This window comes from Blautia sp. HA9023, from assembly GCF_056504095.1.
This window is the reverse complement of sequence record NZ_JBWLUR010000008.1, coordinates 57,672-115,342: the sequence shown is the minus strand read 5'-3', so window position 1 is coordinate 115,342 and position 57,671 is coordinate 57,672. Positions and strand designations below refer to the sequence as shown.

At 40.2% G+C, this 57,671-nt stretch carries 61 protein-coding genes and 1 pseudogene (1 of these 62 only partly in view); 14 read left to right on the top strand and 48 right to left on the bottom strand.

Annotated features, from left to right (window positions below; translation table 11 throughout):
* Nucleotides 1-141: 141 nt before the first annotated feature.
* The 17 genes from AC04Q6_RS10485 to AC04Q6_RS10405 form a co-directional block, all read right to left on the bottom strand.
* The gene (locus AC04Q6_RS10485) at nucleotides 142-2,115 is read right to left on the bottom strand and encodes a 5'-nucleotidase C-terminal domain-containing protein (RefSeq protein ID WP_476389681.1); all 1,974 of its coding nucleotides are present in this window, start codon (nucleotides 2,113-2,115) and stop codon (nucleotides 142-144) included.
* Between the two features lie 37 nt (nucleotides 2,116-2,152).
* On the bottom strand, nucleotides 2,153-2,566 hold the full coding sequence (locus tag AC04Q6_RS10480; RefSeq protein ID WP_195273740.1) for an EamA family transporter: 414 nt from the start codon (nucleotides 2,564-2,566) through the stop codon (nucleotides 2,153-2,155).
* A 57-nt stretch (nucleotides 2,567-2,623) separates the two neighbouring features.
* Nucleotides 2,624-3,838, bottom strand: a complete 1,215-nt coding sequence (locus AC04Q6_RS10475; RefSeq protein ID WP_291543780.1) for an AI-2E family transporter — start codon at nucleotides 3,836-3,838, stop codon at nucleotides 2,624-2,626.
* A gap of 2 nt (nucleotides 3,839-3,840) precedes the next feature.
* Nucleotides 3,841-6,459 (bottom strand): HAD-IC family P-type ATPase, encoded by a 2,619-nt coding sequence (locus AC04Q6_RS10470; RefSeq protein WP_476389680.1) that lies wholly within the window; start codon nucleotides 6,457-6,459, stop codon nucleotides 3,841-3,843.
* A 373-nt stretch (nucleotides 6,460-6,832) separates the two neighbouring features.
* Nucleotides 6,833-8,368, bottom strand: a complete 1,536-nt coding sequence (locus tag AC04Q6_RS10465; RefSeq protein ID WP_129975894.1) for an APC family permease — start codon at nucleotides 8,366-8,368, stop codon at nucleotides 6,833-6,835.
* Between the two features lie 27 nt (nucleotides 8,369-8,395).
* A complete protein-coding gene (locus tag AC04Q6_RS10460; protein WP_015525489.1) occupies nucleotides 8,396-8,731 on the bottom strand; it encodes a P-II family nitrogen regulator in 336 nt (111 codons plus the stop codon).
* A gap of 111 nt (nucleotides 8,732-8,842) precedes the next feature.
* Nucleotides 8,843-9,970: an iron-containing alcohol dehydrogenase family protein gene (locus AC04Q6_RS10455; RefSeq protein WP_118071903.1), complete on the bottom strand. Its 1,128-nt coding sequence runs from the start codon at nucleotides 9,968-9,970 to the stop codon at nucleotides 8,843-8,845.
* An 18-nt stretch (nucleotides 9,971-9,988) separates the two neighbouring features.
* Nucleotides 9,989-11,326: an aminotransferase class III-fold pyridoxal phosphate-dependent enzyme gene (locus tag AC04Q6_RS10450; RefSeq protein WP_015525486.1), complete on the bottom strand. Its 1,338-nt coding sequence runs from the start codon at nucleotides 11,324-11,326 to the stop codon at nucleotides 9,989-9,991.
* A 241-nt stretch (nucleotides 11,327-11,567) separates the two neighbouring features.
* On the bottom strand, nucleotides 11,568-12,761 hold the full coding sequence (locus tag AC04Q6_RS10445; protein ID WP_178087538.1) for a PucR family transcriptional regulator: 1,194 nt from the start codon (nucleotides 12,759-12,761) through the stop codon (nucleotides 11,568-11,570).
* 44 nt (nucleotides 12,762-12,805) lie between these two features.
* Nucleotides 12,806-13,516, bottom strand: coding sequence for a sulfite exporter TauE/SafE family protein (locus tag AC04Q6_RS10440; protein ID WP_118071902.1), 711 nt, complete (start codon nucleotides 13,514-13,516; stop codon nucleotides 12,806-12,808).
* A gap of 207 nt (nucleotides 13,517-13,723) precedes the next feature.
* Nucleotides 13,724-14,497 (bottom strand): NifB/NifX family molybdenum-iron cluster-binding protein, encoded by a 774-nt coding sequence (locus AC04Q6_RS10435; protein WP_118071901.1) that lies wholly within the window; start codon nucleotides 14,495-14,497, stop codon nucleotides 13,724-13,726.
* 243 nt (nucleotides 14,498-14,740) lie between these two features.
* Nucleotides 14,741-15,340, bottom strand: a complete 600-nt coding sequence (locus tag AC04Q6_RS10430; protein ID WP_242997108.1) for a glycoside hydrolase family 113 — start codon at nucleotides 15,338-15,340, stop codon at nucleotides 14,741-14,743.
* A gap of 268 nt (nucleotides 15,341-15,608) precedes the next feature.
* A complete protein-coding gene (locus tag AC04Q6_RS10425; protein WP_118071900.1) occupies nucleotides 15,609-16,163 on the bottom strand; it encodes a TIR domain-containing protein in 555 nt (184 codons plus the stop codon).
* A gap of 13 nt (nucleotides 16,164-16,176) precedes the next feature.
* Nucleotides 16,177-17,067: a macro domain-containing protein gene (locus AC04Q6_RS10420; protein WP_118071899.1), complete on the bottom strand. Its 891-nt coding sequence runs from the start codon at nucleotides 17,065-17,067 to the stop codon at nucleotides 16,177-16,179.
* 250 nt (nucleotides 17,068-17,317) lie between these two features.
* On the bottom strand, nucleotides 17,318-18,268 hold the full coding sequence (locus tag AC04Q6_RS10415) for a hypothetical protein (protein WP_118071898.1): 951 nt from the start codon (nucleotides 18,266-18,268) through the stop codon (nucleotides 17,318-17,320).
* Between the two features lie 63 nt (nucleotides 18,269-18,331).
* Nucleotides 18,332-18,718 carry a DUF6061 family protein gene (locus tag AC04Q6_RS10410; RefSeq protein WP_242997141.1) on the bottom strand — a complete coding sequence of 129 codons (387 nt, stop codon included), beginning with the start codon at nucleotides 18,716-18,718 and terminating at the stop codon, nucleotides 18,332-18,334.
* Complete coding sequence (locus tag AC04Q6_RS10405) at nucleotides 18,705-19,154, bottom strand: hypothetical protein (protein ID WP_118071897.1); 450 nt, start codon at nucleotides 19,152-19,154, stop codon at nucleotides 18,705-18,707. The genes AC04Q6_RS10410 and AC04Q6_RS10405 overlap by 14 nt, the downstream gene beginning before the upstream one ends.
* 306 nt (nucleotides 19,155-19,460) lie before the next feature.
* Between AC04Q6_RS10405 and AC04Q6_RS10400 the strand changes: the two genes are divergently transcribed.
* The 4 genes and pseudogenes from AC04Q6_RS10400 (at nucleotide 19,461) to AC04Q6_RS10385 (ending at nucleotide 20,702) form a co-directional block, all read left to right on the top strand.
* A complete protein-coding gene (locus AC04Q6_RS10400; RefSeq protein WP_055180592.1) occupies nucleotides 19,461-19,784 on the top strand; it encodes a MobC family plasmid mobilization relaxosome protein in 324 nt (107 codons plus the stop codon).
* A pseudogene (locus AC04Q6_RS10395) lies at nucleotides 19,751-19,846 on the top strand (relaxase/mobilization nuclease domain-containing protein); the annotation flags it as partial. The gene AC04Q6_RS10400 and the pseudogene AC04Q6_RS10395, both read left to right, overlap by 34 nt.
* A complete protein-coding gene (locus tag AC04Q6_RS10390) occupies nucleotides 19,830-20,540 on the top strand; it encodes a hypothetical protein (RefSeq protein ID WP_442863158.1) in 711 nt (236 codons plus the stop codon). The pseudogene AC04Q6_RS10395 and the gene AC04Q6_RS10390, both read left to right, overlap by 17 nt.
* Before the next feature lie 3 nt (nucleotides 20,541-20,543).
* Nucleotides 20,544-20,702, top strand: a complete 159-nt coding sequence (locus AC04Q6_RS10385) for a transposon-transfer assisting family protein (protein WP_110102918.1) — start codon at nucleotides 20,544-20,546, stop codon at nucleotides 20,700-20,702.
* A gap of 147 nt (nucleotides 20,703-20,849) precedes the next feature.
* Here the strand turns inward: AC04Q6_RS10385 and AC04Q6_RS10380 are convergent, their stop codons facing one another.
* The gene (locus AC04Q6_RS10380; protein ID WP_118064609.1) at nucleotides 20,850-21,086 is read right to left on the bottom strand and encodes a helix-turn-helix domain-containing protein; all 237 of its coding nucleotides are present in this window, start codon (nucleotides 21,084-21,086) and stop codon (nucleotides 20,850-20,852) included.
* Between the two features lie 331 nt (nucleotides 21,087-21,417).
* Between AC04Q6_RS10380 and AC04Q6_RS10375 the strand changes: the two genes are divergently transcribed.
* Genes AC04Q6_RS10375 through AC04Q6_RS10350 form a run of 6 tightly spaced genes read left to right on the top strand, consistent with a single transcriptional unit; the run spans nucleotide 21,418 to nucleotide 26,041 of the window.
* Complete coding sequence (locus AC04Q6_RS10375) at nucleotides 21,418-22,122, top strand: lantibiotic protection ABC transporter ATP-binding protein (RefSeq protein ID WP_025580190.1); 705 nt, start codon at nucleotides 21,418-21,420, stop codon at nucleotides 22,120-22,122.
* On the top strand, nucleotides 22,123-22,869 hold the full coding sequence (locus AC04Q6_RS10370; RefSeq protein WP_025580191.1) for a lantibiotic immunity ABC transporter MutE/EpiE family permease subunit: 747 nt from the start codon (nucleotides 22,123-22,125) through the stop codon (nucleotides 22,867-22,869).
* 2 nt (nucleotides 22,870-22,871) lie between these two features.
* Nucleotides 22,872-23,615, top strand: coding sequence for a lantibiotic immunity ABC transporter MutG family permease subunit (locus tag AC04Q6_RS10365; RefSeq protein WP_025580193.1), 744 nt, complete (start codon nucleotides 22,872-22,874; stop codon nucleotides 23,613-23,615).
* The gene (locus tag AC04Q6_RS10360) at nucleotides 23,608-23,985 is read left to right on the top strand and encodes a NisI/SpaI family lantibiotic immunity lipoprotein (RefSeq protein WP_476389679.1); all 378 of its coding nucleotides are present in this window, start codon (nucleotides 23,608-23,610) and stop codon (nucleotides 23,983-23,985) included. The genes AC04Q6_RS10365 and AC04Q6_RS10360 overlap by 8 nt, the downstream gene beginning before the upstream one ends.
* A gap of 38 nt (nucleotides 23,986-24,023) precedes the next feature.
* Entirely contained in the window at nucleotides 24,024-24,686 is a 663-nt protein-coding gene (locus AC04Q6_RS10355) for a response regulator transcription factor (protein ID WP_349048519.1), read from the top strand.
* Entirely contained in the window at nucleotides 24,677-26,041 is a 1,365-nt protein-coding gene (locus tag AC04Q6_RS10350; protein WP_476389678.1) for an ATP-binding protein, read from the top strand. The genes AC04Q6_RS10355 and AC04Q6_RS10350 overlap by 10 nt, the downstream gene beginning before the upstream one ends.
* A gap of 212 nt (nucleotides 26,042-26,253) precedes the next feature.
* On the opposite strand, the gene AC04Q6_RS10345 is transcribed toward AC04Q6_RS10350, so the two are convergent.
* The 12 genes from AC04Q6_RS10345 to AC04Q6_RS10290 all read right to left on the bottom strand — a co-directional run bounded on the left by AC04Q6_RS10345 (nucleotide 26,254) and on the right by AC04Q6_RS10290 (nucleotide 40,181).
* A complete protein-coding gene (locus AC04Q6_RS10345) occupies nucleotides 26,254-27,333 on the bottom strand; it encodes a tyrosine-type recombinase/integrase (protein ID WP_476389677.1) in 1,080 nt (359 codons plus the stop codon).
* A 2-nt stretch (nucleotides 27,334-27,335) separates the two neighbouring features.
* Nucleotides 27,336-27,533, bottom strand: a complete 198-nt coding sequence (locus tag AC04Q6_RS10340) for a DNA-binding protein (protein ID WP_476389676.1) — start codon at nucleotides 27,531-27,533, stop codon at nucleotides 27,336-27,338.
* Nucleotides 27,530-27,658 (bottom strand): hypothetical protein, encoded by a 129-nt coding sequence (locus AC04Q6_RS10335; protein WP_278278452.1) that lies wholly within the window; start codon nucleotides 27,656-27,658, stop codon nucleotides 27,530-27,532. The genes AC04Q6_RS10340 and AC04Q6_RS10335 overlap by 4 nt, the downstream gene beginning before the upstream one ends.
* A gap of 314 nt (nucleotides 27,659-27,972) precedes the next feature.
* Nucleotides 27,973-28,749, bottom strand: coding sequence for an IS21-like element helper ATPase IstB (gene istB, locus AC04Q6_RS10330; RefSeq protein ID WP_055057938.1), 777 nt, complete (start codon nucleotides 28,747-28,749; stop codon nucleotides 27,973-27,975).
* The gene (gene istA / locus AC04Q6_RS10325; protein WP_118071978.1) at nucleotides 28,746-30,290 is read right to left on the bottom strand and encodes an IS21 family transposase; all 1,545 of its coding nucleotides are present in this window, start codon (nucleotides 30,288-30,290) and stop codon (nucleotides 28,746-28,748) included. Before istA ends, istB begins: the two co-directional genes overlap by 4 nt.
* Nucleotides 30,291-31,195: 905 nt before the next feature.
* The gene (locus AC04Q6_RS10320) at nucleotides 31,196-32,518 is read right to left on the bottom strand and encodes a protein kinase domain-containing protein (protein ID WP_216458452.1); all 1,323 of its coding nucleotides are present in this window, start codon (nucleotides 32,516-32,518) and stop codon (nucleotides 31,196-31,198) included.
* On the bottom strand, nucleotides 32,508-36,218 hold the full coding sequence (locus AC04Q6_RS10315; RefSeq protein ID WP_476389675.1) for a hypothetical protein: 3,711 nt from the start codon (nucleotides 36,216-36,218) through the stop codon (nucleotides 32,508-32,510). The genes AC04Q6_RS10320 and AC04Q6_RS10315 overlap by 11 nt, the downstream gene beginning before the upstream one ends.
* Before the next feature lie 48 nt (nucleotides 36,219-36,266).
* Nucleotides 36,267-36,968 (bottom strand): EcsC family protein, encoded by a 702-nt coding sequence (locus AC04Q6_RS10310; protein WP_476389674.1) that lies wholly within the window; start codon nucleotides 36,966-36,968, stop codon nucleotides 36,267-36,269.
* 17 nt (nucleotides 36,969-36,985) lie between these two features.
* Nucleotides 36,986-38,158, bottom strand: coding sequence for a hypothetical protein (locus AC04Q6_RS10305; RefSeq protein WP_119248397.1), 1,173 nt, complete (start codon nucleotides 38,156-38,158; stop codon nucleotides 36,986-36,988).
* A complete protein-coding gene (locus AC04Q6_RS10300; protein WP_119248398.1) occupies nucleotides 38,158-38,544 on the bottom strand; it encodes a hypothetical protein in 387 nt (128 codons plus the stop codon). Before AC04Q6_RS10300 ends, AC04Q6_RS10305 begins: the two co-directional genes overlap by 1 nt.
* On the bottom strand, nucleotides 38,541-39,557 hold the full coding sequence (locus AC04Q6_RS10295) for a hypothetical protein (protein ID WP_119248399.1): 1,017 nt from the start codon (nucleotides 39,555-39,557) through the stop codon (nucleotides 38,541-38,543). The genes AC04Q6_RS10300 and AC04Q6_RS10295 overlap by 4 nt, the downstream gene beginning before the upstream one ends.
* A gap of 195 nt (nucleotides 39,558-39,752) precedes the next feature.
* Nucleotides 39,753-40,181 (bottom strand): hypothetical protein, encoded by a 429-nt coding sequence (locus AC04Q6_RS10290; RefSeq protein WP_476389673.1) that lies wholly within the window; start codon nucleotides 40,179-40,181, stop codon nucleotides 39,753-39,755.
* A 105-nt stretch (nucleotides 40,182-40,286) separates the two neighbouring features.
* On the opposite strand from AC04Q6_RS10290, the gene AC04Q6_RS10285 reads away from it, so the two are divergent.
* Nucleotides 40,287-40,541, top strand: coding sequence for a helix-turn-helix domain-containing protein (locus AC04Q6_RS10285; RefSeq protein WP_119247886.1), 255 nt, complete (start codon nucleotides 40,287-40,289; stop codon nucleotides 40,539-40,541).
* A gap of 72 nt (nucleotides 40,542-40,613) precedes the next feature.
* Here AC04Q6_RS10285 and AC04Q6_RS10280 read toward each other — a convergent pair whose 3' ends face one another.
* The 8 genes from AC04Q6_RS10280 to AC04Q6_RS10245 form a co-directional block, all read right to left on the bottom strand.
* A complete protein-coding gene (locus AC04Q6_RS10280) occupies nucleotides 40,614-41,786 on the bottom strand; it encodes a coiled-coil domain-containing protein (RefSeq protein ID WP_119247885.1) in 1,173 nt (390 codons plus the stop codon).
* A gap of 18 nt (nucleotides 41,787-41,804) precedes the next feature.
* Nucleotides 41,805-42,176, bottom strand: coding sequence for a hypothetical protein (locus tag AC04Q6_RS10275; RefSeq protein ID WP_148707909.1), 372 nt, complete (start codon nucleotides 42,174-42,176; stop codon nucleotides 41,805-41,807).
* A gap of 395 nt (nucleotides 42,177-42,571) precedes the next feature.
* A complete protein-coding gene (locus tag AC04Q6_RS10270; protein ID WP_476389727.1) occupies nucleotides 42,572-43,915 on the bottom strand; it encodes a VapE domain-containing protein in 1,344 nt (447 codons plus the stop codon).
* Between the two features lie 27 nt (nucleotides 43,916-43,942).
* A complete protein-coding gene (locus AC04Q6_RS10265) occupies nucleotides 43,943-44,134 on the bottom strand; it encodes a hypothetical protein (protein ID WP_476389672.1) in 192 nt (63 codons plus the stop codon).
* Between the two features lie 48 nt (nucleotides 44,135-44,182).
* Nucleotides 44,183-44,527, bottom strand: a complete 345-nt coding sequence (locus tag AC04Q6_RS10260; protein ID WP_242996964.1) for a CHC2 zinc finger domain-containing protein — start codon at nucleotides 44,525-44,527, stop codon at nucleotides 44,183-44,185.
* A 211-nt stretch (nucleotides 44,528-44,738) separates the two neighbouring features.
* A complete protein-coding gene (locus tag AC04Q6_RS10255; RefSeq protein WP_119247883.1) occupies nucleotides 44,739-45,086 on the bottom strand; it encodes a plasmid mobilization protein in 348 nt (115 codons plus the stop codon).
* Nucleotides 45,086-46,174 carry a site-specific integrase gene (locus AC04Q6_RS10250; protein WP_119247882.1) on the bottom strand — a complete coding sequence of 363 codons (1,089 nt, stop codon included), beginning with the start codon at nucleotides 46,172-46,174 and terminating at the stop codon, nucleotides 45,086-45,088. The genes AC04Q6_RS10255 and AC04Q6_RS10250 overlap by 1 nt, the downstream gene beginning before the upstream one ends.
* A gap of 12 nt (nucleotides 46,175-46,186) precedes the next feature.
* On the bottom strand, nucleotides 46,187-46,375 hold the full coding sequence (locus AC04Q6_RS10245; protein WP_087175032.1) for a hypothetical protein: 189 nt from the start codon (nucleotides 46,373-46,375) through the stop codon (nucleotides 46,187-46,189).
* 333 nt (nucleotides 46,376-46,708) lie between these two features.
* Here AC04Q6_RS10245 and AC04Q6_RS10240 point away from each other — a divergent pair, with 333 nt between their 5' ends.
* Entirely contained in the window at nucleotides 46,709-47,230 is a 522-nt protein-coding gene (locus AC04Q6_RS10240) for a helix-turn-helix domain-containing protein (RefSeq protein ID WP_119247881.1), read from the top strand.
* Nucleotides 47,231-47,557: 327 nt separating this feature from the next.
* Here AC04Q6_RS10240 and AC04Q6_RS10235 read toward each other — a convergent pair whose 3' ends face one another.
* The 4 genes from AC04Q6_RS10235 to AC04Q6_RS10220 all read right to left on the bottom strand — a co-directional run bounded on the left by AC04Q6_RS10235 (nucleotide 47,558) and on the right by AC04Q6_RS10220 (nucleotide 50,374).
* Nucleotides 47,558-47,737, bottom strand: coding sequence for a hypothetical protein (locus AC04Q6_RS10235; RefSeq protein WP_028086473.1), 180 nt, complete (start codon nucleotides 47,735-47,737; stop codon nucleotides 47,558-47,560).
* A 124-nt stretch (nucleotides 47,738-47,861) separates the two neighbouring features.
* Entirely contained in the window at nucleotides 47,862-49,283 is a 1,422-nt protein-coding gene (locus AC04Q6_RS10230; protein WP_119247880.1) for an ATP-binding protein, read from the bottom strand.
* A 129-nt stretch (nucleotides 49,284-49,412) separates the two neighbouring features.
* Nucleotides 49,413-49,595 carry a hypothetical protein gene (locus AC04Q6_RS10225; RefSeq protein WP_148707908.1) on the bottom strand — a complete coding sequence of 61 codons (183 nt, stop codon included), beginning with the start codon at nucleotides 49,593-49,595 and terminating at the stop codon, nucleotides 49,413-49,415.
* Nucleotides 49,596-49,618: 23 nt separating this feature from the next.
* Nucleotides 49,619-50,374 carry an 8-oxo-dGTP diphosphatase gene (locus tag AC04Q6_RS10220; RefSeq protein WP_119247878.1) on the bottom strand — a complete coding sequence of 252 codons (756 nt, stop codon included), beginning with the start codon at nucleotides 50,372-50,374 and terminating at the stop codon, nucleotides 49,619-49,621.
* Between the two features lie 283 nt (nucleotides 50,375-50,657).
* Here AC04Q6_RS10220 and AC04Q6_RS10215 point away from each other — a divergent pair, with 283 nt between their 5' ends.
* Both AC04Q6_RS10215 and AC04Q6_RS10210 read left to right on the top strand, forming a co-directional pair.
* On the top strand, nucleotides 50,658-50,981 hold the full coding sequence (locus tag AC04Q6_RS10215; RefSeq protein ID WP_026650133.1) for a MobC family plasmid mobilization relaxosome protein: 324 nt from the start codon (nucleotides 50,658-50,660) through the stop codon (nucleotides 50,979-50,981).
* Complete coding sequence (locus AC04Q6_RS10210; protein WP_026650134.1) at nucleotides 50,948-52,306, top strand: relaxase/mobilization nuclease domain-containing protein; 1,359 nt, start codon at nucleotides 50,948-50,950, stop codon at nucleotides 52,304-52,306. The genes AC04Q6_RS10215 and AC04Q6_RS10210 overlap by 34 nt, the downstream gene beginning before the upstream one ends.
* Nucleotides 52,307-52,372: 66 nt before the next feature.
* Here AC04Q6_RS10210 and AC04Q6_RS10205 read toward each other — a convergent pair whose 3' ends face one another.
* From AC04Q6_RS10205 to AC04Q6_RS10180, 6 genes are all read right to left on the bottom strand, one after another.
* Nucleotides 52,373-53,041: an SIMPL domain-containing protein gene (locus AC04Q6_RS10205; RefSeq protein WP_026648895.1), complete on the bottom strand. Its 669-nt coding sequence runs from the start codon at nucleotides 53,039-53,041 to the stop codon at nucleotides 52,373-52,375.
* Nucleotides 53,025-54,353: an ADP-ribosylglycohydrolase family protein gene (locus AC04Q6_RS10200; protein WP_044924450.1), complete on the bottom strand. Its 1,329-nt coding sequence runs from the start codon at nucleotides 54,351-54,353 to the stop codon at nucleotides 53,025-53,027. Before AC04Q6_RS10200 ends, AC04Q6_RS10205 begins: the two co-directional genes overlap by 17 nt.
* Before the next feature lie 150 nt (nucleotides 54,354-54,503).
* Nucleotides 54,504-55,202: a hypothetical protein gene (locus AC04Q6_RS10195; RefSeq protein ID WP_049946888.1), complete on the bottom strand. Its 699-nt coding sequence runs from the start codon at nucleotides 55,200-55,202 to the stop codon at nucleotides 54,504-54,506.
* 12 nt (nucleotides 55,203-55,214) lie between these two features.
* Nucleotides 55,215-56,282: a macro domain-containing protein gene (locus AC04Q6_RS10190; protein ID WP_119247877.1), complete on the bottom strand. Its 1,068-nt coding sequence runs from the start codon at nucleotides 56,280-56,282 to the stop codon at nucleotides 55,215-55,217.
* Nucleotides 56,283-56,294: 12 nt separating this feature from the next.
* Nucleotides 56,295-57,044, bottom strand: a complete 750-nt coding sequence (locus AC04Q6_RS10185; protein WP_049947064.1) for a hypothetical protein — start codon at nucleotides 57,042-57,044, stop codon at nucleotides 56,295-56,297.
* A 32-nt stretch (nucleotides 57,045-57,076) separates the two neighbouring features.
* A protein-coding gene (locus AC04Q6_RS10180) for an AlkZ-related protein (protein ID WP_028086462.1) crosses the window boundary here: on the bottom strand, nucleotides 57,077-57,671 show its 3' portion. 137 nt of this gene lie beyond the right edge of the window; 595 of the gene's 732 nt are visible here — the last part of the coding sequence; its start codon lies off the right edge, out of view — the gene reads right to left on this strand; the stop codon is at nucleotides 57,077-57,079.

Below are 57,671 nucleotides of genomic sequence, written 5' to 3'. Positions count from 1 at the left end.
TAGAACGATTGTATAGTATTGTTCTCTATTTGTCAACTATAAAATATCTTCTTTCACCATTTATATATCTGCCACAAATAAAAGCTGCCGCTTTGCGATCTATCAACCGCTAAAGCGACAGCTTTCTTCTCAGCCGTATATTTATTTTGAATTTCTCTTTCCTTTTCTGACTTTGATCCTGCGGATCATCCTTCGGATCAGAAATACCACAAGCACAATGATCACAATAAAGATCAGACAAATACCTGCGATCATTGCCGAAAACTTATTCGGCTGCTTCACCAGATCAATGATATTTCTGCTGTCCTCCACAACCTTACGTCCATGTGTCGTCTCATAATACTCCGGCACATTGGCAATTCCGTCGCCGTCTGTATCCTCAAAGGACTGCATATATCTTGCGATCGCATCCCAGGCCTTTAATTCCCTGTCATCCTCCATGATCGCCTGATCTTCCAGATTTTCAATGGGATTCCCATCCCTGTCCTTCGGTTCAAGAGACAACAGTCCATAGGACATTTTCATCACAGAACCAAGCATCTGGCCGGTATACAGATCTGTCACAACATGATACAGCTTATCATCCTGGATTTCGATCCGTTCTCCGTCTGCCCTGGTGAGATAACAATCTGTCACCTTATTCAGGATCATCCGATGTGGATTGTATGCAAAATTCAATCCACTGCAATATAACCTTGCCGTTGTCATAAAATCTGATACAGAAGCGTCCACCTCCGCTGCCAGCTTCAGCTCTTTTCCGGTCAGGTATGCACTGATCAGCGGATATCCGGCAACACCGTCCTTTCCGATCCCCAGTGAAAAGGAATTAAAAACATCCTCTACTGTGATATCGCCCTTTGTGTATGTGTCCCGCACGGTTCCGCTTGGAACAACGGCTACATCAACCGGATCACCATCATAATACTCGGAATTTTCCACTGCATATATGTATGCATCGGACATGATATCACCAAGATTCAACTCTTCATGCTTCGTGCCCATTTCTTCCAGACTGTTGAATTCAACATCATTTTCAGCAAGAACCTCTTCCCTTGTATAGCCGAAATCGGCAAGATAATTCTTATCCACCGTATCCATCAGGGCATCGATCTGTTCCTGTGTCGCCTGGTCCGGTTTTACATCCTCAGAAACAGGGATCAGCTCATAGGATGTCAGCTCCCACCGTCCGTCCTGTTTCTGTGTCATGGAAAGTGATCCCAGATTTCTTCCGTATTCGCCGCAGGATACGATATATGTGTTTCCATGCTGAATTGCCTCTTTCAGCTCTGTGTGCGTATGTCCGCTGATGATCAAGTCGATATCCGGCACCTCTTTTGCAAGGATCTCATCCTCCGATTTGTTCTCATCCTCCCAGGTTCCTCCATGGGACACACAAGCGATCATATCCACTTTTTCATTTTTTCGGATCTCTTCTACCGTCTGTTTTACGGCCTCAACCGGATCCTTGAACTTTAATTCACAAGTCGGTGCACATTCCAGGGCATCCTTACCGAACACACCGACTACTGCAGCCTTTACATCTCCTTTTTGAACTACTACATAATCCTTCACACCGTAGGCTTCAAATGCCGACCGGATCTGCTTCTGACCATCGCTTAATCCATCCTGCTCCATGCTGTCCCAGTCCACGTTGCACACTACCAGTGCCGGCACTGTCTCACCGGAAGCCTTCGCAGCCTCCAGCATATTTGCCAGTCCCTTTGAACGATAATCATATTCATGATTCCCCAGAGTCGTCACATCATACCCCAGATATCCCAGCATCCGAAGCTCTGCCGCCTCCGTTTCGTATACGGTCTGAATCAGGGTTCCCATGGAAAAATCGCCGCCATCCAGCACCAGGGTGTCCGGATCTTCCTGCTTCTTTTCATCGATCAGGGTTTTGATCCTTGCAAATCCGCCAACATCTTTTTGCTCTCCATCTACGATGGTTGAAAAGCTGTTCAAATGCGAATGTGTATCATGGCTGAACAAAACATCGATCTGTTTTGCCTCGGCTGCTTCCACCGGGACATTCCATGCAAGAGGAAGCAGCAATGCAGCAATAAGCATGATCGCCAGCAGCCTTGCTGAAATTTTCTTTCGTGTTTTCATAACACTCTCCTTTTGTATATAGTTTTCTTATGCCTTTTCACAAAACCATCAATAATGTTCCCACACCGATCAAAATACATCCCATCATCGATTTTGCTGTGAATTTCTCATGCAAAAAAACAAATGCCAGTACCAGTGTGATCACAACACTCAGCTTGTCTATCGGCACAACCTTCGATGCATCGCCTATCTGCAGAGCACGATAATAGCATAACCACGAAGCACCCGTTGCCAGACCTGAAAGGGTCAGAAACAGCCAGCTTTTTTTGCTGATCGCTGCGATCCCGCCCTGGGTATTTGTGAGGAAAACCATTCCCCACGCCATAACCAGCACCACCATCGTTCGAATCGCTGTTGCAAGATTCGAATTAACACCGGCAATACCTATCTTGGCCAGTATGGAGGTCAGCGCCGCAAATACAGCAGACAGCAAGGCAAACACAAACCACATAGTAACTCCCCCTTAAATATAAGATTTTCTTAACTATCCCAATACAAGTCCATCATATCATTTCCCCTCTGATATGTCACTATTTACAATTTCCTCCGCCGTATATTCCTCTATTTCTGTCTTTGTCACCTGTTTGATATGCTTTTTCTTCAGGCGCAGATATACGAATTCCCGAAAGATAGTATAGAATACGGAAAGCAACGGAATGAAAACAAGCATACCTACAATTCCCATAAGGTTTCCGCCGATCGTAACTGCTGCAAGAACCCAGATCGACGGAAGTCCTACGGATTCACCCACAACATGAGGATAGATCAGATTTCCCTCGATCTGCTGCAGCACCAGAAATACTATAATAAATAAAATTGCCTGTTTCGGATTTACCATAAAGATCAAAAAGCTTCCCACCGCACACCCGATGAAGGCCCCGAAAATCGGAATCAATGCGGTAAACGCAATCAAAACTCCGATCAAAAGTGCATATGGCATCCTCAAAATACTCAGTATCACAACAAACATACAGCCGAGGATCACAGCTTCCAGACACTGGCCTGCAAGAAAATTTGCAAATGTCCGATAAGTCAGAGAACAGACTTTAAGAAAAGCATCTGCCTTTTTCTTTGGGAGAAAAGCAAAAAATACTTTTCGGATCTGCACATGCAGCTTCTCCTTCTGAAAAAGGACATAGCAGGCAAATGAAAAAGCAATAAAAAAGGTTGCCAATCCACTGACTATGGAACCCACTGCTGACATTGTGGTATTCATCATATTTCCTGCACCGTTTCCAAGAAGGCTTATCCCCCACTTGATCGCCTGATCCGGATTAAACTGTACCTGATCTACCAGCTTCATGATTTCCTGGTTATTATGGGAGAATTCCCGGATCCAGCTTTGCATCTGCGGAATAAAATCAGCGATACTCATCATCAGAGTTCCCATTGTCCGCGTAAGCTGTGGGATCACACCAAACATCACCATTACGATCACGCCAACCGCAAATACAATCGTAAGGAAAAGACTTATCGGTCTTGCCAGTTTTACACCTATCTTATTTTCTTTTTTTACCCTTCCAAAAATTTTCTTTTCCAAAAAGCTCATTGGCACGTTGGTCACAAATGCGATCGCTCCGCCAAGTACAAAAGGAAATGCGATCCCCCATATTGCTTTCAGCACATCGAGCACCACATCAAACTTCCACAGAGCGACCACAAAAAATGCTGTAAACACAATAAGCTCCCGAATTTTTTTTACAGATATTTTACTTATATCCACTATCATTCTCCTCTTTTTCCTAATTTCATGCGTATCCATTTAAGCAACTGAATGATCGGAAGACTTGCAAACGCATACAGATATACACAGCCAAGTTGCATCAGATCCAGCGTCTCTACTTTAAACAGAAGATGAAATCCCGGAACCGTCAGTACAACGGTAATGAGTACTGCCCCAAGTACAAATGCTCCCTGAAGCCATTTATTATTAAAGAAACGTTTTGTAAAGATAACCGGATGATCCGATTTGCAGTTGAATCCATGGAACAGACGTGCCAGACAAAGTGTTCCGAAGGCATAAGTACTGCCAAGCAGTGCACCATTCTGATGATATCCTGTCAAAAATCCGATCATCGTCATCATACCGATCACCAGTCCTTCCAGACCGATTTTACCAAGAAAATCCTTTGTCAGTATTGACTCGTCTGCTGATCTTGGTTTCTCATTCATCACCTCACTGCTGTGCGGCTCCACGCCTAACGCGATCGCCGGAAGACTGTCTGTCAAAAGATTGATAAACAGCAGATGTACCGGTGCAAAAGGAACCGGAAGTCCTGCAAGGGATGCACAAAGAACTGCCAGGATCGCACCAAAGTTTCCTGACAGAAGAAACTGGATCGCATACTTGATATTCTGATATAAATTTCGTCCGTTTTCCACTGCTTTTACAATTGTTGCAAAATTATCATCTGTAAGCACCATTGCTGCGGCATCCTTTGCGACCTCGGTTCCGGTCACTCCCATTGCAACACCAATGTCTGCCTGCTTCAATGCCGGAGCATCATTCACACCGTCTCCGGTCATTGCCACGATCATCCCCTTCTCCTGCCATGCACGGACAATACGGATCTTGTGCTCCGGTGACACTCTTGCATACACAGAAATATTCGGGACAAACTCCTTCAGCTGCTCATCACTCATATTTTCAATATCAGCACCTTCGCAGGCCTCTGACAGATCATGTAGGATCCCGATCCTTTTTGCGATTGCCGCTGCTGTGATCTTATGATCTCCCGTGATCATGACCGGCCGAATCCCCGCTTTTATGCATTCTGCAACTGCAGCCTTTGATTCTTCCCTCGGCGGATCCATCATAGCGATCAGGCCAAGAAATACCAGATGGTTCTCATCTTCTATCGTCAATACATGCTTCTCCGGAATTTCACGATAGGTAAATGCCAGTACCCGTAACCCTTCCATTGAAAATTCCTGATTCTGGCGCCGGATCTTTTCTTTATCTGCTTCTGTGATTTCCCGAACTCCGTCCTTTGTCCAGATCCTGTCTGTCAGCTCCAGAAGCCGGTCAACCGCACCTTTTACGATCATCCGGTTTTCATCATCAATTCTGTGAAGTGTTGACATCATCTTACGGTCACTGTCAAAGGGAAGCTCTCCTTCCCTTGGATAAAGCTTTCTTACACCAGCAGCCTCGATTCCGTACCGGCTGCCCAGATTGATCAATGCCGTTTCCGTCGGATCTCCGATCTCCACTCCATTTTCATTTGTTGAATCATTACATAAAATGCTGTAGTCCAAAAGACATCTCTGCGCCGGATCTGCTACATCAATTGCATCTGCTGTGATTCTTTTTCCATCAATATAATAATCTTCTACTGTCATTTTGTTCTGTGTGAGTGTTCCGGTCTTATCCGAACAGATAACAGAAACGCTTCCAAGACCTTCCACAGCCTGGAGCTTACGAATGATCGCGTGCTCCTTTGCCATCTTCTGTGTTCCGAAAGAAAGGACGATCGTCACGATGGAGCTTAAAGCTTCCGGAATCGCTGCGACTGCAAGTGCTACTGCAAACATAAATGCACTGCTGATCTTCTCACCGCGGAATACACTGATCGCAAACAGAATTCCGCAAAATATCAGGATCAGAATGGAAAGCTTCTTTCCAAAATCATCCAGATTCGCCTGAAGTGGCGTCTGTTTTTCCGAAGTCGATTTCAGAAGTCCCGCAATCTTTCCAACCTCTGTTTGCATTCCTACATTCGTTACAACCGCTCTGCCACGCCCATATGTGACAAAGCTTCCGGAAAACAGCATATTTGTCCGATCACCAAGCGGTGCTTCCTCCAAAATAATGTCCATATTCTTTTCAACCGCAAGACTTTCTCCGGTAAGGGCACTTTCATCGACCTTAAGGCTTGCATTTTCAATCAATCTTCCATCGGCCGGGATCATATCACCTGCTTCAAGAAGGATCACATCTCCTACAACCAGTTCTCTTGCCGGGAGCTGTACCGCCACACCATCACGTAATACCTTTGCCTCCGGTCCGGAAAGCTTCTTTAAGCTCTGCAGGGACTGCTCAGCCTTTACTGTCTGCACAGTTCCCAAAATCGCATTGATCGTAATAACGATCACGATAACTGCTGCACTTTCCACATCTCCAAGCATACCGGATATCACTGCCGATGCGATCAGGATCAGCACCAGAAAATCCTTATACTGTTCAAAGAAGATCTGCAAAATACTTTTTTTCTTTCCTTCTGCAAGCTCATTCCATCCGCACTTCTCTCTGGACCGTCTGACCTGTTCATCGGTAAGCCCTGATTCCCTGCTTTCCACACGCTCGAGAACTTCTTCTGCTGTCTGCTGATAAATTTCTTTCATTCCCTTTGCCTCCTTTTTTGCAAATATTCACCAACTGTAATTTTTTTATGCAATAAAGGATTTTTTTGATAAAAGGATATAAAAAAAGAAACCCTTATTGCACAACAAAAAATGCAATAAAAGTCTCACCATTTCCCTGCAGCGCCGGATGTTTCCACCGTACTGACGACACTGCAAACGCAGATTTCCAAACGTAGGTTACTCCCCTTTATCAGTTTTAATAGTATAACAGGATCGGTACCTCTGTCAAGATACTTTATAAATCACACCTTGCAAATATGATACTCCGGTAACAGAAAAACTCCCATTTTTTGAATGGAAGTTTTTCTGTTACCCTGAAAGTATTATAGGCCTGCAGCCGTTTTATTACCTTTTAAGATTTATTACTCTGATCAGCCACAATATTTCCCTGTACAACTCTTCCCTGATCTTTTCCTTTTCTCAGCCCTCGAACTACCTGCACATTTCCAAGAATCAGATAATCCATTTCTCTCTTAGTGACTTTCGCAAAATTTTTCTTTGAAACAAAATAGAAGGTAACTCCCATCAACACCCACACGATCAGTGCTGCAAAGGACTGTGGAGCCATGAATGCTGGAGAACCGGGCACGATCAGAAGCAGTAATATTACAACAGAGATCACGCAGCCGCCCATTGCTACTGCCGGATGGATTTTATTTGTATCTGTATCATCGCCATATTTTTTCAGAAGAATATAAGCACCTGCACAGGTAAAGAAATATCCGAACGCAGTACCTACGGAACACATATCTACAACCCAGCCGATCACTTCTCTGCCGAAAAATGGGCAGATACAGCAGATGATCATGGTAAACCCAACACATATGGACGGAGTTTTATGCTCCGGATGAACCTTTTCAAAAGCTGACGGAAGCATTTTTGCTCTTGCCATACCAAATAAAAGACGGCTGGATGTCATAAAGAATCCGTTCATACCGGTAAAAATACCCATGCACACTGCCAGTGCCACAAAGCACACACCAACTTTTCCCATTGCAAGATCAAGAACTGCACCTGTATGCCATTTTACAAGAGTTCCATTCCCATCTGTCATAGTCAGAACCTGCTGCCAGGGAACAACACAATCTGTCACCAGTGCCATTGCACCATAGATCAAAGCACCTACGATCAATGCTGAAATGATCAGCATTTTGCACTTCTGTGGTGGAAAATCATATTCTTCTGCCGCCTGTGGAATACAGTCAAATCCTACATAAAGGAACGGAGCCAATGCCAGGATAGATACAAAACCGCTTCCAAGAGACTTGCCTTCGGCTCCGTATGCCGGCTGCAGATTTGAAGCATCAAAATGTCCTGTTGCGATCACACCAATGACTGATACAACAACCGCTGCACACATGATAAGGACCATCGCAAGCTGAAGATTTCCTACAGATTTCGCACCTTTGTAATTCATGATCCCGAAAAGTATGATAAAGAACAGGGATAATCCGACTTCACCCATATATACATCATATCCTGCAATTGTATACAGGTAACCTCTGTTAAAGACTCCAGGAAAAATATAGGATGCCAATACCGGAAGTGCCGTTGCATTCAAAGCTACAATAGACAGATATCCAAGCGACAGCATCCATCCGCATATGTACGAAGCAGTTCTTCCAAAGCCTTTATATGCATAGGCAAATTCACCACCCGCTACCGGGAATTTTGCGATCATATAAGAATAGCTGTAGCCTACCACGATCATTAAAAGACCGCCTGCCAGAAATCCCAGAAACAGCGGGAGCGGTCCACCTGCACGTTCTGTCCAGAGACCACCCTGTATAAAACATCCCCATCCAATGATGGAACCGACTGCAACTGCCCAGATCGAACCAGGTCCCATGGATTTTTTTAATTTTGTTCTTTTATTTCTTTCACCCATATATATCCTCCTGCTTCATCAATCATATCATTCATCATCATCTTCTCTGGTTTCTTCACTGATCGTATATGCCTCACTGATATCGGAAACAAAAATTTTTCCATCACCATAATGTCCATACTGCCCACTCTTTGCACTGTTAATGATAATATCTACAACCTCATCTTTTTCTTTGTCCCCAACAGTAATATACAGCATGTTTTTTGCCATTTCCTGATAAAGGACATCCCCTACCTGAATTCCTTTTTCCTTACCTCTTCCTGAAATTGCCCATTTTGAAAAAGCAAAATATCCTTCCTGCTCCAGTGCTTTGATGACGTCCATCACTTTCTCAGGTCTTACAATTGCTGTGATCAGTTTCATAATCCTTCATCTCCCATCCATAAATACAAAAAGAGCCCAGATACCAAAGTATCCGGACTCCATCGTCTCTCTATATTATCATTATTTTTTTCAATATTCAATCAAAATCTTTCACTTTCCGGCCAGATATCGATACATCTCATCCAGCATCTCGTCTGTGATCTCTACCGGATTGTTATAAAGGTTCGGGTGTCTGCTGATGCGAACCAGCTCTGCAATCTGATCATCATCAAGCTCCAGATCCTTCAGATCACACCGCAATCCCATTTTTTTCTTTAATTCAAGAACTGCATCCGCCATCTCTTCTGCATCTTTGAATCCAATCCTTCTGGCAAATTCCTCTACACGTTCACCACCTTCGCCTTTTGCATTGATTCTTATAAAATAATCCAGGGTCAGGCCACACGCCTCGCCATGCGGGATGTGATAAATATTGGTCAATGGAAATGAACACGCATGGGACGAAGTGGTTTTCGGTAAAGTAAACGCCAATCCTGCGATCAAAGATGCTTCGCACATTTTCTCCCTTGCTTCCTCATCATCGGGCTTCCTGTATGCTCTGTAAACATATTTAAATACCAGTTCTGCTGCATGCATCGCAAGTACATCACAGATCGGCTGATGACCTTTGCTCCAATAGCCTTCGATCGCATGGGAAAGAACATCAATTCCTGTTCCTGCCGTAACCTGCGGTGGCATTGTATAAGTAAGTTCCGGATCAATGATAGCTGCTGCCGGATAAAATCCCTCTGATACGATCGGCGCTTTTTTTCCATTTGCATGATCCGAAAGAACTGATACACAGGTCACTTCACTTCCTGTTCCTGCAGTCGTAGGAACTGCGATCAGTGGAAGATGTTTCTCCGGCATTGCTACTCCGGTTCCATGATACTTACGGATGGAATCCGAAGTCAGAGCTACACTGGCAGCTGCTTTGGCACAATCCATGGGACTGCCTCCACCCAGTGCTACCACAAATCCGATATTTTTCTGCCGGATCACTTCTGCACAGGCATCTACCTCTGCAACGTCCGGGTTTGGAGAAACATCTCCAAAAGAAGCAACGATCATTCCTTCTGACTCTTTTATGACCTTTTCGGCAAGACCGCTTTTAAAGAAAAACGGTCCTGCCACCAGAAGGCCTCTTTCGCAGCCAAGCTCTCTGGCTATTTCTTTGATTTCTTTTACTCTACCTTTGCCGAAATGAATTTTTACCGGCTGTAGATAATCCCAGTTCATAGGCTACCTCCTGCTTTATCAGTCACAAAATTTTTCATCGACCATTGTAAGCACTTCATCAAGGATCGGGAGATACTCTTCCAGCTCCTCTTTCGTGATGATCAGTGGCGGACAGATTTCAATAAAGTTCTCACGTCCGAAGGTTGCAAAGCCACGTTTCTTTAATTCTGCAAATATCCACGGCATTACCGGTCCGGGTACGCCGTATTCCTGCATCGGTTCTCTGGTTTCTTTATTCTTGACTACTTCAAGTGCACCGAACAAACCGATACATCTTGCTTCACCAATACATTTATGCTTCTTTACCATCTCATCCATAAACGGAGCAACGATCTCGTGCATCTCAGCTACATGGCCCTCGATGTCGTGTTCTTTATAATATTTCATTGCTGCTACACCAGCCGCACATGCAAGTGTATGTCCACTGTAAGTAAGTCCGCACTGAAGAACATTTTCCTCAAAATACTCCGCAACCTTTTTACTTACAATACATCCGCCCAGCTGTACATAACCACAGGTAACACCTTTTGCAAATGTAATGATATCCGGTTTCATGTCGAAATTCATAAATGCAAACATTTTTCCTGTACGGTAAAATCCTGCCATAACCTCATCACAGATCAGAAGGATTCCATATTTGTCACAAAGTGCACGAACACCTTCCATATATCCGTCTGGAGGAAGAATGACACCGTTTGCACCTACTATAGACTCCATCAGGATCGCTGCCACATTTCCGGGGCCTTCATATCTGAGCTGCAGATCCAGCGCATCCAGATATTTCTTCGTTACCTCTGCATCATCAACTCCTTTTGTATATCCGTCACGATACATCTGAGGGTTCATAAAGTGTACGAATCCATTTGCACCACCGATCTCTGCTGCATATCTTCTCCAGTCACCGGAAGCATTGGATGCTCCAAGTGTAGCTCCATGATAGCTTCTGTAGCAGGAAAAGATCTTGGTTCTTCCGGTTACCATACGTGCCATTTTTATAGCATTCTCATTGGATTCTGCTCCACCATTTGTGAAAAAAACTCTCTTGTATGTATCTGCTCCTGCTGCTTCTACAAGCATTTTTGCCAGCATGCTCTTAGGCTCGGATGCATATGCCGGTGCCATGAAGCACATCTTATCAGCCTGTTCCTTGATCGCTTCAACGATCTCCGGAAGCTCATGTCCGAGGTTGGAACACACCAGAAGTGAAGCCATATCTGCATATTTTTTTCCATCATAATCGTAAAAATAAATTCCCTCAGCTCTTTCTACCGGTAAAGTATCTGCTCCTGATCTTGCCCATGACTGCATCACATAATCTTTGTGCATCTGTGCTACTTCTTTTCCTGTTAAACTCATAATAACTTCCTCCTCTTTATCTGTAATTCAGTTTTAAATATTGTTCATTTTTGCGGTAAACAAACTTATTATTTGTTGTAGAATAAGAAAAGCGCCCGGCCCACATTCATTTGTGAACCAGACGCCTTTGTCTTATCTGAGTCATATATTACTCTCGACACTGGCTGTCTGCAATAGACATCTATACAATTATTTTTGTGCTGCAGCACAATCGTTATTATTCTGCTGCCGCATTTTCCTTTTACATTTCATTCATCTGATATAACAGGAAACCCAGCCTCAGCTGAAAACGCACATCAAAATCAGAAAGATTTTTTCCAAGTATCTCAGCGGCCTTTCCAAGCTTATAATTAATTGTATTTCGATGTACGATCAATTCCTGTGACGCACTTTTGACACTGCAGTCGTTAGCCAGGTAGCACTGAAGTACTCTGACCAGATCTGAGTGGTTCATCTCATCATATTCATACAATGGAGCTACTGTATCTGCCAGATATTCTTTTATTGCTTCCTTATCTGTAAGTGTGAGCAGTACCCTGTAAATCCCAAGATCTTTGTAAAAAATAATCTTTCCGCCATCTGTGCTTTGCTCGCCCGGAACCTGACAGACACATAATAGATCAGACATTTTTTCCGCAAACTGATAGCTCTTATAAATCTGCCTGATCCCGGAAATCTGCTTACTTACACTTACAAAAATCTGTTCCTTCTGACATACCATCCTGCATAGTATCTGAAAAATCCTCTCTGTAGTTTTTCTGCATGCTTCATCAGAATAATCACACAAAACCAGAAGAATCTGCTTATCCTGGGCACAACACAAAATCCCATTATAATTACAGCGGATATGACTGCTCAGTTTAGATAAAATCTGCTCTAGCCTTGTTCCTGTTACACGATCATTGTCTTCCAGAACACACACATTCACAACCGTATATGCACTGTCTGTAAAATACCCTTTTCTCATCAGTGCCGAAACATACAATTCTTCCTGGGACGGACATAAAAAGGCATTGTTCAGTGCCGTCGCAACCTCAATTGCGTTCTGCTGCTCTTTTGTTATTGCAAAACATATGATCCGCATGATTTCAGCCATTCGAACCTTCCACGGTACTTCAAATACCGGGAATCCCTTTTCATTTGCAAAATCAATAACATCCTGTCCGATCTCACTGATATAAGGCCCTGTATTAATCACGATCCCACTGGCTTTGTTTCGCCATACTTCCTTTACCAGACGAAGAAGAGTCAGATTTTCATTCAGTCCCAACCCTGTTGTAAAGGTAAGTTCCTGTCCCTGCAGAAATGCAGAAATCGTGTCGCTGTCTACCATATGCGTCCATGACACTTCATGATCCAGTCCTGTCTCACCTGCTACCAACTTCATCTCCAGATGCTGTACCTGTTTTATGATCTCACGCAATGTTACTGCCATATTTATACACCTTTCTCCACCGCAGCTTCCTGTGATCAACTGCATCAAACGATCAAAGATACTCCAGATATCAGAAGCAGTATATAAGTCAGATTCAGAAATACCTTCTGAGATACTTTACATACCAGCTTTTTACCTAACCATGTAGCTATAAGTAATGGCAGGATACTGATACAGATCAGTCGAATATCTGCCGTTCCAACCAGGCCGCTCCTGAACTGGGTAACCATCAGAAAAAAATTCAGCACCACCCATACAGGGGCCACTGTCGCACGAAATTCTTCTTTTTCTTTCAGTACCTGTGTTGCATAGATCACAAGTAACGCCCCTCCTGATACAAACATACCATGAATTATCCCTGCCAGGATCAGAACTATCCACAAAATGAGATCCGGAAGTTTTTTCTCTGTATGGATGCACAGATTCTTTAATGCAACTACGACGATTATGATTCCATATATTGTCAGAAGAATATTTTCAGATTTCACGATCCGGCAGATCTGTATCCCTGCAAACATTCCAACCAACATGACCGCAGACATCTTAAGCAATTCTTTCCAGTTTATATGTCGATATCCAGTCACTGCGATCATCAGTCCGGACAGCCAGGCCATAACATTCAGGACCACCTTTGCATGATCCAGCCCAAGCAAATAAACGGAGGGCGGCATCGCCAATACCGTACCGGCAAACCCTGTGATAGCCTGAATAACATTAGAAACAAACAATACAAACAAAAATAACAATTCTTTCATAAAGCATTCTTCCTTTTCTGTATTATCTGTTTACCGCACACTCTTTATCACTGCTGATAAAATAAAAAGACGCTTTGCAATAATGACTGCAAAACGTCTTTGTTTTCTACATTCTCGATTTTAACACGCTAAAAGGCAAAAGTCAACAGTTGCCTTTCTCCATTACCTTGACACATTCTTTTGTATTATTATTTTTTGCTATTTTTCTTAATGACAGCTATGGCTTCCACATCCATGGTCGCCACATGTATGTCCTTCCCCGTGGCTGTGCTCATGATGAGAACACTTCACATCCGGATTATAATCGAGTGTTTCATTGATAAACGCTTCTACTGCTTCATCCGCATCTCCGGAAACTCCTCCGAAAAGCTTAATGCCGGCTGCCGCTAACGCTGTCTGTGCGCCGCCTCCGATTCCGCCACAGATCAAAACATCTGCATTCAATGCTTTAAGAACTCCTGCCAATGCGCCATGTCCGCTTCCATTCGTATCTACTACTTCTGAATGTACTACTTTTCCTTCCTCTACATCGTAAATCTTAAATGTCTCTGTGTGTCCAAAGTGCTGAAAAATCTGTCCATTTTCATACGTTACTGCTATTCTCATGATACCTTCTCCTTTTTCCGCTGCATATTTTTGATGAAGCTCCTGCTTGTAACATCCTCCAAGCCCACAGTTACTGCTCTGACCATCACAGATTTTGAAATCTCCACCTTCAATTTTAAGCGGATATCCATCAATGAGTGCATCTGCTATTTTCTTCCTGGCAATCTCATAAATTCGTTGAACGGTTGTTCTTGCGACTTGCATAGATGCTGCGCACTGCTCCTGACTATAACCTTTCTTGTCCAAAAGACGGATGGTTTCATACTCATCTACCGTCAGAATAATAGGTGTTTTTTTCTCAGTATCATCTGCCGGAAAGAATTCTAAAACATTGGGGAAATGGCAAACTTTTCTGCATTTTACTGGTCTCGGCATAAACTGCTCCTTTCTTGCTTTTCTTATATAATAGTTCTATAAAAGGCATATGTCAATAATATTTTTGACATATGCCCATATAGCTCAACTAATAGTATTATATACAGCATAAACTTCTCCTCACGACACATATATTTCGATGTTTTTCCGCAAATCAACTATTGATAATGGAATAGAAAAAACAGTCTGTCATAACAGAAATTAATCCCATCAAAACAGACGGTTCTTTTTCCTTTACAAATATTACATTAATGAGGTTCCTGCCTCATGCTCATAGAATCTCTTTATTATCACCTGCACCGGTTTCTCACATATTTCATAACTGTCGTCCTTCCATGCCTCGGACGCAGAAGGCAGCTTTGGTGCCCATTCCCATAAAGCAAAGCCACGAAGCCATGGTCGTTTCTTACAGGCCTCAAACATTGCACGATACCATTCACACTGTTCTTCCAGGCGAAGTTCTCCCTGCAATTCCCAGTTATTCGGAATCATCCCGGAGCCTTTTCGTGACATACATCCCGCTTCGGCAAAGAAAAATGGTTTCCTATATTTTAAGACGGTTTTTTCGATACGATCCAGTTCCTGCTCCCATTGATCAATCGGATAATATCCGCTGGAAGAGATCACGTCGACACAGTCCCACCAGGATACATGATCTTCCTGATATTTGTCCGGGTTATAAGATACCAGTCCATGATATTCCATTATTTTTTCATCTTCTCTGCTCATCCAGCGTGCCCACGCTGCAAGGCCTGCAACATGCTTCACTTCCCCTGTTGCCACAAGCGTCTGGAATTCTTTTACTGAAACCTCATGAAGCTTCAATACTTCTGCCGGACCCAATGATTCTTCTCCAGATTTTCCACATCAGATCGCAAAAAGATGGATCTTCATATCCGGTCTCTTCTTTTTATAATTCGACTCCATTTGTCTCTATCACGTGTTTATACCAGAATGCTGAATCTTTCATTTTTCATGTTACTTTATTGTTATTGTGTTTCAAAACCGCATCATTTTGATACGGTTTTGTATCTTATTAATGTGGTTACAAAGCTGCTGTACCCAAATTGTACCCAGAATAGCATATAAGCCGAAGCTCGTTTTCACGTTGCTAAACAATACCCCAGCTTTTATACGCTTCCTCTGAGTAACACCCCAAAGCGCCTCCCTTAGGATACTTTGAATTAACAACAGAAAACTGATTAATCGCGTCAAATATCGGTTCTTTTTTTAACGGTATATGTATACAATGTGCCCTTTCATTTTTTATTCGTTCCGCCAAAGATTTTGTCCACATGCTATTCAATTCTGAAGGTGCGCCAATCTTAGAATACCCTGGATATGCTATTATGATTGGCAACTCATAATAATCAACGGCCTTTTCAATTTCCCAATTAAGAATTCCTCTGTCATAATTTGTCTTATCCGATATAATCAGAAGAAAATTCTTACTCGCTGATAATCTAGTTTCTAATCTGTTAAAAAGCGTTGCTTTTGATGAGCTATCACGTACCTGATAAGTTTTTTCATGTGAATTAGTAAACCTAAAATCTATACTTCCAGATTTATTCCATGCCTTCAGCAAGTTAAAATAATGAATATCGCTTTCTGTAGGATCTGTCGATCCCTGCCCGTCAAAGGCAACATATGTACCTGTTCTGTTCACGTGTGGTTCCTCCCTATAACATTTTCAGGTTCATCAAACCTAATTTTTCTTCTTTATCACTTACAACAATATGTATATCGCAATCTATTTCATCCTTAAAAAGCTCAATTGTTTTAACAATATAGACAACTAAGTCATTTACACTGCCTGCATCAGCCCCTCCCGTCCCAATTACAGGCATATATGTAGAAAACCCTTGAGAGCGTTCTGAAATATACTTTACTAAAGAAGCTATAGCTTTTATATAGTCTATCTTTTCGACATGGGCTCTTAATTCATTGTCAAAATATGTTAGCCCCAAGATAAAATACTGTTCATTGTTGAGACCATTTATTTCAGCAACCGATCCGACATCATATCGACGCAAGTTTCCACTTCGTTTTTCTTTTTGTTTGAGATCTGTATACTTATATCCATGCAATGACAAATTGTTTTGTATCTCATTCGAGACTGTATCTGAATCCCTATTGCCTTGCTCATATATTCGTTTAAGTGCCATACCGTGAATTTTTTTTGACCCTATTAAATCATCATCCACAATCGTGTCGAAACATCGATTCCCAGCAAAAGCAATGTTCTTCTCTTCATTTGGATCTCCGCTATTAAATAAATCCCCATATTCCACAAACAACGAATGATTTGAGTGAAGATCAAAAATTTTCACTTGTTTTCTTTGCTTCGTATAAATCGTGACCCCTATTACTATAGCAAAATAGATTACCATCAAAATAAGCACGGCTACAATTATTCGCAGAACTATATTATCAATACAATTTAACATAATATCTGTAGGTGTAACTAATGTAACAAACCCCCAAACAGAAAATAGGGCTACTGCGATTTTGTTACTTTTAGAAAATATGTAACGCCAGTTATATCTCATTGTACGAAATAATATTTTCATCGTATCTCTCCTAGAACTACTTCTCTCATTGGCCTAAATGTATCTAAGATATCGTTTCGAGGTTCTGTTTTATCATAAAAACTTGTGTAATATTTTTCTTCTTTATGCTTTGTGTAGAAATTTCCGATTTCCCAAGCACACCATTGGCGAATCTATATTTCAAATTATATCATAATTAAATCGTTTTTCATCAAAAAAATTTTATAAACTTTACGTTTCAATTTCAATAATAAGTCTGCTATCTCCTGTATTAATATCTCCACTCTTTTCTCTTATCAATATACAACATAATTAATGTAAAAATAGTTATAACATTAATTGCATCTCCCTGATGCCCCATGAATAACCAATCTGGAATAAATGTTGCAATAAAAAATAATATAATTAAACATACCAATTGAAATTTCCAAATGGTTTTCTTTTGATATTCCAAATCATATCTTAAACTATCCTTTTGTTTTTCTTCATATTGCTTTATATCATTATTCTTTTCATCTATATACTTGGAAATATCATCTTTAATCAAATAGTCATAGGTCTTGTTTTTCTGTCTTTCGCCTACTTTCCTTTTTATTTTAGAAATCCCAAAATGATTCATAACTTTTAGTATGATCATATTAGTAACATCCATCTCTAATTTAAATAGGCATAATATCAAAAATAATTCCAACGGATATTTAATAATATTATAGTTGTATTGATTTTTTACAAAATAAATTATAGATTCCGTTACTCTTTGCACACTCAAAATATCAATATAACACAAAGCCATAATAACAAACAAATCAATAACTAAAATAATAAGCCAGTTTTCCAAATTATCTAACTTTTTAGCTCTGTAACTTAATATTATTTCGGTTATTTTCAAAAAAATTATTATAGGAATACAAATAACGACACATATCGTCAAAAAAAGTTTATACAAGACTATTACAATGCTAGTGAATCGTTTTGATGTTTTCTTTTTACTATATATGTAAAAATATGAAGTGAACGACAATGTAGCCAAAAAAGCAAATGCAATTATTAAATATCTAAAAATAACTCTATCAATCACTCCCTCAGAAAAAATATTAGGTATAAAGAAATAACAGCTTAAAACAGCAAAAATCAAGGCCATCCATAACAAACCTTTTCCGCCCATATTCTTATTTTGGCTTTGATATAAATTATTTATTTTTTCATTTAATGCTTTCATCATAATCAGCCCTCCATTTCAAATAAATAATAACAAAACACTTCCTGTTTTACTAGTAAATATATTTCAACTCTCATACCTAAAAAACTCCCTAGCCATCATCTCCGCTGTAACCCTGTTATACCCATTCTTCAGATACCCCTGCACAATCGTCCCAAACATTCCCTTAACCATATCATCCTCAATATCACAATATGCCTGCATTTCCCCGGACAAAGCCATTGCCACATACTCTATCGGCTTGTTATCCAACAACCTATGCAGCTTCGCCAGAGACTGCTCTGTTGTCCTCAGAGCAGCCTCCACTTCTTCGCACTTTATCCGTAACATATTTCCATCTGTAAACCACACCTCAACATAGCCGTTATCCATGTTATAAGCATATTCCACGATATTATCCATTCGATTATCTTTCATCTCATCAAATCCATCCTTCCCATTATCTTGTCCCATAAGACCTGTCATACCGCCTTATCTGCTGCTCTGTACGCTCCTGTTCCTTTACCTTACGAATAATCGTATCAATCTGCTCTGCACCGGCATATCTCTTCACACGCTCCAGATCATCAGCCTTTTCCTGCAACAGCTCTGTCCTATCACTCATATCCTTAATCTTGCCCTTGTAAAACTCCACATCCTCTGACAATCTCTTCTTTTCTTTTCGCAATTGCAGGACTTCCTCTTTTAGCCTTACACACTGGATTGTCAGATTCTTTATCAGTGTTTCAAGCTTATTCACAAATGGCATAAACCATTTATAATTTTCTTCATAAGTCAGATGACAGATTTTCCCGCCCACCTGACAGGTATAGCGATATCCGGTTCCGCCAGCTTTTCGACTGGCACAACGTTCCGGTTTTGAAACCTTATCAATCGCATACTTCCGCAATCTTTTCTTTCTGCTTTATCTTTAACTGGGAATACTTCTTATTCGTTTGCAGTAGTCTCCCATCTATCATCTTATGGTTTTTCCGTGACATCGGTTTGACCTCTTTTCTTCTTTTTCTTCTCTCAGTACCTTATTTATAGAGGAATCTTTTTTAAGGACTCTCTTCCGGCGGCTGTGCCACCGGTAAATAGCAAGGACAGGAAGTGTATATACACTTCCGAAAAACCAACAATTTAGGGAACCCTGCCCTAAATTAAAAACTCAGAAGTCACTACTTCGAAGAACCAATGAAATGAGAATCTGCCTATGGCAAAGAGAAAAAGAAATATACAAATTTTGTTTTGTGTTTCCCCGGAAGAAAAGAAGCTGATTCGCAGAAAGATGATTGAATCAAAAACAAAAAATATGGGAGCTTACCTTCGTAAAATGGCAATCGACGGTTATATTGTCAATACAGACACTACTCCATTAAAGAAACAATACGAGGAAATGCATAAGATCGGTGTGAATATTAATCAGATTGCCAAGAAAGTAAACAGCACCGGAGATCTGTATCCGGAAGAAATGCAAGAATTGAAAGAGATGGTGAAAGAATTATGGCGTATCTTAAGATCTTCCCCATTAAAGTAACAGACAAGAAAGCTCTGGACTATATTACGAATCCTGATAAGACTGATGAAAAACTGTTGTTACACTATATTAGAATTTCGCCATGCGGTGGAGTTGACCGGCACACAGGGCGGCACCATCCGGGGTAATCTCTATGAGCTGGACTATCAGCAGCATTTCCGGCACGTCGTTGAAGCCTCCCAGCCGGTGAGCGTGAACCGGCTCTTTTATGAGCATGGAACCCGTGACATCCCGGATGGCCAGTATTTTGACGGAAGCCCTGACCGGGTGTTGGGAAATTTCCTGCGGTATGAGGCCCAGCCCCATGACCCGGCTGTGCTGCAGGAGGCTTTACGGCAGGAGCAGCACAGCCGGGGGCGGGCCGTCCCCGGCGACTTCAAAGCCCACGTTACGGCTTTGCATGACAGCCGGATTGAAACCGAGGCCCGGCGCATCGTGGATAAGCTGAAAGATCTGTCCGCGCCCAACAGCCCCAACAAGACACATTTTATGGTGGAGATCTCACCGCACTTTGACGCACTGGCTTCCACCAAGGACAATGACCGGCTCTTTGCCATGCTGCCCTATAAGTCCCTGTGCTTTACCAGCATAAAAGACCGACACGGGGTATATGCCATGATTAACAAAGATGAGCGCCGTGATGTGAGTATTCGCAAGCCCCGGCCATCTATCCGCAAGCAGCTTGCCGACAGCAAACAGGCCACCAGCCCGAAAAAGGCGGCGGCCAGAACCAAGAAAAATGAATTGGAGGTATGAGGAATGATGCACTTTACCGTGGAAGAAGAAAATTTGATCTGTATGTACCACAACGCAGACCGACGCAGGACGATAGGCAAGATCACCGCAGCCATGCCGGGTATGGACGGGGATAGGATAAAGTATTCGCCCACCTCTGCAAACGTGCGGGAGAAGCCTTGAAACTGGCGGTTATCAGCCCCGAAAGGCGTAGGTTACAGTCATTATTAGCCCCCGAAACAGGTACAGACGCGCAGCGGGTGTATCTGTTTCGGGGGTGTGCAGGTGATAGCCGCAAAGCGGCGTAAGAGGGTGCAGCCCTCTTGATCGTTATTCTTGTTCCAGCGGGAAGCTCGGCAACGCTTCCAGCAGCTTTAAGGAAATGTGCTGCCGCATATCCTCGTCAATGACTTTTTTCACTTTGCCGCCCGGCTGCCTGATCTCCACCGTGGAAAGCTCGTCGATGTAGTCCGCATAGTGGGCCAGCACCTTTTCTGTGGCCCACTTCTCACCGGCAACGGCGGCTTTGATTGTTTCATAGTCCAGCAGCTTTTCTTGTCCGTCCATCCTGATACCCCCGTCAGATTGATTTTTTCCATGATACCATATCTGGGAGTATGGAGCCAGAGAAACCGGCGATTTTCTGCTGGTAAATTCTACGCATTTAGAGCGGCACTATGGCGGGGATAGGATAAAACACTCACATACCCCGCCGACTATGCGGGAAAAACCTTGAAATATAGGGCTTTTTAAGGCCCTAAATGCGTAGGTTGGTGCTTTGTTGCGATATGCTCCACGGTTACGGTGTATTGTTCATATTCTGTTTTCGGGAATCTTTATGAAATCTTCAAAATTGCCCGGTATGCTATCCGTAAAATCAAAGAAAGGACTTGATTATATGGATATGATTTTGAAAACGACTGACCTCTGCAAAAATTTCAAGGGGCAAATGGCGGTAAACAATGTGTCACTGAACATCCGGCGCAACTCGGTTTATGGTCTGCTGGGGCCGAATGGGGCTGGCAAATCCACGATCTTAAAAATGCTCACCGGCATTTTGCGCCCCACATCGGGAAGCATCGAGTTTGACGGCCACCCGTGGAAGCGGAATGATCTGGAGCATATCGGTGCTTTGATTGAGATGCCCCCGCTTTACGAAAATCTGACTGCATACGAAAATCTCAAAGTCAGAACTACATTGCTCGGCCTGGACGATGCACGAATTAACGAGGTATTGCAAATTGTCCAGCTCACGAATACCGGCAAGAAACGGGCCGGGCAGTTTTCTCTTGGTATGAAGCAGCGGCTTGGTATTGCTATTGCATTGCTGAACAGTCCCCAGCTTTTGATTCTGGATGAACCGACTAACGGCCTTGACCCTTTAGGGATTGAGGAACTTCGAGAGTTAATTCGCTCTTTTCCCTGCAAAGGGATTACAGTTATTTTGTCCAGCCATATTCTGTCAGAAGTCCAGCAGATTGCAGATCATGTGGGTATCATTGCTGGCGGCGTCCTTGGATATGAGGGAGAGCTTCGCGCCGGTGAAGATTTGGAACAACTCTTTATGGATGTTATTCGCAGAAATGGTAAGGAGGGATATTAAATGGAGATGGCATATATTCAGGCAGAGAACCTAAAGCATAAGAGAACTTTCACAAAAACGCTGATCGTTCTGGCCCCGTTTGTAACTGCGCTTATGAACTTTTTTGCCCCTCTTTGGTTCCAGCTCAATTCTTATAATTGGTGGTATAACCTGCTTTATCCTGGATTCCTTACGCTCACCTGTGCCTTGATTGAACAGCGGGATAATGGCAAACTAAAATATCGTGCCGTTGCTTCATTGCCTGTTTCGCAGAACAAAGTCTGGAAAGCAAAAATTGGAGTGGCCGGTATTTACTCCTGTGTGGGGAATTTCATTTTCCTGGCGCTAAATCTGTTGGGCGGTTTTGCAATATTAGTTATCAACGAAATTCCCCTGACAATCGGAATTTGGCAGGCTGCGGCCGGAACAGCTTGTATTGTCATTGCAAGCCTATGGGAAGTTCCGCTGTGCTTATGGTTATCAAAAAAAGTTGGTATCTTTGTCACGGTTATTCTTAATGCCGGACTTGGAAGCGTTTTAGGGATTTTCACGGCTACAACCTCTTTGTGGATGATCTGCCCGTATAGCTGGGTGCCGCATCTTATGATTTCCGTGTTAGGTATTTTGCCTAATGGTGAGCCGGTTGCAGATCAGAGTACGGCAATGGCATTTTGGATGATTATACTTGTATTGGTCATTTCGCTGGCCTGGTTTGCGGCGCTGTCATTTTTAACTGCAAGATGGTTTGAGAAAAAGGAGGTGGGGTAACTATGGTATCTGTGGTTCGCTGCTGGAAAGCAGAATATCAGAAGTGTAAACATAGCATTTTGCTCTATATGCACAGCATGATTCCGATTATATGTGCGGCGATTTTTGCGGGTTACTATCATATATCCAGATGGGAACTGGCAACCAAAATCAGTGCCTATCTGGAAGTGCTGGCCGTTGCGTTCCCGTTTCTGATCGGCATTATTGTGGGCCTGGTTGTTCAGATCGAAAATCAGGCCGGGCATTATCAGCTTTTGTTGGGAACAATCCCATCTCGCATGGCAACGTATATTGGTAAACTTGGTTTTCTGATGATCTGTGCTTTTGGCGCAACATTTTTAGCGTTAGGAACATTCGCTGCACTATATAGGGATGCTCCGGCAAGCCTTTACCTGAAAGCAGGGATTCTATTGTTGATTACCATGCTTCCCATTTACCTGATTCATTTGTTTGTGGGAATGAGCTTCGGAAAAGGTGCATCTATGGGATTGGGAATTGCAGGGAGTTTAATAGCTGCCCTTATGATAACAGGGCTTGGTGACGCTACATGGAAATATATTCCCTGGGCCTGGGGCGTTCGTGCTATGGATTACACTGTGCTTGCATGGGATAGCCCCCAACTGTATGCACAGGTAAAAACCGATTTTTTCAGCGGTATGATTATTTCTGTATGCTGCACTGTTTGTCTGCTGATTGCCAGTTTGGTTTGGTTTCATGGTTGGGAGGGAGGTAAAAACAGTGAATAAAAAGTGCCTGTTTGCCGTGGTAATTGTGCTTGTAAGTCTTATATACTTATCGGCCTGCGGTGCGCTCCGCGATACCGCCGATAAAAATAAGGCGTTAAATGAATCTCTGCCGTATTATGAGCTGAACGCCGCAAACTATGATGAAATTTCATATAACGGCCTGACATATACCATAACGGATGAATGTCTTGAAATGTCAGAACTGCAAAAAGAAATCGGGCAGGTATCGAAACGCTTCAAAAATGTGGCGGGGGAAGATTTCAGTTTCGGCTACGTTTACAGTATTGTGGATGTGGATATAAGCAATGCCGTAGCTGTAAATATCAACAATGAATATCGGAAAGCTGACATTAAAAATAATGATGAGTAACCTCGACAATGTGGTATAATGGGGCGGGAGGCGATTTTTTGACCCACTTACTTGTAATTGACGATGAAGTTTCTATCTTGGAATTGATTAAGAACAGTTTGGGGAAAGATGGATATTTGATAACAGTCTGTCAAAATGCGGATGATGTAGACATCAAAAAGCTGCATTTCTATGACCTCATTCTTTTGGATGTGATGATGCCTGGCACAGACGGGTTTGAGTTTTGCAAACAGATCAGGAATATGGTAGACTGCCCGATTCTCTTTCTGACCGCAAAGACATTAGAGGAAGATATATTGTTTGGATTGGGCATCGGTGCGGATGATTATATTACGAAACCTTTTCGTATTCAGGAGCTTCGCGCCCGTGTCGCGGCACATTTACGCAGAGAAAAAAGGGAGCATCACAGCACACTTTCATTTGAGCCTGATATAAGATTTGACCTTTCCGCAAAGGTACTGTATGTTTCAGAACAGCCGGTTCCCCTTACCAAAAGCGAGTATTCAATCTGTGAATACCTTGCGAAAAACCGGGGACAGGTTTTTACAAAAGAACAAATCTATGAAGCCGTTTTCGGGTTTGATGGAATAGGCGATAACTCTACGATCTCAACGCATATAAAAAATATTCGTGCGAAATTGGAGCATTTCAAAATAAGTCCGATCAGCACCGTATGGGGGATAGGATATAAATGGGAGTGAAAAAGAAACCTACATTGAAAATATTGTTTCGCCAGTTTGCTATCTCCCTCATTGTCATGCTGGTAGCGGCAATTATTGTCCCTTCTGGTTTGGAGGGACTTGCTGTAAATGCTGGATTAGCTACAAGAGCAAATCTAAGTGAATTGCAGGTAAAAGAGATCATTCCAACGCTGACGATTGCCCCGGATATTACAAAGGTTGTGATTCCACAGGGATGCGGCTACTTAATTCTGGACAAGAACTTTAATGAGCTTTACAGCAATATGGACGATGATGAAAAAGAAATTGCCCTGCTGTACGCAAAGGGAGAATATATTGAATATGCTACGGGGAGGCAGTTTGCACTTGTTGTCCGGGAAAACGAATTTTGCGTTTTAAGGTATTATATTGGTTCTCAATTTACAGTGTCATGGCTACCGGAATATTTTCCATCTCCTGACACGCTTGTGTTTATCCTGATGGCTGTAAATTCGCTGCTGGTCATTATCATACTGACCGCCAGATTTGCTAAGAACCTGCGTACACAACTGACCCCGCTTTTTGAAGCAACTGCGGAGGTTTCAAAGCAAAACCTTGATTTTGAAGTAGGACACGCCAAAATCAAAGAGTTTGAAGATGTCCTTGCATCTTTTTCAGATATGAAAGATAATCTGAAAATTTCGTTAGAACGGCAATGGAAAACCGAACAGACACAGAAAGAGCAAATCGCCGCGCTTGCCCATGATTTGAAAACGCCTCTGACGGTTATTCAAGGAAATGCTGATTTACTCACAGAAACAAATCTTGATGATGAGCAACGATTATACGCTGGTTACGTCGTGGAAAGCTCCGGCCAGATGCAGTCATATATTCAAACCCTGATTGATATATCACGGGCGGCGGTTGGTTATCAGCTCCATATTGAAAGTATAGACTTGCCAGCGTTCATGCAGCACTTGTTCGGTTATATGGAATCACTATGCCGGACAAAAGAAATCCGGCTGCAAATGAATACTGTTTCACTCCCTCAAATGCTGAAATTTGATAGGGTGCTGATAGAACGTGCTATTATGAATGTTATCAGTAATGGGCTGGACTACTCCCCGCAAGGCGGAACGCTTTATGTGGATGTTCAGAGTAACAACGGTTTCGTGGAAATTTCAGTCACAGACGAAGGAACGGGGTTTTCTAAAGAGGCATTATGCCACGCACAGGAACGGTTCTATATGGGCGATCAAAGCCGCAATTCAAAGTTACACTTTGGTATGGGTCTATATATTACAAATTCGATTATGGAACAACATAATGGTCAGCTTATTTTAGAAAATTCAAAAGAAACCGGCGGCGCAAAGGTTACTATGAAATTTCCTTGCTGATTTTCCGATAGTGTAATGGACGTCTTTTATGTCCGTCCATTTTTCAAATCTTTATGGAATCTTCAAAAATTCCTCTTATCATGTATCTAAAGAAAAAACATCTGCCCAGCGGCAGAAAAGAAAAAAACCGCTGCCGGGCAGACCTATTTTCACGCTTAATTTATATTCACTGGTGGCGGTTTTGAGAAATCAAGGCCGCTGCTTTCTTTCTGTCATTCCCAGCAGTTAAAGGCATGGCGGCCCACGGGAGGACGCCGCCATGCTGTTTTAGACGGATACAGATGTGAATAAGTATTCAATGTAGTTTCCACCTTTTCATGTCCAAGGCGTTCTGCAATCTCCAACGGAGCCACCCCCATATCAACCAGCATACTGGCATGGGAATGGCGGAGATCATGCAAACGAATCCTTTTTACACCTGATTTTTCAATTCCAGCCGCCATACAATGCTCCATATGGGATTTTGTAAAGTGAAACAAACGCTCATTTTTCATAATTCCGTACAGATGGCTACAATACTCTCGAAACTCATCCGCCAGGAAATCTGGCATGGTTATAATCCGGATACTTTTCGGTGTTTTCGGCTGTGTTATCACATCTTTTCCTTTTAATCGCTGATAAGATTTCGTAATGGAGATGGCCTTCTCCTCAAGATTGATGTCGTCATAAGTAAGGGCAAGCAATTCACCGATACGCATTCCGCTCCAGTACAACAGAAGAAACGCCATTCTTGTCTCCGGTTTATCACTTACTGTCTCCAGAAAATCATTGAACTCTTCCTGCATCCAAAAGTCCTTCGGTTCTCCTTTGCTCTTGCCTATCGCTCCTGCCTTCCTGCAGGGATTATCCTGCAGATTATAATATCGGATAGCATAGTTGAAGATTGCAGTCAGCTGACAGTTGATTGTTTTCAAATACGTCTGCGAATAGCCTTTTCCATTCTTATCCTTATACATCAACAACTCATTTTGCCATGCACGTACATCTGCCACCGTAATCTCACTAAGAATCTTTTTCTCAAAATATGGTCTGATCTTCAAGTCAATGATGTAACGCTTTGTATACATGGTGTGTTCACGAAGTCTGACATCCATATCCTTATAGTAGATTTCCAGAAAGTTCCCGAATTCGATATCTACACCCTGACTCTGTTGCTGAAGAAAGTCTCGCTCCCACTCTTTTGCCTCGCCTTTGGTCCGGAATCCACGTTTTTGTTTTCTCTTTTGGTTACCTTGCCAGTCTTTATAATAGACCTGTACTTTCCAGTTCTTTCCTTCTTTGTAAACACCCATTGTTAATCCTCAACCTTCATTCCGTAAATCTTTTCTGCCAAAAATTTGGTAGAGATTTTTCCAGCTACTACAATATAGCCTTTTGCTTTCAACTCCTTGTTGTACTCCCGCATCAAATTGTAGGCATACGCTTTAGAAACACCAAGAATTACACACACATCATCCACATCCATATACATTTTTTCCTGCACTATACTCATATCGCTTTATCCTCCTTCAAATACTGCTCAACGTGTTCCAGACCATAGATCTTGTCCTCTACATAACGGGTTGGTACCTGACCGAGAATTACATAATAGTTCTTACTTGCCAGATCGGCGTTCATTCTTTCCACCACCCGGTAAGCAAAAGAAACTGATAACTCAAAGAGTTCGGCAATGTCTTCCACTGATAAATACATTTTTCTTTTACGCATGAAACCATTCCTTTCCTTCTTCCTGAGGAATCTCACAAGTATCTTCTACTCCATAGAAACGCTTCACAAAATACTTTGTCGGAACTTTTCCTCTAAGCGTCAAATATCCCTGTTCTTCCAGCTCCTTATTCAGATTGAATATTACGGTGCGGCAGAGCCGCCAGTCCGGTGTGGCGAGAGCCACCTGTCCGGACTAACGGAGCCACCCCATTTTGTTTATTAAGTTACTTTGCCATTGCTGGATCCAGTCCATATACTTCTCTCATAGAGAGGTCTTTAGATGGGTCAACACTTTCAATATCGATCTTATAGGAATCATACGATATACGATCCATGATGGCATCGGCAAGAGTACTTTCACCATCACAGATTTGCTGGTACCATTCACTTTCACGGAACTGAGAACAAAAGATCGTTGAAGATTTTTTTCGTCGTTTATGTATCAGTTCAAAAAGATTCCTGGCTTCAGCTTCTGTCAGTTTAAGAAGCAGCCACTCATCAATGATCAGTACTATTGGCTTGGTGTATTTCTTCAGGACAGTTGAGAAAGTTCCATTGTCCCTGGCAGCCTGTAAGTCCAATAATAGATCAGGAAGCCGTACATACCGTACTGAGTAATAGTGCTTGCATGCTTCCATGCCAAAGGCACAGGCCATATAAGTTTTACCACTTCCGGTTGCTCCAGTAATAAAGATGTTTCGGTATTCTGTAATGTATTCACAGGTTGCCAGACGGTTGATCAGTGCTTTGTTCAGCTTTCGTCCAGAATGGTAATCAATCGCTGCGATGCTGGCATCTGGCTGTTCAAACTCAGCCTGGCGGATCAGCCTTTTCAGACGATTGTTTTTGCGGTTGCTGTATTCGACATCAACAAGCATGCCGAACCGATCTTCGAATGGAACTTCCTTCATTGCAGGATCATCCATCTGGATGCGGAATGCATCTGCCATAGCAGTCAGACGCATTTCAATAAGTTTATCGATTGTACTTTGATTTGTCATGATTTTTTACCTCCATAGTATCTGGCTCCTCTGGTTATGCCATGTGGTTTTACTGCTTGAAATGATTCTGATTCGGTATCAGGTGCATCCTTTGTTGCAGCCAATAGATTTTTGATACTTTTATAGCTGGGTTTACCGGAATAAGAGAGCGCCTTAGCGCAGACCTGTTCCAGTTTTTCTGGCGAATATTTTTCTGCCAGTTTCAGTAATCCCATGCAGCTTCTGTAGGATTGCTGTTCAATCCTGCCGGAGGTAAGTATTGCATCGACAACCTTACTTGTGTTAATTCCAATCGAATCAGCCCACTTACGGAATCGGTCACCGTTCCATTCCAGATATTTCTGGTGTTCCTGCGGCATATGTTCTGTCACTGTAGAATACTGACCGCTTCGTCCATAGAGTCGTCTGTGAGAGGCAATACGATTGTGATTATAAAATATTTCAACCGTTGTATCTGTTATACGCACATCAACCTTATTTTTGATATACTGATAAGGCACGGAGTAGAACATTCTGTCTACTGCGATGTGATAGTTAAACTGGACGGTGGCTTGTTTCCACTCAGCCAGTTCAAAAGGTGTAGCAGGCAACGGAGCCAGTAATGGCATTTCTTCCCCAAGAAATAAACTGAGTCTGCTACATTCCTTTTTCTGGAATTTACGGGCGTTGTAGGCATCCAGTTTTTCACGGATTGAAGCATTCAATTCTGCAAGAGAGAAAAACTGTTCATTGCGAAGGGCTGCTGTTATCCATGTGGATATCTTTCCTACCGATCCCTCTACATTCGGTTTATCTTTGGGTTTCCGGACTCTGGCCGGAAGGATGGCAAGATTGTAATGTTCTGCCATCTCATGATAAGTTGTGTTTAAGGCAGTGTTGTACCAGTCACTCTTTTTATGATTCACTGCGGTTGTGCAGTTATCAGAAACGAGCATAGGTGTGACACCGCCAAAGAAATCAAACATCTGGACATGAGCTTTGATCCAGTTGTCGGTTTTCTCATTCATATATGCTTTTACAAAAGCATACTGACTGTAAGTTAATACACCTACAAATATCCATGCATTTGTGATTTCTCCGGTGTCCGGATCAATGATGTGAGCAGGGTCACCGGCCCAGTCAACTTCAATCTGTTCACCTGGTTTTCTAGGGATATGCATGGTAGCCCTGCGTTTTTCTTCATCCTTCTGGATGTAGTAGCAGAACTGAGAATACATTAGAGGCTCTTCGCTGCTCATGCGGCACTCCTCACAGTATTCTACCCAGAGAAGTTTTTTGTTTACGCCGTTCCGCAGAAGTTCTTTGCGGATGTAGTCAAAGTTTGGCATACGTTTATTCGTTGCCGACTTATCTTTAGGAAACATCAGCTCCTCTAGCGCACTGTCGGTCATGTCAAAATCCAGCGGCCATGAAAGATTGATTTCCGCTGCTTTTTTCAAAACCTTGGCGACTGTGTTTCTGGATACACCGCAACTTTGTGCGATGTTCCTCTCACTGAATCCTAAGCTTTTCAAGCGTAGGATTTCACGATACTTGGTCATAATTTACGACCTCCTTTATCTGTATTCACACCAAAGGTGTGTATTTACAGTATAAAGGAAATATATGTAATAGAGTCCAATAAGGTGGCTCTGAATTACCGGAATATATGGCTCCCATTCTCCGGCATGGTGGCTCTCAAAGTCCGGACAGGTGGCTCTGAGAGTCCCGGAATAATCACAGATTGCCAATGATCTCATAAGCCGATGTCTGTTTTACCTCCAGAAGTTCACAAATATCGGCTGCCTTTAAAAATAATTTGTTCTGCATAATCAGTACCTCCTGTGTCTTGAATATTTATCTCTTCATATACTCTGTACTGGCAGATACAAAATCGGACATCATTTTCCGAAATTTTGCAAATTATTTTAATTTCACAGTTTCCATATCTGTTATCGCTGAACCATGGAGTTAATATCATTGAAAAAGGGTATAAAAAAACAGTCTGCCCTGACGGAAAATATTTCCATCAAAACAAACTGTTCTTCATATTCACACTAATTATATTTTCTGAGCATAGTTACTTTTGCGAAAATCTCAGATAACTCCGGAAAGAAAACAAAGAAAAAAAAGATTTTTTAACTCCATTTGCACTCCACCGGAACATCCAGACAGCCCGCAAAGCCTTTATTTATGGGCTTTTTCGCAATTTAGTCCGCTACTCAAACTCGGCTCCGTCGTATCAAAACTTAACGGAATTAATTAAGGTTTTACTTGCAATATGCCTTGTTTTTATTTCTATTGCATAATTTCCATTGGCTTTCTGATAAACTGTTGCCAGAGTGTTGCCATGAAGTTATTATAGCAAAGGATCATAGAAAAGCAAAGACATCTTTTCTTCATACCTTTAATGCGTTTGATATACTTACCGCTTCCTACACATATTCCATAATACATCTTTTTGCTTTTACAGATTCTCTTTTCTTTTTATAATTATTTTTTCACCCGAAGAAAAATATACCCGGGGATATTCATTTCCAAATCCGTGTCCTGCTGCCGAATATGCTATATATCCCTCATCAACCAACGAAATATCATTCAACTCAAGCGAAATAACAGAACTATAATTAGAATAATTCATCTTGCTAATATTCAACAAATATTCTTTAATTTTTATACCCTTATTGTAATAAAGCAACTTACAAATACCATCCATGCCAACCTGAAAATCTGTTATCTGAATTTGTTTTATATTTTGATCACTATGAAGTGATTTCACAAAAATATTAGAGATGGGAATGATATCTCTTAACATATGGGTAATAATCGCTGCATCTTTATATGTCAGTTCATCTGGTTTACTACATGCAATTATCTTCTTACTATATTCATCATATAACAATTGACTTACAAACTCATTAGAAAGAAGTTCATATTCTTCCCTGTTCAATATTTTACGCTGTAACTCCAAATACTCAATACACTTCTGAATAGAAATCCTTTTTCCCATTTCTTCAAAAGTGGCTTCTTCCATTAATTTATGTATTGGCTCTAATGTTATTACATTGTCATAATCTTCTTTGTTCAAATAAATTTGAACCTCTCCACGCTGATATTGTCCGCGAAAACCGATATTATCCCCTTTCAATGTCATCCAAAGCACCTTAGAGAATAAGTATACATCAGAAGGTTTAAAATCTAAATCCAGGTCCGTTTGTACTCTCTCTAATTCTGGGGGCATTATTTTATATGGTCCTACTCTTTCATTTAATCCCGTAAGTCTTTCCTCTCCTATACCCCAACACAATCCAAAATCAGACAAAACCAATTTCCCATTTAAAACTAAAATGTTTTCCGGTTTAATATCTCTATGCGCCTTGTCCCTTTCATGTATACTTTGTATAATTCGTGCAAGTTGTAACATTTCTAATATTTTAGAATATATATTACGTTTCCGATTAAGTTTGTATGGTTTAGCCTTAGGCATTAAATACCATGCTTCATCCTTAGTTTGAGGTACAACATGAGGACACTGTTTATCAATAACCTCCATAATCCCCTCAATACCTTTTAACGCGTTTAACGCGATTATCTCATTTTTAAACCTATTATAACGTTTTTCTTTATCTACCCCACCATACTCAAAAAATTTTGCTACTATAGGAAACTCGAACCCTTCATCCCCTTCAAATTCCACATCATATACCGCTCCATTACCACCACTTCCAATATTTCTTTCACTTCTAAAAAAGCTATACAACTCCCCTTTATACTTTTTTCTACCATTCATCTTCTGCACGCTTTCTTTCAAAATCCGCTTCACGTTTGTAAATGTCACTTAAAGTAAAATAAATTTCTGCAGTTCTTGGATATTGCTCTTGCAATCCTTCAGCATTCTTTTTGTACCTATGATGCAAAATCAATTCTGATTTTCCTGCATCAACAGTATGAACACCTCGTTTGTTTTCTTCTGCTACTACATAGGAAGTCTTCAATGAGTCAGAATGATATTCTTCAATAATCTTTCGTACAGCTTCACATGGACTATAGCCATCTTCACCAATTGGCGAATATGCCAGTAATCGTCCTACCAAATTTCCAAATAACCTCTCTTGCTTTTGACTGACCAACAATTCTTTAAACTTTTCTATCCAGTTTTTCAGATTTTCATATGATACTTTCCCATCTTTCTCTGTCGGGCAAAACTTTGCTTTGTCAAATCCCGAATACATTTTGTTTGCTAATTCTCTCTTTTTCTTATCGCTAGGATCATCATCATCCGCTTTATAAATAATTCTAACCAATTGAGCATAGAACGTCGGATCATTCTTCATAATTTTTTGCATGCATTTCATTTGTTCCCATTCAAGCACATTTCTGCACATCCATTCTAATGTTGCTAATTCAGCACATTTTTCATCATCCATAATGAAAGCTTCTTGTAGTTCTTTCAAAATCTCCTCAAGGTAATAATCTGTCATAGAACTAGCCACATCGCCCTTCAAATTGGAGATTGCAAATATAGCATTATATAATTCCTGAAATGATATTTTATCCCTTATATCATACAATAATTCTAAATACGTATGGAGTGAACCATATTTTTTACATTCATCCAACGCCCACATAAATACTTTATGCTCTGCTTTATCCGATATCCTTAGTCTTATATTTCTGCTCCAATACATTTTCTTTATTTCTTCATCTTCTTTAGCAATAAGTGCGTTGTCATCATCCTCTATAAATTCTAAGGTAATTAAATTCATTAAAAGATTTTTATTATTGGATAGTTTTTTAACCATTCCTATAACTTCATTTAAATCTACTGATCCATTTCTATGTAGATATCTTACATAGTCATATACATCTTTCCCTTCTTCATCTAATTCCATAAGTAAAATGAATAATTTCTCATCAAACAATCCATCACAATAAAACTGTGCTAGAACTTCGCCCAATATGCTATGTTCTTCTTTCACAGCTAATTTGATCAACTTTTCCAGAGAATACTTCTTTTCTTTAAACTCTTTGAATCTTGTTTTTATCTCTTCCTCTCTTAATATATGATTCTTCTCACGCAAATCCTTACATTCTTCTCGACTAAAAGGCACTGGATGTAATAGAGGAAACTCATATACAGGTGAAAAAATATATAAATATTCATAGACTTTATCAGACAACACAATTTCATTCATTGTGCTTTCATATTTACACAACATCTCTTCGGATATGCTCCAATCAGCATCGTGATAATACCTATGTCTATAGATCTCGTACCTCATTTCATTTTTTATTTTAATTTTCTCCTCATCACACATTTCTCTGCAATTGAGAATCAATTTTTTAAACACTTCATTTTGAATCGTCACATCATACGACTTTATATGCTGAATTATTTTATTCCATTTTTCTGCATCCGTACATGCTGAATCAACACACATCATTAAATATTCGATATACGTTTTATTTACTTCGTGAACGTATAGTTCCTCGTGCTCATCTATCTTTCTATATTTAGGTGTGTTCAACGTTGAACATATCGAGTTTGTCCCTTGTGGCAATTTAGACGCAATAACATCCCATGCATTTGGATAATTCTCAATTGCCTTTCTTGCCAACTCAATTTTTTTATCAACAGACAATGCACTTTCATTTATCCACGCACAAAATACTACATCCAAGACTCCTTTAGGACTATTGCTTATGCTATACTTCAAGTTATATGAATCTACTTTCCATAACCACTCCAATGCCCGTACAACATATTTCTTTTGCTGAACTAGTTGCTCTACTGCCCACAAAACATTAGTATAATAATGTCTGCTTGTCATAAAGTCCCCGTCATTTGCTTCAAACAACTCCAGCAATCCCTGTGGCTGTTTCAATTCATCTTCCAACTTTCTTAAAACGCTCTCAGGCGAAGCTTCGCATAAATCTGTTAAATATTGCGAAATATATCCCCATCTTTCTTTACTTGTAATAGTATCAAGTACTCTTGATACTATATTGTCAATTTGCTTCTGATTCTCTTCATGACCTCTATAGTACGCACGCATTATAAGAGTTCGAATCATCCCCTTTTTTAAGCTTGGTGACCACTCTGGTTTTTCTGCATAAATACTTGCCTCAAAATGTTTTTCAAAAGGGTAATCAAAAATAGGCTCTGATTCAATCAAAACCTCATAGAATAATAATATAAATTTACTCCATAACTCATCAGTAATATAAATATCTAGTTCTTCCCATGCATCCTCTACACTAGCAAGCTGCAAATTGCTCCCTCTATAACTGGTATTAGTTACAACGAATGGATTTTCTCTATGCAAGTATGTCTCCAGTTCCTTCTTACATTCAATATATGTCTTGCCAGATAATTCTTCAAAAACTAACACATCTCCTGTTGCTTCAGTCCACTCACCACACAGTAATGCAGTCATAACTACATCAGAATGCCCCTCTACCCAGTCTGGTTTACTATACATTGCTCCATTAAAAAGTTTTTTCTTTAATGGCACATATAAACCATGGGTGTTATCTACGATGTTATATGCTTCATTGTAATCTATCCCAATCTCTTCCAACGCATTTATAATGTTTCTTTTTGTTCTTTTTCTTAATACCACTTTATCTCTCGTATAGCATGGTTCATCTTCACCGTATACAAAAATATTAGTATTATTTGGAATGGCCACAATTTTCTCCGCATAAAAAAATGGGACCAATATATTACCCGATACATTTGCTTTTTGTAATTTATTCCATTCTTCTTCCGACTTAATTATAAGAGTAACTCTATCTGAATTCTTCTGTCTTAATTCATTTAAAAGTCGATAGGTTGTCTCCTCTCTAGATTTCCCAACAACATATATCCTCTCATCATTTATAACACTTTGAAATCTTGATTCGAATTGTTCATCATCAAGTTTAAAAAAATCTAACCCCATCCCTTTATACTTTGACTCTCTTCTAATCTGGATATCAATGTCAGTAATTGAATAGGATAACACTTTTTCTTCTTTTAAATCTGCTATTTGATTTAATACCAACTCTAATTTTGATTCTAACGCAAAAAAATATTTTTCTATCTCCTTTTTCAAATCTCCCAAAAAAATTTCCAATGTCTTATCTGGATCATTTTCTTCTAAATAGTTTATAATAACTTGAATAAAATGATGAATATATGTTTCCGCTTCCATTGCCGGAATTTCATAACGAACCATCAAATCATATAATTCTCTATGCAATAGCTGAGGAAATTCATATCCTCTCTTATCTTTTAATTTTTTCGCCATTTGCTTCAAATTATCTTTTGAAAATACCAAAAACAGATCCTGTTCAAACATGGTTAACGTATCAGGATTATTTACACAAAAAGAACCAGTACTAACAAACAATTCTTGCCATTTATAATTTTCCTTCACATCTTCTATTTTTGTCTTGACACCATCTAATAATAAATCAATTGTTGTATCTTTCAATTTTTCATTCATAGTCTAAATTCCTTTCTCAACTATTTACATATATCAAAATAGTAGCCTTTAAGAGATGTCATCAATTTCAATCATATCTTCCCCGTTCTGATCCTTTACCGAGAAATCACCTTTAAAAGACCACTTATACGCACGTTCTGCAATGATCTTAGTTTCCACCAAATCCAATCCACCACCAACGATAGCACCTACTCCCGGAAGAAGCTTTCCCAAATTGACAATTCCCTTCGTTCCAAATTTCGTAATAAACCTAAATCCTACTTTTTGATTTATTTTCGTTAAAACTTTACCCGGAATTTTCTTAATAAGTCCATTTGTAAATTTTACTCCGATTTTTATACCGGCTTGCTTTAATAAGCCATTAACTGCGACGCCAGCTAAACAAGCATATATGAAGGTTTGTGTCTGATCACTATCTAATTCATAATCTGCCATATATGCAACACAGGCAATCATCCTCATTTGTACATATATCACACTCCCAACGTTAGCCGGGATAGCGACTGGCATTGTAATAAAACCTCCAAATCCAGTTACTACTCCTGAAGTTGCGCATTTTGCAATTTGATTTTTTAACATTGCTCTGCATGCTTCTTCTGTCGTTCTATGTTTTTTCAAATAATCATTAGCCAGTTTCTCAACACTGGGACTAACTTTTGGTATTCCATTTAAACATTTTTCATAACAAGAATCCAAAAGCTTCATAATATCTTCTTCTGTCATTACTGGCTTCTTTTCTTTACTGTTCATACAACTTCCTCATATCTCTAATAACTCATGACTGTTACCGGAATGTCTTTATACACAGGAGCACAACGTGATTGTATGTTTGCCACCACATTATCAATCACGTCTTTAGAAAAACCTCTCCCCCTGACATCCAAAACTATCTCCTGTGTTGATCCTGCAGGCAAATTATTAGCCCTACTGGTTACTTGTCTTTCCAACTCCCTATATAATTCACTTCTGCTATTTGAGGATGCAAGGTTATAATTCTTCACTTCAATCGCTTTAATAGATCCATCTGCATTTTTTACAACAACATCCGGGCGTGTTGCTCCTTTTGTCGCAGATGAAACTTCAACACCGTCCAAATAGGAAATCTGTTCTTCTGCCCCTTTGGTTCGTTCAAGAACTTTTAATTCCGATTCTCTTGGTGTCGGATTGCTTCTTGCAGATTTAGCCAAAGAAACGGTTTCAGATACTCCACCAGAAACAACACCAACAATAGCTCCCCATTTAAAGCTTTCACTACCGGCAAGTGCGGCTGCCTTAAGGGTCTCCTCAACATTTTTAGTTTCTATGCCAGTTACAATTGCTGTCCCAGCAGTACTAATTACTCCTGATGATAATGCGAACGTTGCGCCAGTTTTTGCAGATGTTGCAAAAACCATACTTACCGCAGCGGGAGCTCCAACACCCCCTGAAGCAACCGAGACCGTAGCACAAACCCAAATTACTCCCGTACCTATTGCAACATTCTTGATTACCTGTTCATATGTATCATCATATTTTTCAAAAGTTTTTGTCGTTGTCTGCCCATCATCCCCAAGAGTGAATACATATCTCGTCCCATCATATTGAGCATCCAACTCCGACAACGTATAACCAAAATACATATTTTCTTGAGAATTGTATTCAACTTCTTCTAAATACTCCTTAGAAATGTATATCGCATCAACACTCTCAACAATATAATCTTCACTGGCTAACTGTTCAGTTATTCCTGCATAAACCTCATCTTCAACATACTGAAGCAAATTTTCATCACTTAAATCAGAAAAAGTTTCCGGATTAATGTCTAAATCTATATCGTCTATGGAAGTTACATCTTCCACAATTTTAGAGTCATTCTTATTACTGTCCTCATTTTTCATTCCAGAATTACAGGCTGTAAGAAATAAAGTTGATGCCATCAATAGAGCAATTAATCTTTTCATTACTCCTCATCCTCCTCTGGCGATTTTTCTGTTACTGATTCCTCAGGATCTATTGGTACTGTCATATTAACCTTTTTATCTTTTTTCTTCTTTTTAACAAACAAATAAACAATAAATAAAGCCAGAACAATACAAATACTTCCACCAACCATGCTGCTCGTTGCAAATTGAGCTTCATCGTCCTTATTGTCCTTTTCTACCGAAACACTCTCCTCTTCTTCTGCGTCATCATTCGCCTCATTCAAGACTATTGCTGATTCAGACACATTCTCCACAACTTTAGGTTTTTCTACTTTCTCCGGGATGGTAATATTCCCGTCATCATCAATGGTTGCTCCGTCTTTAAGCAATGACTGTATATCACTAATTGCATATCCTGTAGTCATATATGCTTTGCGCTATTTGTCCCAACATAGATTTTCTTAACAGTCTTTTCTTCTGTGTATGGATTTGATACTGTAATAGTGTAAATCCCTTCATCTGTATACTTTTCCCCATCACTAGCAGGCTTGTTGAATCTAACATCCTCCGTAAGCCCCGTCGCACCCTCACGAAGAACTTCTTTTTTTACATTGATTTCTAAATATCTGGATTTTGCCAAATCTAAATAAAATCCATTTTCAGTAATTGCTTTATTTGTCAGTTCTTCACCGGTAGCTACATCAAACGGAAAAACCATGCAGTTTCCATTTCTTACTGAAAAAGTAAAATAAATTTTGTAATCATTGTAAGTACTTCTTATTGTCTTATCTATAAAGGGCACAGTGATTTTTTTATCTCTAATACTGTAGTCTAATGCAACTTCATAATCGCCCTCTTCACAAATTTCTACCTGAGTATTTGCTCCAACTTTAACTCCAGACAAATAATCCGTATACAATTGAGAAGTACCTTTTTTATTTTGATACGCATCTGTCTTTCTTATAATCAAGGCTCCTCTTCCAAATGCAGTCTCATCTTTATACAGCAAATTATCATATGCCTTTTTATCATTTGCAATCATGAGCGATTTATCATTATTCAAAGCATCAATGTCCTGTTCCAATTGAAAATCAAGAACAACCTCATCGCCCACTGTTTTCAAAAAAATCGGATTTCCGTCATCTGTAATTACACGAGTATAGCCATTAACAGAAAAGCTTCCAAGCGTCCAATTATAATGCGGATCCTTCTTTGTAATCTCATTATTTTCAGAAAATCCAGTATCTTTTCCCGCATTAACCGCCTCTCCAAGATAATATACATTCGAACTATTAGCATTTGCGTTAAAAGGCATTATAGTTGTTAATACTCCTACCAATGCTACCGATAATAATCCTCTAGCAATTCTACCTTTCATTTCTGATGCTTTTTCATTTGGTCTTCTTGATTTTAAACTTTTCTCTTTCGTATACCTCATGCTTATTTTCTCCATCTCTTTTATTTCGTATATTCAAACCATTACTTGTCGGTCACAAATCTTTTTGTTCGCTATTATTACGTTAATTTTTACGGAACGTAATACCTCAATATAAAAAAATCAACATTTTTCCGGTTGATATTATTTTAATCCATCCCTTTAACAATATCAATCAATACTGTTCTCTTTCCTTGTCTAATTAATCACTTCTCCATCCACATGTAATTCAAATTTTTCTGGGTTATCACATATATCATAATTCTCATTATACTCCCTCTGAACATAATCAATTTCCATCACTACATTTGCATCTTCAATATCTTCTTCACATAAATATACTTGCATATGAATTTCAGTCGCATATCCTCTATCTGTAGAAAACTTAATTGTATGAAATGAATTTTCCCTACACATCTTCACCAGTAATTTTGCGAATTCTTCTTTATCTTCGATCCGATTCCGATTTGCAACTACTGTAAAATACTGATCCCGATTCATACTGATACTGCTAACCACATCCGGCTCCATTGATATTTCTTCCTTAGATTCTTTTTCAAAAAGATATCCAGTCATAATACTAAATACCATTATTACGCACACTATACATATACGCTTCTTATCCATACTTCTAATCCTTCTCGTTTGCAATCTATGTATTGCAATTATATGAAATTTTTCAAGTAAAATCAATACAAGCACAGTGATGCAAATGAAAGGTATGGATTATTTATGGAGCAAAAACTACGACAAATCAAAGATGTTTCCATTGGAAATAATTTACGAAATTTAAGAACTGCAGCTAATCTCACACAAGAACAGGTTGTTGCTCAATTACAGCTTCGGAATCTTTCAACCACCCGCAGCATTTACTCTCAGATTGAAGCAGGTACCTACAACATCAAGATTAGTGAACTCATTGCCTTGACTGAAATATTTCATACCGATTTCAACACAATATTTAATGGACTATCCTACAATAAATAACCCTGGATCAACAGTTTTCATTCTGCCATCCAGGGTTTTGCTTATCAGTCTTATTCTCCAAATATATACGAGTTATAGTTCCATTCCACTTCTCTGCTTCCTCTTTGTTTGTTGCTCCACGATCTGTTTTTTCTCCTCCAACCGTTCATGAATACTTCTTTTCTGTCTGGTACTTTTCTGCACATCCGGTGTTCGCATATTGCTCACATTCGCCGGAATCCTCAAATACATTTTCTCTGGTTGTGGTTCCGGTGCATCCCATACTTTTTGAGCTATCTGAACTTTCTTTAACTCCGCTTTCGCAAGCTTCATTGCCTTTGTAACTTCCAGTGCATTTTGATATCCATGCTGATCCGGTATTAAATCCAGTGTATCTTTTGCCTTTTCCAGTTGAGCTTTCTTCGCATCAATCTTTCCTTCCAGTTCCTTCTGCTCTTTTTTGTGAAACCATTTCTTTTTTACTTCCTTCAGATCTTTTTCCAGTTTCACGATGGCTTTCTCAATGGAATAGATCTTCTGTTCCTGCTTTTTCATCTTATTGAGAATTTGCTGTAATCTCATAACCTCAGCTTCCTGTTTTTCCGAAGAAGGTCTTTCCCCTTTGGGTTTTGCCGGCAATGGTTCCGGTGTAATGTCAATCCGCACATCATGATCAATCAGAGGATTCCCTTTCAAATCTCTATCGCAGTATTTTGTCTCCCGCAGAAATTCTACAAAGCCTCTTAAGTATCCGATTGCTTTCTGAAGAATCCCGGTAAATAATCTCGGATCCTGTCCATGCTCCCGGAGTGATTCTGCTACCGGCACGTCAATCTGCAATTGTTTTGCTGCCATCACTTCTGCCTCGGAAGCACCTGTAAGCAATGCCCGGTCCACGTTCCGGTTCCATTCCTGACGAAGATAATTATCCGCTTTGATCTCTGCTTCTTTTGGATTGTTCTTCCCTATCTTTTTGGTGGCAAGATAAGGACTGTCTTTCTGAAATACCTGTAGCTTCTCATTTTCATCCTTCACAATCCCGTTGATTGCATCCGTCATTACCTGTTTCATATTCTCCAGAAACGCATTGGTCTTAAATTCTTCTTTCTTTGGCTGAAAGAAATTCATCTCATAAACTTCTCCTTTTTTGATGATTTTACATCCGGGTCGGACATTCCCATTCTCGTCAAGGATCTCCTTTTTTGTCCGCACATGTTTGCCGGATTCATTATAAAACATATTTCTGCTTGCAATCTTCCGTTCCACCTCCTGCCGGATCTCCCTCTAAGAAAAGATCAGATGAATATGAAGATTGGTTTTGCTCTTATTGTGGTGCAATGCCGCACAGCATCCCACATCATATTTCTCCAGGAAAACCGAAGTCATATACTTCAGCAACAGTTCATGATCATACTTGATCAGACTCGGCGGTAACATGATAATCAGTTCCCTCGCTTCAATACAAGTTCCTTCTGTTCCGCTTTTTGCAAAATCCCGCTGATTCTGTTCAGCAAGAAGCTCCCAGTAGCTGTCCTCCACATTGGAAAAGACCGCATACAAATTTTCCTGCCGCTTGGGGCTGCTGATATAATCCACTCTGCCTTTTACATCATGCAGCTTGCTTTCCATCACAAAGCTATGATTTCGTCTGTTCACAATACCTCCTTTCCGCCCGGATACGCTACCAAAGAAAATCGTCATCGGAATGGACCTTCATGGCATTCTCAAGTCATGCAAAAACGCCCCTGCGAGGCCTTTCGGGAGGACGAAAGACACAGAGTATAAGCTTTCTTGTGCAATGGGTGTATTTCGCTCTCAATCGCCGAGGGCTCTTTTTGTCATACCCGGATAATTCTATATATACTGATGATTAATTTTTTCTGACTGGCGTATCCGCTATTTTTATTGATGCCCGTTTCCGGGCTGTTTCTCGTTTCTGCTTTGTTTTCAAAGTTTTTTCGCTCCTGTTCACACCTTCTTGTTCACATTCCGCCCAGATATTTGTGAACAGAAACCTGTGAACAGAGCTCAAAACATTTTAAAAGTAATCCTTAATCAAATGGTATTTCCATGTTCTCATCCACTTTCATGAATCCTTCCTCATCTTTTTTCGATTGAATCCGTTTCCATGATCTCTGCGTTCCGATTGCCCCACCAAACCTATGATTGCCATGTTTCGTCCAGCCGATGATCTCATTGTCCATCAGATCACCAATTTCTTTTGACTGCCATTTTGGAACGATACCTTCCTGATGAAATACCTGCTGATAGATAATCATAGAACAGACATAATCTTCTTCGTACGAATCAAGAAATGCCTGGATCATACCTGTCTGAGTATCCTCCGGCATGAATTCTCTCTGAAGCAGCTTAACGTGATCCTCCATCTCCGGTGAAAAAGTCAACAGATAGTTTTCGCTTCGGTAGATTTCCATTGCCTCTGCCCATGCCTGGATAATGTATAATCTGGATTCTGCTTCATTTTCATAAATGGTGGTTTCCGCTTTTTCGGGAAATACTCTGACCGGGGCAAATCTCCGATTCCCGGTACGGTCGAAAGGGAGAAAATTCAGGTCGTTGGAAGTACCGCAAAAGACACACTGACGATACCGGTCCTCTGCCCGCCTTTCATATGGGATACGATAAATATCCTTCTGCCGGCTCAGGAATGATTTCGTCTCTTCGATACTCTTGGCATTTGCCACCGCATTCATTTCTGACATTTCCACGATCCAGTGTCCCTGCAAATATTCATAAACCTTCTTATCATCGATCCGCTTCATATCGTCCGTAAACCATTCATCTTTGATTGCCAGATAACGGAAGAACGTGGATTTTCCAGTTCCCTGACCTCCGACCAGACAAAGCATAATGTCATATTTTGCTCCCGGCTCATATAGCCTGCGGATTGCTCCCATCATGTGCATCTTCATCACTTCCCCGGTATAGCCAATATCCTCTGCCCCGAAAAAATGTGTCAGCATATGTTGAATTCTCGGAATCCCATCCCATTTCAGGCTCTCCAGATATTCAAGAATCGGATGAAAACTGTTTTCATTCGCCACGATATCGATTGCCTTTGTAATGACACGATCACTGGTCAAGCCATAGTTCTTTTCCAGATACAAAGCCAGGTTATTCATGTCTGTATCGGTCATATGGACACCACGCCTTTTCCAGGGCATTTTCTTCATGATGTCAATCTGACACGTCATTTCATTTCTGCAGATAGCTCCTTTCAGACAAGGATCATGCTCCAACGCATATTTGCAATTCTGTATGGACTGACGTATTTTCCCTTTTTCCGTGGTATCCATCCGTTCCCGGATATCCTCCACTGTCAGAAGCTCCGTTTCAACAATCTCCTCTAAATTCTGCAAGGACTCCTCGCTCATATTCTGCAATTCTCTGTTCATACCGCTTCACCTCCTCCCTTCCGTTCTGGAAAAATCCAGAATCTCTTCGTCCGTTCCAAACATCAGCATGTCCACCAGATAACTGATCTTGCTTTCATTCTGTAAGGCTTCAACAAATAGAGGATGCCATTCCTCTTCCATAGATTCCGGCTTGTAAAATTCCTTCCAGAATTCCATCCATCGCAGATACCGCAGCAATACATTGGCAGCATCCCTTGCCCATTTATCAATCTTCTTCTGGACAAATTAAATCCGTTCCTCTTTTGTTGGAACCTTCTCTTTTTTCCTGACACCTGAATTTTGTTTTCTTCTTATCTCTGGCTGCCCGATTAGAATTCCCAGAGAAAAATCTTCATTGATCTTCTTCGCCGCTTCGAACTGGGATAATCCAAACTGTACCGCCACATAATTAACTGCATCTCCCTTTGCCCCACAGGCAAAGCAGTAATAATTCTGATTAATCTTCATACTGGGATGTTTGTCATTATGAAAGGGACAACACGCCATCCCATTCCGGCGGACTTTTAACCCATATCTTTCTGCCACCTGCCTTGCGGTGACACGTTCTTTCATTTCCTGAAAAATGTTCATGTACGTCCTCCTGTATCCTTTGTAATCAAATTCCGTAATTTTCCCTCTTTCCGTCACAGGAGAACTTTGTTATACTACACATAAAGCTATATGCGTATAGACAGACTTCTCCCATAAGGATTGAGTTTTTGTCTATGAGGCTTTACCAGAGCCTGCATAAGTTTTGTTTAGTGTCGAAATGTCCTTGTTACCAGCAGGGGCATTTTCTTTTTTAGGGATGTTCCGGGGATTCCACATGGTGCGGTTCCTCCTTCATCCCATTCAGTGTCACAGCAACCATCTGGATGTTCAGAAGCAGTTCTTCATTTTCTTCACTGCACACTTCCAACCGTTTCAGTTCTCCGTAGATCTGCTGCATCTGATTTTTCAGGGCTTTGTACACTCTCGGATTTCCCTGCACGGTCACTTCCCAGTCCATCAATTTTCTCAGGATGTACTCCTGTTTGGTGAGCCCAGATAACGCCACCATGTGGTCAATCATTTTTGCTTCTTCCTCGGATACCCGGAATCCCACCGTCCGATTTCTCCATCGTCCTTTTGCATCTAACGTTCTCTCCATCAGATTTCATCCTCCTTCTCCATTCTCTCGACATCCAACTTATTCGCCATCTCCGTCTGCACCGTCGGGAATAAATGTGCATATCGGTACGTGATTTTTTCCGCTTCATGTCCCACCCGGTTTCCAATGGCAAGAGCTGTAAATCCCATATGGATCAGCAGGGAAACATGGCTGTGGCGAAGATCATGAATCCGAATAACCGGAATTCCTGTCGCTTTGCATCCCCTTTCCATTTCATGTTTCAGATAGGATTTGGAAAATGGGAAGATCCACTGATCCGGTGCCAGTGAATAATACATCTGAAAATAATCCTGCATCTCTTCACAGAGGAACTCCGGCATCACAACGATCCGATTACTTTTCGCTGTTTTGGGAGAAGTAATAATGTCCTGCTTTTTCATCCGGTGGTACGTTTTATTGATCCGCACCGTCTGTTTCTCAAAATCAAAATCTGACCGTGTGAGGGCAAGCAGCTCCCCTTCCCGGATTCCGGTCCAATAAAGCATCTCAAAGGCATAATAGGATCTGGGCTTGTCCATCATTGCTTCGGCAAATTTCAGATACTGTTCCTTTGTCCAGAATTTCATTTCCTTTGGAACCTCTTTTCCTATACTTCCTGCCTGTCTTGCCGGATTGCAGGGCAGATTATAATAATTTACCGCATGATTGAAAATTGCCGTAAGCTGTGCCTGAATCGTTTTCAGATAATCCACGGAATAGGGCTTGCCCTTTTCATCCCGGTATGCCATCATTTCATTCTGCCAGGCAATTACATCCGCCACTGTGATCTCGTTGATTTTCCGTTTTCCAAAGTAAGGAAGGATTTTTGTCCGCACAATGTGGCATTTCGTCTCAAATGTACTTTCCTTTACCCTCTGACGTTTATACTCGGAATAAATCTCATAAAAGCTCTCAAACGTCATTTCCAGCTTATTTCCTTTTCGAAGCATCATCTCATGTTCCCATGCAGTCGCTTCCCGTTTGGTCTTGAATCCACGTTTCTGCGTCTGCTTTCTTTCCCCGGTAAAATCGGTGTACCGAAACACCACTCTCCATGTACCTTTGTCTTTTTCCTGATATACAGCCATCTTAAGTACCTCCTATTTTTCTTCATAAAACAACTTTTTCTTGAAATAATTGGCATCCACACGCCCCGGCACTGTAATCAGCCCCATTCCGCTGAGTTCTTTATTCAGCTGGCGAATAATCTGGTATGCCTTTGACTGCTTGACCTGTAAAATATCCATTACTTCTTCTGCAGTCAGAAATCCATTCTTTAATTCAGACATTCTATTCACCTCCTTCCACATTGTCTTCAAGGAAAAACCCCTCTACTTATCCAAAGTTTCAAGGCACCTTATACAACCTCATTTTCAAATTTTCTTCAGCTTAACTCTATTAAGTTAAGTTTTGATTGTATTATATTAACTATTTTCCGTTAAGTCAAGTGGTTTGAACATCAGTAATTAAATTTTTTTGTTTAAGTTTTTCTTGCGTCTTATTTTTCCATATGCTATACTATTTAAACAAATATCGTTAACCACCAGTTCCTATTCATTGCATAACGGTAGGAGCTTATATTCAAAATTGAATAAAAGATTTCAGGAAAAGGAGAGATCCCTATGGCATTTGGAAAACGTATTAAATTTTTCAGAAACAGAAAAGGTATGAAACAGAAGGAGCTTGGCGAACTTCTTGGCTTCCTTGGAAAGACTTCGGATGTCCGTGTGGCGCAGTACGAGACAGAAGCAAGAACCCCTAAAGCTGATCTGGTCAAAGAAATGGCACAGATCTTCGGTATAAGCACCAGAGCTATCAATGTTCCAAACATTGACTCCTATCTTGGTCTTATGCACACCCTCTTTGCACTGGAAGATATGTATGGCATCAAGATTGGAGAGATTGACGGAGAGCTTTGTCTCCGACTTGACCGGGAGCACAGAGAATATCAGCACCTGTTTGAACCTTTTCATGCATGGCAACAAATGGCTGCAAAACTGGAATCTGGAGAGATCAGCCAGGAAGAATACGATAACTGGCGATATAACTATCCGGAATTGGACACCTCTGAGATTCGGGCAAAAGTTCCGTCTCAGGAACTCTCTGACGAACTCATCAAGGCTCTGAAAAAAGAGAATCAATAAAGAAATGTAAAAAGAAAAAACCTTACTGACTACTCTTTCCAATTTTGGAAACAGTTCATCAGTAAGGTTTTTATGTTATAGAAATATAATTTTATTCAAGGAATATAGCAAAAAGTGTTGCCAATCCGTTGCCAAAAAATAACGGAATTTGCTTGGAAATCGCATAAATACTGGGTCTATTTTTGCAAAATCCTATTCAAACTCCTTTGCGGACTGCGTTTCATGACACGCAAAGGCTGTTATTAGAGGTTTATGCTTCAAACATGCGTTCTGATTTTGTGTTTTTCGCACCGCTTATGAAGAAATAAACTCCAAAATAACTCCATTTTACTCTTTATTATTTTGTTGTTCTTCTCTTGCGTACAGGAGATCCAATGCCTGACATACAACACCACTCATGCTCTGATAGTGTCTTTCTGCATACTCAACAAGTCTCTGTTTTTGTTCCGGAGTCACCCGTACTCGTATGTTTTCTTCTTTGCCATCTTTTGGTGTTTTTCTAGCCAAACATATCACTTCCCTTCCACAAGTACAGTTTACTACTGATTACTACAAAATGTCAATCTATTTTTGTTATTTATATATATATTCTCTTGGACTAATCTTGAGCTATCTTGGACTAATTTACTTCTCACTCCTGTAGATCTTTATCTACAATCTCCCAGTAACCATTCTTGGGAGATCCATGTCTTATAAGAATACCATACTCTTTTAACTTCTTAATATTGTTCTCAATATTTCGACTGGCAACCCAAATTTTTTCAGCTAACTTAACTGCTGATAATTGATGATCTTCTGAAAGTAACTTTATAATCTTTTTCTGTGTATCGTTGAGGTCTGTTCTCCACACTACCTCCGATGCTTCCCCGATGTTTTCTTTTCCATTTGTCATCGGAAATGAACTACGGAACAACTCTACCCGAAACATATTATCGAATTCCTGAAATCTCGGCTTCGAAAGTCCATACTCTTCTGCAGCATTAAGGATTCTTTTTATTCCGCTTCCCCATGCTTCTACAAGTCCCATCTGATTGAATATATTGGCAATACCTTTATTCCGGATCTTCGAATGACCATTCATGACTTCCTCATAAGTTAATCCGTTATATAATCCACCCGGAGAAGTCACCTCCAGTCTGTCATCATAAACTGCGACCTGAATACAAGATTCATCCAACAGGTTACGGTGACAATGGGCGTTAATGATCATTTCCCTGATTGCTTCCGGTGGTAGCTCATATTTCTCTTTTCGCACCAATCCGTCAATTGTTGCTCCAAGTCGAATATTTCTCAATACAAAATCTACTGCTTCTTCGATTTGTGTATAGATTGGTCCTGTAAATTCTCTCTTATCAAGAAATACTGCACGATCTATTCCCTTGAATACCGCACATTGGGTTTTAGAAAATGAGAAATAATCTGATGTCAGCAACGCATAGGCATTCGTTGCCAGAAGCTGTCCCTCCCTCTGCTTTAAGATCTTCCAGTTTATCAGCTGCTCTTTCTTCACAGAATGCTCTGACATTCCTGCTTTTTTCCGGAACTTTTCAATATCCTGGCAAAGTTTCTCTGTAGCTTCTTCTGAAACTGGATATCCTACACAGGTAAGTTCATCCCAGGAGATTCTGGCTCCTTCCATCTCCAGTTCTTTTATTTTCTCTGGAAATGCCTGCCTTAATGTACCTGCAACACGGATATAAGTACCATTATCTTTTCCCTTTGATTTTAGATAATATGGTCTATTCTTTCCTGCTTCTACTGATACAACAATAACTGTTTTCCCGTTTACCGTCTGCGGCTCAATATCAGGAATGATCTGTGGCACACAGGAATCAGAAACTGCATTGGCAATTCCATCCATCAGCTGAAACAACACATCATTTTCCACACCAACAATCTGGTGTGTTTTATCATCTACTCCAACAATCAGCTTGCCACCTTGTGTATTGGCAAAAGCTACGATTGTCTTCATGTACTTTTCACATTTATCAGGTAAGGATACCTTGTACTCAATATTTTTCGATTCCCCGGAAAACATAGTATCTTCTACCATTCTTTCACTCCTAATCTATACTCGCACCATTGGTGCGAATAATTCTATTTCCAGAGTAAACCTCTCTGGATCATTAACACTATTATACGTTCTATCCTTCTTTTCTAGCAAGCAAGAAAACAAAACCGTTCATTTTTTCTTACCATTTTCTTCTGTTCTTTTAGATGCCAGATAAAGTCTCGTCATCTCATCCATGAAAGTAGTTTTGTCCTCATTGTTCATAGTTACACTGGCAAATAAAGCAGCTGCCTGTTCAAGAATCTTCCTTGCCTGTTTAGCACCAGAATATTCACTTGGCTCATCATTACCCAAGCACACATTTCTCATGTAATTCTTTAATACAAGTCTCCCACATATCCATCTGCTTCCAGATGCATATAGCACTCATCCACCTTCTCTGATTCCAGAATCCGCAAAACGTGTTCCATACCTGTAGCAAGTTCTTTTGTTTTTAACTCTTCCAGCGGAATCCAATAAACTCTTCCTTCCTCAGAACTCTTTAATTCTCCGGTAAACTTATCCGCTTTGTACAAGGTAATAACATAGTGCACTCCGCTCTTATGCCAATGATATAATCCTCTAAGCTTCGGTGCTTCGATCGTAAGCCCTGTTTCTTCCCAGACTTCCCGAATCATAGATTTCTGAAAAATCTCATTTGCTTCTACGTGACCACCTGGGAAAGTCGTACCGGTATAGCTATCATTTACTTTATCCAGAGCCAGTACATTTCCTTTATGATCCTGAATCATACACATATTCATAAAACAGACCTTCTCAATCCGACTCTCTTCTTTTTCATTCAGAGATTTTCTGACACGTTTGTTGATATCCGATCGTTTGGATTTATAATGCTTGAAGACCTCTCCATACAGAATCCAGATTTCTGCATCTTCAATTTTTTCATAAACAGAATCCACCACTTCTTCCAGATGTTTGTCACTCGGAAAAGTACATTTTTTCATATAATAATCTCTGGTTGCCTGAAACATCCATTCCGCAATCTTTTCTTTCTGCTTCATTTTTAACTGGGAATACTTCTTATTCGTTTGCAGTAATCTCCCATCTATCATCTTATGGTTTTTCCGTGACATCGGTTTGACCTCTTTTCTTCTTTCTCGTTCAGATTTTACTATACCACAGAATCATGCCTGCGTCATACTTCTGAGCTTCGATGTCCTCTTTTTCTTCTCTCAGTACCTTATTTATAGAGGGATCTTTTTTAAAGACTCTCTTCCGGCGGCTGTGCCACCGGTAAATAGCAAGGACAGGAAGTGTATATACACTTCCGGAAAACCAGCAATTTAGGGAACCCTGCCCTAAATTAAAAACACAGAAGTCACTACTTCGAAGAACCAAAGAAAGGAGAATCTGCCTATGGCAAAGAGAAAAAGAAATATACAGATTTTGTTTTGTGTTTCCCCAGAAGAAAAAAAGCTTATTCGTAGAAAGATGATTGAATCAAAGACAAAAAATATGGGAGCTTATCTTCGTAAAATGGCAATCGACGGTTACATCGTCAACACCGATACCACTCCACTGAAGAAACAGTATGAGGAAATGCATAAGATCGGTGTGAATATTAATCAGATTGCCAAAAAAGTAAACAGCACCGGTGATCTGTATCCGGAAGAAAAGCAAGAATTAAAAGAGATGGTGAAAGAATTATGGCGTATCTTAAGATCTTCCCAATTAAAGTAACAGACAAGAAAGCTCTGGACTACATCACGAATCCAGATAAAACAGAAGAAAAACTGTTAGTTTCCAGTTTTGGCTGTTCCCCGGAAACTGCAGATCTTGAATTTTCTATGACAAGAGAAATGGCAAAAAAGAATGGAATGGACAAAGGTGATAACCTGGCATTTCATCTGATCCAGTCATTTAAACCTGGAGAAGTTGATGCCGAAACTGCCCATCGCTTAGGGCAACAATTTGCAAACGAAGTACTGAAAGGAAAATATGAATATGTGATAAGCACCCATGTTGATAAAAATCATATCCATAACCACATCATCTTTAATGCAGCAAGTTTTGTTGATCATCACAAGTATGTTTCCAATAAGCGGAGCTACCATAAAATCTGCCGGATCAGTAATCGTATCTGCCATGAAAATGGACTTGCCACCAGTATGCCAACCGGAGAAAAAGGCAAAAGTTATAAGGAGAACATGGAATATCATCGTGGCACCAGCTGGAAAGCCAAGCTACGTGTTGCAGTTGATAAAGCAATCTGGACTTCCATCAACTATGAGGAATTTTTACAAAAAATGCAGTTAGCCGGATATGAAGTCCGACAGGGAAAACACCTGTCCTTCCGTGCACCGGAACAGAAAAACTTCACTTATATGAAATCTCTTGGAAGCTATTATTCAGAAGAAAATGTCCGCATCCGTTTGGCAAAAAACCGTAACAAAATAAAAGCTCCAAGGCATCTGTCCAGAGAAGCTCGCCTGTATATCAATATCTCCACTTATGTTACGACCGGCAATCGAGAAGGATTTGAACGATGGGCAAAACTAAATAACCTGAAAGAAGCGGCACGCACCTTCAACTATCTTTCCGAAAATAACCTGCTGAATTATGAAGATTTCCAACAGCATGTTTCTGATGTTGATGCTTCTGTTAAAGCGGCTGATCAAAGAATAACGCAAATCAACAGTGAGCTGAGCACACAGAAAATCATTCAAAAACACTGTGATTCTTACCGTCTCTGCCGAAAAGTGATTGAAGATTGCAAATCTGCTAAAAATCCAAAAGCATACCGAACCAAACATCAAGCAGAATACCAACTGCACGATTCACTAAAAAAAGAGCTTCAGGATCTCGGTGTTACCAAAATCCCAAGCTCTAATAAAATCCAGAATAGGATAGAAAATCTTGAATCTGAACAAGCTGCTACTGTCCGGGAAAAACAAGAATTGCAGAAAAAGCAGAAGACACTGAATATCATTAGACAGAATTTCACAGCACTACTTAATGCTCCGGAGATGCAAATTCCCATATCAGAAAAAGAGCTAACTCTCTAAAAAGAAGGAGGTACCTACTTTAACGGTGCCTCTTGCTTTTCGTCTAATCTATTTATATCTTCCTCTTTATGCAATTTCCCATATTACAGTTGCCGTATCAGTAACATTAATATCGTCTGCCTCAATATCTATATCATATGCTCCCGGTGCACTCATTTCACATTCCGTACACTCCATTAATCTCATTTCATTCAATGGCTTTGTTACAAAATCTATCTCTCCCCAAGAATAATCAATTGCCTGTATTTCACCCAATTTCACATTTGCTGCTGTTGTAAGCACCTGTGCCTTTTGAATGGAATCCTCAATTGCTTTATGTAACAGCTCATTTTTACATTTTTCTACATCTGCCACTGTATACTCAATAGAAAACTCTGGCCTTAATGAGCTATGAGCCAAAGCGTAAAGGACTTGCCCTAATCTTTTATTATCAGCTGCAAACTCTATTTTCATATGGTGATTATACTTATAACCTTTAAATCTTCGCTTCCAGCTCTTATCTCTGTCCTGATAGCTTTCATATTCTGTATCGACATTAAAATATACTGTTTTAAGGTCTTTTCTCTGAAAACCAAGTTTCTCAAACAAATCCTTGAGAAGCTCTGTATCTTCTGTTGACCTTCGGAGAGTATCTTCATATTCTTTGCAAAGTTCTTCCTTGTTGACATATAACCGGATTTTATCCGGCTTTACTGCTATTTTCCCTTTTCCTGTAACTTTAATTGTTCTCATCATCTTTGCTCTTCCTTTCATTCTCATTATATTCATACCCATTGATTAAAAGCTCTATCATCTTCTTTGTCATCTGAATATACTTACCAAACGGATTAATCACAATTCCATTCACCTGTTCCCAATTAAGTGCCAGACGAAGTATTGATTCAATAGACTGATTCATCTGCACATTTCCAGCAGAACCCTTATGCATCTCTTCAGAAGATGTAAATACTCCAATCCATTCTTTTTCATCAGCATCTTTTACAGTCTCTATTTTAAGTCTTACATCATGGTCAAGCGAAATCGTGTCACCAGCCTTTACTTTACTTATCTGTTCTTCCGACATAAAAGGATTTTCCGTGATATATGGAACAATAACTTCTCCTGCCTGCTGCATTCTTGTTACCATAACTTCCATAAATAACAGCATTCCATTTTTATCCTGCTGAATATAATACTGGTCGATTGCTGCCTCAATCATCTGATTTGCCTGTGTCTCATCCACTTCATCTGAATAAGTATCCACGCTCCTGCCAAGTACATGATCAAATTCATCAAGAACATCCGTCATCAGTCCCTTATCAATCCGGCTTTTACACTCTGCAATCAGCACAGCTGGGATCCCATAAAATGCTTCTGCAATACTTCCTGTAATAGCACCAAGCGTATCCGTATCTCCACCAAGTGATACTGCATTCCGTATGGCATCCTCAAAATCTTTGGATTCCAGAAATGCGATGATTGCCTCTGGTACTGTTTCCTGACAGCTTTCAACATGATGGTAGTAGGTTCGGATATTATCCAATGTTCTACTCAGATCATAATGAAATTCCCTCTCGATATAAGCTTTGATTTCTTCTTTTGAAGATCCATTCCTTGCCATATATATTGCACTTGCAGTTGACTCTGCACCCTTTATACCTTCTGGATGATTATGTGTCACATTCGCTGTAGCTCTAGCTACCTCTCTGGTTCTTTCCATCGAATCATAAAGCCAGCCTACCGCTGACACTCTCATGGCTGAACCATTTCCATAGCTTCCGTATGGCTTCGGATTATTTTCTTTAAGCCAATGTCTGAAGCATCCACCATAGCCTGCATGTGGATATCTTTTTCCCCAATCCTGCATATTGGATGCTACCGCATCTTCAATTTTCTTTACTGCTGCTTCCGGTCCGACTGCCAGGAGAGCTTCTCCAACTGCTATTGTCATAACAGAATCATCTGTAAAGCCACAGCCTTCACTAAACAAATCAAAATTCTTTGTTTTATCACCTCTGTCAAACTCAAACGGACTTCCTATAATATCTCCTAAAATTGCTCCGTACATATATGCCTCCAATTCCCGGATTACTCCGGCACCTCTCTTTCTCTGTTACAATATGAGTATAATTAAAAGGCATCTTCATATGGTCGCTGTTTGGGCGACACTTTCAGAAAATAAAAATGCCGGTACAATATTGCACCGACACTAATTTCTCTAATATTTTTCATTTTGTTCTGACCATACTGGCGTACCATATTTTTTTCTTGCCACATCGCAAATTGCCATTAAAGCATAATAATTAACCCGATTAGGATAATGCACAGCAGGGTGATAATAATCAAGCACCAATGTATCCTTCCAAAGCGCCAACATATTATCCCATGTATCATCATTCTGTAATTCTTCCCCTAATACAAGTTTCAATAGACTGAGATTATTCCCACATACAATGATATCCGGTTGTATAATTTCCAATTCACGCTTTATTTCCAGCCTGTCTTCAAGTGCGTATTTTTTCAAATCTTCATATTCAGATTCGCTTCCGCCATTGCTTTTTTTCACATTGACCACTGCAATACGGTCTATGATTTCTTTTTCCTTAGAACGTAATACTTCATCGTCATACTCACAGATATTATCGTTAAATGCATTATATATTGCCTGTGTCCATATTGCTACCTTTCTCCACATAGTCCATGGACGTTCACAATCATGCAAATCTTCTACCAGATTATAACCATTTTCATTAGAAGTGTATGCTTCCTTTAAGAAATAACATACTCTTGGTGTATGCTGTGCTTCCCATTTTTCTTCACACACTATACCATCTCTGATAAAACGCTTATATCCATTATTTTTATGTTTTTCTTCCCAATTGTCCATTAAAAGTTTTATATCTGTCTCTCTACTCATGAATATTTTCTCCTATACTCCAAGAATTTCATTCGTATCCTTAAACAATGTTACATTCAGCTGCATAATATCATACTGCTTATCTATAATAGCCTTCTGCACGATCAGATCCACCTTACTGCTTGGACTAAATGCCCAGTCCGCTCTGGCAAGTAAATCTCTTGACTGTTCCAGATCAAGCTGAAGTGCAATACAGAGTGCCATTACTGTCTTTTTCTTTGGATGATAATTCTGATCACACTGAATCTTTGAAAAATGTTTCCTATCAAGGTTTGCCCGTTTCCACACATCCTTATTATCAAGATGTGCTTCATCAATCAGCTCAAATAATTTATCATGAAAGGAAACTCCTATATTGGCCAGCTGATCTTCCAATGAAATATTTTCTAACGGCATGAGCAATTCTGTCATGCCAGTATCTGTCATTTCCTCAAGTGGATAGTTGTCTTCTTCTCTTTGAAGCATTTCTTCATTGAAATCTTCTTCTGCCAATTCTTTTACATGAGTACTTCTTCTGCTCCTTAACGGATACTCTTTTCTATGGATTTCTCTGACGTAATTAGCATCTATATAAGAATCAATATCCCCAACAATCTGACCGGACAGCTGAAAAGACCTTTTATCAAACACTACCAGTATAATTTCCATTTCATTTTCAGTAAGAAACTGGCTGAATACTGACACAGCAATCTGTAATGCCTTATCCTTCGGAAATCCATATACTCCTGTCGAAATTAATGGAAATGCAATGCTCTCGCACTTAAGTTCCAATGCTTTTTGCAATGATTTACGATAGCAGTGCTCCAGAATTTCAAATTCATGGTGCAATCCATCCGTCCATACCGGTCCTACTGTATGAATAATATATTTTGCATTTAGGCTATATGCACCAGTGACAGCAATATCACCTCTTGCAATTTTGCCGATATTCGCTCTTTCTGCGAGAAGCTTTTCTTTTCCTGCTGCCTCATATATTGCTAAGTCCGTGCCACTTGCACATATCGGATTTGGATTGGCAGTATTCACGATTACATCTGCTTTTACCTTTGTTATATCGTTTCGGACAATCTTAAATGGCATTGTGACTCCTCCTTATTTTCTAATCCTCCTCCAATCTGCAATAACATTATCCTCTCCTCTTGTACTTGTACCCCAATACCCCGGATGTGCTACAGGGTATATATATGTTTCTCCATAAATATAAGGTTCTCCAGTTCCTATAAGTTCAGATACTCTATTGCAGGAAAACTTTTTATCAATCAGAGTTCGTATTACAACCACAGATGTATCAAGACCCAGACAGATTATGTTTTCCGGCTCTATAATGTCAATCAGTGATTTTATTTCGGCTGCATCATTTGCCAATATCTTTCTGGTCATATTTCCAGAATACTTATCTCTGCGATAGCCCAAATTACAATTGCAGAAAAACAAATCTGGATATTTTTTCTTGTCAATTTCATTTTTACCAAGCAGTTCAAAGTATCTGACAATATTTTTATCCGTCTGTGAATCCCTTGCTTCCAAATCTACATTTTCATGGAACATCACATCTATACCATCATTCATCTTACGGACATTTGCAATCGTACCGTTTAGTTCTTCCTTTTCTGGTGGTCCGAAATCCTGACCTATCAGCATATACTTAATATGTGGTGTCTTCTTGGCGTAATCTCTCCCTTGCCAATATGTCCATAGGTTAATTTCCTGACACAAATCTTCTCCCTGACGTAAATCGCACCAGCCAAGTGTCAGGTTCTTTGTGTATATAGGATTTTTAAGATATTTGTTTTTTACATTTTCTATCAGCTTGCAATAAGCTGCGGATTTTTTTGCATTCATTTTATGTATATTCACCTCAAAAATTCACTGTTTTATTTTAACACTTTCCTTATCTGCTTATCCGTTGCATCCGGAAACATCTCATGCATATAGTCTACAAGCTGTTTCCATGAGTCCTGTGGATTATCCTTATAGCAGGAAGTCACATAATCATATCCATAGATATGCTCAATAGATGAATACACTGCAACATCCCATCCATATTCAATGCCTCTCTTATTCACTCTCTTCTTAAAATCGCAGTTGCACAGATATGTCTGCATCATAAGATTCGTTATAGCACCATCAAATCCCTTTTCTCCATCCTTACCAAATCCAGCCTGTTTTTTCAATTCATTTGAATAAATCTCTGAATCAGCATTATCTTCCATAAAATTGACCATTATCTTTTTATGCTTATTAGGTGCTTTCCCATCATCATATAATGCATCAAAATCATATCCATCCCGGCGATAATTAGCAAATACAGGAAGCCACTTTTTTGATATAAATCCTGCCTTCTTATCAAAGAACTTTCCATAGACGATATCATGCCGCCTTGCTATAATAGCCCGCCACATCCATGGATCAATCTCCGGATTATCACTCCACCAGTACTCTGGAACAGTTCTTTCTTCAAGTGAAAAC

What these genes read in the sequence shown, in the direction of transcription:
- AC04Q6_RS10485 (WP_476389681.1), bottom strand. Translation starts at nt 2,115, where the DNA reads ATGAAAACACGAAAGAAAATTTCAGCAAGGCTGCTGGCGATCATGCTT.
- AC04Q6_RS10480 (WP_195273740.1), bottom strand. Translation starts at nt 2,566, where the DNA reads ATGTGGTTTGTGTTTGCCTTGCTGTCTGCTGTATTTGCGGCGCTGACC.
- AC04Q6_RS10470 (WP_476389680.1), bottom strand. Translation starts at nt 6,459, where the DNA reads ATGAAAGAAATTTATCAGCAGACAGCAGAAGAAGTTCTCGAGCGTGTG.
- AC04Q6_RS10465 (WP_129975894.1), bottom strand. Translation starts at nt 8,368, where the DNA reads ATGGGTGAAAGAAATAAAAGAACAAAATTAAAAAAATCCATGGGACCT.
- AC04Q6_RS10460 (WP_015525489.1), bottom strand. Translation starts at nt 8,731, where the DNA reads ATGAAACTGATCACAGCAATTGTAAGACCTGAGAAAGTGATGGACGTC.
- AC04Q6_RS10455 (WP_118071903.1), bottom strand. Translation starts at nt 9,970, where the DNA reads ATGAACTGGGATTATCTACAGCCGGTAAAAATTCATTTCGGCAAAGGT.
- AC04Q6_RS10450 (WP_015525486.1), bottom strand. Translation starts at nt 11,326, where the DNA reads ATGAGTTTAACAGGAAAAGAAGTAGCACAGATGCACAAAGATTATGTG.
- AC04Q6_RS10445 (WP_178087538.1), bottom strand. Translation starts at nt 12,761, where the DNA reads ATGGCAGTAACATTGCGTGAGATCATAAAACAGGTACAGCATCTGGAG.
- AC04Q6_RS10440 (WP_118071902.1), bottom strand. Translation starts at nt 13,516, where the DNA reads ATGAAAGAATTGTTATTTTTGTTTGTATTGTTTGTTTCTAATGTTATT.
- AC04Q6_RS10435 (WP_118071901.1), bottom strand. Translation starts at nt 14,497, where the DNA reads ATGCCGAGACCAGTAAAATGCAGAAAAGTTTGCCATTTCCCCAATGTT.
- AC04Q6_RS10420 (WP_118071899.1), bottom strand. Translation starts at nt 17,067, where the DNA reads ATGAAAATATTATTTCGTACAATGAGATATAACTGGCGTTACATATTT.
- AC04Q6_RS10415 (WP_118071898.1), bottom strand. Translation starts at nt 18,268, where the DNA reads ATGATGAAAGCATTAAATGAAAAAATAAATAATTTATATCAAAGCCAA.
- AC04Q6_RS10410 (WP_242997141.1), bottom strand. Translation starts at nt 18,718, where the DNA reads ATGGGACAAGATAATGGGAAGGATGGATTTGATGAGATGAAAGATAAT.
- AC04Q6_RS10400 (WP_055180592.1), top strand. Translation starts at nt 19,461, where the DNA reads ATGGCAAAGAGAAAAAGAAATATACAAATTTTGTTTTGTGTTTCCCCG.
- AC04Q6_RS10390 (WP_442863158.1), top strand. Translation starts at nt 19,830, where the DNA reads ATGAAAAACTGTTGTTACACTATATTAGAATTTCGCCATGCGGTGGAG.
- AC04Q6_RS10385 (WP_110102918.1), top strand. Translation starts at nt 20,544, where the DNA reads ATGATGCACTTTACCGTGGAAGAAGAAAATTTGATCTGTATGTACCAC.
- AC04Q6_RS10380 (WP_118064609.1), bottom strand. Translation starts at nt 21,086, where the DNA reads ATGGACGGACAAGAAAAGCTGCTGGACTATGAAACAATCAAAGCCGCC.
- AC04Q6_RS10375 (WP_025580190.1), top strand. Translation starts at nt 21,418, where the DNA reads ATGGATATGATTTTGAAAACGACTGACCTCTGCAAAAATTTCAAGGGG.
- AC04Q6_RS10370 (WP_025580191.1), top strand. Translation starts at nt 22,123, where the DNA reads ATGGAGATGGCATATATTCAGGCAGAGAACCTAAAGCATAAGAGAACT.
- AC04Q6_RS10365 (WP_025580193.1), top strand. Translation starts at nt 22,872, where the DNA reads ATGGTATCTGTGGTTCGCTGCTGGAAAGCAGAATATCAGAAGTGTAAA.
- AC04Q6_RS10350 (WP_476389678.1), top strand. Translation starts at nt 24,677, where the DNA reads ATGGGAGTGAAAAAGAAACCTACATTGAAAATATTGTTTCGCCAGTTT.
- AC04Q6_RS10345 (WP_476389677.1), bottom strand. Translation starts at nt 27,333, where the DNA reads ATGGGTGTTTACAAAGAAGGAAAGAACTGGAAAGTACAGGTCTATTAT.
- AC04Q6_RS10340 (WP_476389676.1), bottom strand. Translation starts at nt 27,533, where the DNA reads ATGAGTATAGTGCAGGAAAAAATGTATATGGATGTGGATGATGTGTGT.
- AC04Q6_RS10335 (WP_278278452.1), bottom strand. Translation starts at nt 27,658, where the DNA reads ATGAACGCCGATCTGGCAAGTAAGAACTATTATGTAATTCTCGGTCAG.
- istB (WP_055057938.1), bottom strand. Translation starts at nt 28,749, where the DNA reads ATGACAAATCAAAGTACAATCGATAAACTTATTGAAATGCGTCTGACT.
- istA (WP_118071978.1), bottom strand. Translation starts at nt 30,290, where the DNA reads ATGACCAAGTATCGTGAAATCCTACGCTTGAAAAGCTTAGGATTCAGT.
- AC04Q6_RS10320 (WP_216458452.1), bottom strand. Translation starts at nt 32,518, where the DNA reads ATGAATGGTAGAAAAAAGTATAAAGGGGAGTTGTATAGCTTTTTTAGA.
- AC04Q6_RS10315 (WP_476389675.1), bottom strand. Translation starts at nt 36,218, where the DNA reads ATGAATGAAAAATTGAAAGATACAACAATTGATTTATTATTAGATGGT.
- AC04Q6_RS10310 (WP_476389674.1), bottom strand. Translation starts at nt 36,968, where the DNA reads ATGAACAGTAAAGAAAAGAAGCCAGTAATGACAGAAGAAGATATTATG.
- AC04Q6_RS10305 (WP_119248397.1), bottom strand. Translation starts at nt 38,158, where the DNA reads ATGAAAAGATTAATTGCTCTATTGATGGCATCAACTTTATTTCTTACA.
- AC04Q6_RS10300 (WP_119248398.1), bottom strand. Translation starts at nt 38,544, where the DNA reads ATGACTACAGGATATGCAATTAGTGATATACAGTCATTGCTTAAAGAC.
- AC04Q6_RS10295 (WP_119248399.1), bottom strand. Translation starts at nt 39,557, where the DNA reads ATGAGGTATACGAAAGAGAAAAGTTTAAAATCAAGAAGACCAAATGAA.
- AC04Q6_RS10290 (WP_476389673.1), bottom strand. Translation starts at nt 40,181, where the DNA reads ATGGATAAGAAGCGTATATGTATAGTGTGCGTAATAATGGTATTTAGT.
- AC04Q6_RS10285 (WP_119247886.1), top strand. Translation starts at nt 40,287, where the DNA reads ATGGAGCAAAAACTACGACAAATCAAAGATGTTTCCATTGGAAATAAT.
- AC04Q6_RS10270 (WP_476389727.1), bottom strand. Translation starts at nt 43,915, where the DNA reads ATGAGCGAGGAGTCCTTGCAGAATTTAGAGGAGATTGTTGAAACGGAG.
- AC04Q6_RS10260 (WP_242996964.1), bottom strand. Translation starts at nt 44,527, where the DNA reads ATGAACATTTTTCAGGAAATGAAAGAACGTGTCACCGCAAGGCAGGTG.
- AC04Q6_RS10255 (WP_119247883.1), bottom strand. Translation starts at nt 45,086, where the DNA reads ATGGAGAGAACGTTAGATGCAAAAGGACGATGGAGAAATCGGACGGTG.
- AC04Q6_RS10250 (WP_119247882.1), bottom strand. Translation starts at nt 46,174, where the DNA reads ATGGCTGTATATCAGGAAAAAGACAAAGGTACATGGAGAGTGGTGTTT.
- AC04Q6_RS10245 (WP_087175032.1), bottom strand. Translation starts at nt 46,375, where the DNA reads ATGTCTGAATTAAAGAATGGATTTCTGACTGCAGAAGAAGTAATGGAT.
- AC04Q6_RS10240 (WP_119247881.1), top strand. Translation starts at nt 46,709, where the DNA reads ATGGCATTTGGAAAACGTATTAAATTTTTCAGAAACAGAAAAGGTATG.
- AC04Q6_RS10230 (WP_119247880.1), bottom strand. Translation starts at nt 49,283, where the DNA reads ATGGTAGAAGATACTATGTTTTCCGGGGAATCGAAAAATATTGAGTAC.
- AC04Q6_RS10220 (WP_119247878.1), bottom strand. Translation starts at nt 50,374, where the DNA reads ATGTCACGGAAAAACCATAAGATGATAGATGGGAGATTACTGCAAACG.
- AC04Q6_RS10215 (WP_026650133.1), top strand. Translation starts at nt 50,658, where the DNA reads ATGGCAAAGAGAAAAAGAAATATACAGATTTTGTTTTGTGTTTCCCCA.
- AC04Q6_RS10210 (WP_026650134.1), top strand. Translation starts at nt 50,948, where the DNA reads ATGGCGTATCTTAAGATCTTCCCAATTAAAGTAACAGACAAGAAAGCT.
- AC04Q6_RS10205 (WP_026648895.1), bottom strand. Translation starts at nt 53,041, where the DNA reads ATGATGAGAACAATTAAAGTTACAGGAAAAGGGAAAATAGCAGTAAAG.
- AC04Q6_RS10200 (WP_044924450.1), bottom strand. Translation starts at nt 54,353, where the DNA reads ATGTACGGAGCAATTTTAGGAGATATTATAGGAAGTCCGTTTGAGTTT.
- AC04Q6_RS10195 (WP_049946888.1), bottom strand. Translation starts at nt 55,202, where the DNA reads ATGAGTAGAGAGACAGATATAAAACTTTTAATGGACAATTGGGAAGAA.
- AC04Q6_RS10190 (WP_119247877.1), bottom strand. Translation starts at nt 56,282, where the DNA reads ATGCCATTTAAGATTGTCCGAAACGATATAACAAAGGTAAAAGCAGAT.
- AC04Q6_RS10185 (WP_049947064.1), bottom strand. Translation starts at nt 57,044, where the DNA reads ATGAATGCAAAAAAATCCGCAGCTTATTGCAAGCTGATAGAAAATGTA.